The 54,552-nt window shown below is 72.7% G+C and carries 56 protein-coding genes (2 of these 56 only partly in view); 27 read left to right on the forward strand and 29 right to left on the reverse strand.

The window, feature by feature from the left end:
• Both ACIRDU_RS22650 and ACIRDU_RS22655 read right to left on the reverse strand, forming a co-directional pair.
• Positions 1-426, reverse strand: partial view of a GntR family transcriptional regulator gene (locus ACIRDU_RS22650; protein WP_403582072.1) — the 5' portion only. It extends 336 nt beyond the left edge of the window; only the first 426 of its 762 coding nucleotides appear in the window; its start codon is at positions 424-426; its stop codon lies off the left edge, out of view.
• A gap of 168 nt (positions 427-594) precedes the next feature.
• Positions 595-1,479 carry an RNA polymerase sigma-70 factor gene (locus ACIRDU_RS22655; RefSeq protein ID WP_403582074.1) on the reverse strand — a complete coding sequence of 295 codons (885 nt, stop codon included), beginning with the start codon at positions 1,477-1,479 and terminating at the stop codon, positions 595-597.
• 109 nt (positions 1,480-1,588) lie between these two features.
• On the opposite strand from ACIRDU_RS22655, the gene ACIRDU_RS22660 reads away from it, so the two are divergent.
• The 5 genes from ACIRDU_RS22660 to ACIRDU_RS22680 all read left to right on the forward strand — a co-directional run bounded on the left by ACIRDU_RS22660 (position 1,589) and on the right by ACIRDU_RS22680 (position 7,716).
• Positions 1,589-2,242, forward strand: a complete 654-nt coding sequence (locus ACIRDU_RS22660) for an NADPH-dependent F420 reductase (RefSeq protein ID WP_403582225.1) — start codon at positions 1,589-1,591, stop codon at positions 2,240-2,242.
• Positions 2,243-2,349: 107 nt separating this feature from the next.
• A complete protein-coding gene (locus ACIRDU_RS22665; protein ID WP_403582076.1) occupies positions 2,350-3,180 on the forward strand; it encodes an alpha/beta fold hydrolase in 831 nt (276 codons plus the stop codon).
• Between the two features lie 40 nt (positions 3,181-3,220).
• Positions 3,221-4,660 (forward strand): PLP-dependent aminotransferase family protein, encoded by a 1,440-nt coding sequence (locus tag ACIRDU_RS22670; RefSeq protein ID WP_403582078.1) that lies wholly within the window; start codon positions 3,221-3,223, stop codon positions 4,658-4,660.
• A gap of 127 nt (positions 4,661-4,787) precedes the next feature.
• Positions 4,788-6,350, forward strand: coding sequence for an alkaline phosphatase D family protein (locus ACIRDU_RS22675; protein WP_403582079.1), 1,563 nt, complete (start codon positions 4,788-4,790; stop codon positions 6,348-6,350).
• 109 nt (positions 6,351-6,459) lie between these two features.
• Positions 6,460-7,716, forward strand: coding sequence for a GNAT family N-acetyltransferase (locus ACIRDU_RS22680; protein WP_403582081.1), 1,257 nt, complete (start codon positions 6,460-6,462; stop codon positions 7,714-7,716).
• Positions 7,717-7,725: 9 nt separating this feature from the next.
• Here the strand turns inward: ACIRDU_RS22680 and ACIRDU_RS22685 are convergent, their stop codons facing one another.
• Entirely contained in the window at positions 7,726-8,943 is a 1,218-nt protein-coding gene (locus tag ACIRDU_RS22685) for a trans-sulfuration enzyme family protein (RefSeq protein WP_403582227.1), read from the reverse strand.
• 67 nt (positions 8,944-9,010) lie between these two features.
• Here ACIRDU_RS22685 and ACIRDU_RS22690 point away from each other — a divergent pair, with 67 nt between their 5' ends.
• Together ACIRDU_RS22690 and ACIRDU_RS22695 are read left to right on the forward strand one after the other, a co-directional pair.
• On the forward strand, positions 9,011-9,502 hold the full coding sequence (locus ACIRDU_RS22690) for an Lrp/AsnC family transcriptional regulator (protein ID WP_403582082.1): 492 nt from the start codon (positions 9,011-9,013) through the stop codon (positions 9,500-9,502).
• Between the two features lie 31 nt (positions 9,503-9,533).
• On the forward strand, positions 9,534-11,225 hold the full coding sequence (locus tag ACIRDU_RS22695) for a DUF885 domain-containing protein (protein WP_403582084.1): 1,692 nt from the start codon (positions 9,534-9,536) through the stop codon (positions 11,223-11,225).
• Positions 11,226-11,253: 28 nt separating this feature from the next.
• Here ACIRDU_RS22695 and ACIRDU_RS22700 read toward each other — a convergent pair whose 3' ends face one another.
• Entirely contained in the window at positions 11,254-11,772 is a 519-nt protein-coding gene (locus ACIRDU_RS22700; RefSeq protein ID WP_403582086.1) for an immunity 21 family protein, read from the reverse strand.
• 45 nt (positions 11,773-11,817) lie between these two features.
• On the reverse strand, positions 11,818-12,291 hold the full coding sequence (locus tag ACIRDU_RS22705) for a rhodanese-like domain-containing protein (RefSeq protein ID WP_403582088.1): 474 nt from the start codon (positions 12,289-12,291) through the stop codon (positions 11,818-11,820).
• A gap of 93 nt (positions 12,292-12,384) precedes the next feature.
• On the opposite strand from ACIRDU_RS22705, the gene ACIRDU_RS22710 reads away from it, so the two are divergent.
• Positions 12,385-12,831, forward strand: a complete 447-nt coding sequence (locus ACIRDU_RS22710) for an Lrp/AsnC family transcriptional regulator (RefSeq protein WP_403582090.1) — start codon at positions 12,385-12,387, stop codon at positions 12,829-12,831.
• 2 nt (positions 12,832-12,833) lie between these two features.
• Here ACIRDU_RS22710 and ACIRDU_RS22715 read toward each other — a convergent pair whose 3' ends face one another.
• The 5 genes from ACIRDU_RS22715 to ACIRDU_RS22735 form a co-directional block, all read right to left on the reverse strand.
• Complete coding sequence (locus ACIRDU_RS22715) at positions 12,834-15,830, reverse strand: AAA family ATPase (RefSeq protein WP_403582092.1); 2,997 nt, start codon at positions 15,828-15,830, stop codon at positions 12,834-12,836.
• Positions 15,827-16,990 (reverse strand): exonuclease SbcCD subunit D, encoded by a 1,164-nt coding sequence (locus ACIRDU_RS22720; RefSeq protein ID WP_403582094.1) that lies wholly within the window; start codon positions 16,988-16,990, stop codon positions 15,827-15,829. Before ACIRDU_RS22720 ends, ACIRDU_RS22715 begins: the two co-directional genes overlap by 4 nt.
• Positions 16,991-17,191: 201 nt before the next feature.
• On the reverse strand, positions 17,192-17,821 hold the full coding sequence (locus ACIRDU_RS22725; protein WP_403582095.1) for a YigZ family protein: 630 nt from the start codon (positions 17,819-17,821) through the stop codon (positions 17,192-17,194).
• Between the two features lie 217 nt (positions 17,822-18,038).
• On the reverse strand, positions 18,039-18,581 hold the full coding sequence (locus ACIRDU_RS22730) for a SixA phosphatase family protein (RefSeq protein WP_403582097.1): 543 nt from the start codon (positions 18,579-18,581) through the stop codon (positions 18,039-18,041).
• Positions 18,578-19,297, reverse strand: coding sequence for a hypothetical protein (locus tag ACIRDU_RS22735; protein ID WP_403582100.1), 720 nt, complete (start codon positions 19,295-19,297; stop codon positions 18,578-18,580). Before ACIRDU_RS22735 ends, ACIRDU_RS22730 begins: the two co-directional genes overlap by 4 nt.
• A 148-nt stretch (positions 19,298-19,445) precedes the next feature.
• Here ACIRDU_RS22735 and ACIRDU_RS22740 point away from each other — a divergent pair, with 148 nt between their 5' ends.
• The 3 genes from ACIRDU_RS22740 to ACIRDU_RS22750 all read left to right on the forward strand — a co-directional run bounded on the left by ACIRDU_RS22740 (position 19,446) and on the right by ACIRDU_RS22750 (position 22,858).
• The gene (locus ACIRDU_RS22740) at positions 19,446-19,874 is read left to right on the forward strand and encodes a CoA-binding protein (RefSeq protein WP_403582102.1); all 429 of its coding nucleotides are present in this window, start codon (positions 19,446-19,448) and stop codon (positions 19,872-19,874) included.
• A 133-nt stretch (positions 19,875-20,007) separates the two neighbouring features.
• Positions 20,008-21,612, forward strand: coding sequence for an APC family permease (locus ACIRDU_RS22745; protein ID WP_403582104.1), 1,605 nt, complete (start codon positions 20,008-20,010; stop codon positions 21,610-21,612).
• A gap of 22 nt (positions 21,613-21,634) precedes the next feature.
• Positions 21,635-22,858 carry a 4-hydroxybenzoate 3-monooxygenase gene (locus ACIRDU_RS22750; protein ID WP_403582106.1) on the forward strand — a complete coding sequence of 408 codons (1,224 nt, stop codon included), beginning with the start codon at positions 21,635-21,637 and terminating at the stop codon, positions 22,856-22,858.
• Between the two features lies 1 nt (position 22,859).
• Here the strand turns inward: ACIRDU_RS22750 and ACIRDU_RS22755 are convergent, their stop codons facing one another.
• Entirely contained in the window at positions 22,860-23,219 is a 360-nt protein-coding gene (locus ACIRDU_RS22755) for an ArsR/SmtB family transcription factor (protein ID WP_403582108.1), read from the reverse strand.
• Between the two features lie 63 nt (positions 23,220-23,282).
• On the opposite strand from ACIRDU_RS22755, the gene ACIRDU_RS22760 reads away from it, so the two are divergent.
• Entirely contained in the window at positions 23,283-24,335 is a 1,053-nt protein-coding gene (locus tag ACIRDU_RS22760) for a cation diffusion facilitator family transporter (protein WP_403582110.1), read from the forward strand.
• A gap of 1 nt (position 24,336) precedes the next feature.
• On the opposite strand, the gene ACIRDU_RS22765 is transcribed toward ACIRDU_RS22760, so the two are convergent.
• Both ACIRDU_RS22765 and ACIRDU_RS22770 read right to left on the reverse strand, forming a co-directional pair.
• On the reverse strand, positions 24,337-24,894 hold the full coding sequence (locus ACIRDU_RS22765; protein ID WP_403582111.1) for a YbaK/EbsC family protein: 558 nt from the start codon (positions 24,892-24,894) through the stop codon (positions 24,337-24,339).
• 43 nt (positions 24,895-24,937) lie between these two features.
• Positions 24,938-25,510 carry a helix-turn-helix domain-containing protein gene (locus ACIRDU_RS22770; protein WP_403582113.1) on the reverse strand — a complete coding sequence of 191 codons (573 nt, stop codon included), beginning with the start codon at positions 25,508-25,510 and terminating at the stop codon, positions 24,938-24,940.
• 97 nt (positions 25,511-25,607) lie between these two features.
• On the opposite strand from ACIRDU_RS22770, the gene ACIRDU_RS22775 reads away from it, so the two are divergent.
• Positions 25,608-26,465, forward strand: a complete 858-nt coding sequence (locus ACIRDU_RS22775) for an EamA family transporter (protein ID WP_403582114.1) — start codon at positions 25,608-25,610, stop codon at positions 26,463-26,465.
• A 10-nt stretch (positions 26,466-26,475) separates the two neighbouring features.
• Here the strand turns inward: ACIRDU_RS22775 and ACIRDU_RS22780 are convergent, their stop codons facing one another.
• Positions 26,476-27,273, reverse strand: a complete 798-nt coding sequence (locus ACIRDU_RS22780) for an acyltransferase (RefSeq protein WP_403582116.1) — start codon at positions 27,271-27,273, stop codon at positions 26,476-26,478.
• 110 nt (positions 27,274-27,383) lie between these two features.
• On the opposite strand from ACIRDU_RS22780, the gene ACIRDU_RS22785 reads away from it, so the two are divergent.
• The gene (locus ACIRDU_RS22785; RefSeq protein WP_403582118.1) at positions 27,384-27,911 is read left to right on the forward strand and encodes a gamma carbonic anhydrase family protein; all 528 of its coding nucleotides are present in this window, start codon (positions 27,384-27,386) and stop codon (positions 27,909-27,911) included.
• A 13-nt stretch (positions 27,912-27,924) separates the two neighbouring features.
• Here the strand turns inward: ACIRDU_RS22785 and ACIRDU_RS22790 are convergent, their stop codons facing one another.
• From ACIRDU_RS22790 to ACIRDU_RS22800, 3 genes are all read right to left on the reverse strand, one after another.
• Complete coding sequence (locus tag ACIRDU_RS22790; RefSeq protein ID WP_403582119.1) at positions 27,925-28,566, reverse strand: DedA family protein; 642 nt, start codon at positions 28,564-28,566, stop codon at positions 27,925-27,927.
• A 70-nt stretch (positions 28,567-28,636) separates the two neighbouring features.
• On the reverse strand, positions 28,637-31,021 hold the full coding sequence (locus ACIRDU_RS22795; RefSeq protein ID WP_403582120.1) for a phosphoketolase: 2,385 nt from the start codon (positions 31,019-31,021) through the stop codon (positions 28,637-28,639).
• A 547-nt stretch (positions 31,022-31,568) separates the two neighbouring features.
• Complete coding sequence (locus ACIRDU_RS22800; RefSeq protein WP_403582121.1) at positions 31,569-33,428, reverse strand: RICIN domain-containing protein; 1,860 nt, start codon at positions 33,426-33,428, stop codon at positions 31,569-31,571.
• Positions 33,429-33,732: 304 nt separating this feature from the next.
• On the opposite strand from ACIRDU_RS22800, the gene ACIRDU_RS22805 reads away from it, so the two are divergent.
• Positions 33,733-34,278 carry a sugar phosphate nucleotidyltransferase gene (locus ACIRDU_RS22805; RefSeq protein WP_403582123.1) on the forward strand — a complete coding sequence of 182 codons (546 nt, stop codon included), beginning with the start codon at positions 33,733-33,735 and terminating at the stop codon, positions 34,276-34,278.
• 163 nt (positions 34,279-34,441) lie between these two features.
• Here ACIRDU_RS22805 and ACIRDU_RS22810 read toward each other — a convergent pair whose 3' ends face one another.
• A complete protein-coding gene (locus ACIRDU_RS22810) occupies positions 34,442-34,894 on the reverse strand; it encodes a DUF4442 domain-containing protein (RefSeq protein WP_403582125.1) in 453 nt (150 codons plus the stop codon).
• Between the two features lie 162 nt (positions 34,895-35,056).
• Here ACIRDU_RS22810 and ACIRDU_RS22815 point away from each other — a divergent pair, with 162 nt between their 5' ends.
• Positions 35,057-36,073, forward strand: coding sequence for a hypothetical protein (locus ACIRDU_RS22815; protein ID WP_403582127.1), 1,017 nt, complete (start codon positions 35,057-35,059; stop codon positions 36,071-36,073).
• 281 nt (positions 36,074-36,354) lie between these two features.
• Entirely contained in the window at positions 36,355-36,522 is a 168-nt protein-coding gene (locus tag ACIRDU_RS22820) for a hypothetical protein (RefSeq protein WP_403582128.1), read from the forward strand.
• Here ACIRDU_RS22820 and ACIRDU_RS22825 read toward each other — a convergent pair.
• Together ACIRDU_RS22825 and tuf are read right to left on the reverse strand one after the other, a co-directional pair.
• Positions 36,484-37,329, reverse strand: coding sequence for a spermidine synthase (locus ACIRDU_RS22825; RefSeq protein ID WP_403582129.1), 846 nt, complete (start codon positions 37,327-37,329; stop codon positions 36,484-36,486). The genes ACIRDU_RS22820 and ACIRDU_RS22825 overlap by 39 nt on opposite strands.
• 45 nt (positions 37,330-37,374) lie before the next feature.
• A complete protein-coding gene (gene tuf, locus ACIRDU_RS22830) occupies positions 37,375-38,544 on the reverse strand; it encodes an elongation factor Tu (RefSeq protein ID WP_403582131.1) in 1,170 nt (389 codons plus the stop codon).
• Positions 38,545-38,884: 340 nt separating this feature from the next.
• Between tuf and ACIRDU_RS22835 the strand changes: the two genes are divergently transcribed.
• On the forward strand, positions 38,885-39,676 hold the full coding sequence (locus ACIRDU_RS22835; protein ID WP_403582133.1) for a TVP38/TMEM64 family protein: 792 nt from the start codon (positions 38,885-38,887) through the stop codon (positions 39,674-39,676).
• 21 nt (positions 39,677-39,697) lie between these two features.
• Here ACIRDU_RS22835 and ACIRDU_RS22840 read toward each other — a convergent pair whose 3' ends face one another.
• On the reverse strand, positions 39,698-40,867 hold the full coding sequence (locus ACIRDU_RS22840) for a thiolase family protein (RefSeq protein WP_403582134.1): 1,170 nt from the start codon (positions 40,865-40,867) through the stop codon (positions 39,698-39,700).
• Positions 40,868-40,960: 93 nt separating this feature from the next.
• On the opposite strand from ACIRDU_RS22840, the gene ACIRDU_RS22845 reads away from it, so the two are divergent.
• From ACIRDU_RS22845 to ACIRDU_RS22855, 3 genes are all read left to right on the forward strand, one after another.
• A complete protein-coding gene (locus ACIRDU_RS22845) occupies positions 40,961-41,431 on the forward strand; it encodes a winged helix-turn-helix transcriptional regulator (RefSeq protein WP_403582136.1) in 471 nt (156 codons plus the stop codon).
• A 159-nt stretch (positions 41,432-41,590) separates the two neighbouring features.
• Entirely contained in the window at positions 41,591-42,466 is an 876-nt protein-coding gene (locus ACIRDU_RS22850; RefSeq protein ID WP_403582138.1) for an undecaprenyl-diphosphate phosphatase, read from the forward strand.
• Between the two features lie 97 nt (positions 42,467-42,563).
• A complete protein-coding gene (locus ACIRDU_RS22855; protein ID WP_030835735.1) occupies positions 42,564-42,743 on the forward strand; it encodes a hypothetical protein in 180 nt (59 codons plus the stop codon).
• 41 nt (positions 42,744-42,784) lie between these two features.
• On the opposite strand, the gene ACIRDU_RS22860 is transcribed toward ACIRDU_RS22855, so the two are convergent.
• Positions 42,785-43,387 carry a DUF4291 domain-containing protein gene (locus tag ACIRDU_RS22860; RefSeq protein ID WP_403582139.1) on the reverse strand — a complete coding sequence of 201 codons (603 nt, stop codon included), beginning with the start codon at positions 43,385-43,387 and terminating at the stop codon, positions 42,785-42,787.
• Between the two features lie 96 nt (positions 43,388-43,483).
• Here ACIRDU_RS22860 and ACIRDU_RS22865 point away from each other — a divergent pair, with 96 nt between their 5' ends.
• Both ACIRDU_RS22865 and lnt read left to right on the forward strand, forming a co-directional pair.
• Positions 43,484-43,954 (forward strand): nuclear transport factor 2 family protein, encoded by a 471-nt coding sequence (locus tag ACIRDU_RS22865; RefSeq protein WP_403582140.1) that lies wholly within the window; start codon positions 43,484-43,486, stop codon positions 43,952-43,954.
• Positions 43,955-44,022: 68 nt separating this feature from the next.
• Positions 44,023-45,588, forward strand: coding sequence for an apolipoprotein N-acyltransferase (lnt, locus tag ACIRDU_RS22870; protein ID WP_403582142.1), 1,566 nt, complete (start codon positions 44,023-44,025; stop codon positions 45,586-45,588).
• Here the strand turns inward: lnt and ACIRDU_RS22875 are convergent.
• Positions 45,512-46,417, reverse strand: coding sequence for a Gfo/Idh/MocA family protein (locus ACIRDU_RS22875; protein ID WP_403582143.1), 906 nt, complete (start codon positions 46,415-46,417; stop codon positions 45,512-45,514). The two genes, lnt and ACIRDU_RS22875, sit on opposite strands and share 77 nt — an antisense overlap.
• Positions 46,418-46,430: 13 nt before the next feature.
• Positions 46,431-47,615: an FAD-dependent monooxygenase gene (locus ACIRDU_RS22880; RefSeq protein WP_403582145.1), complete on the reverse strand. Its 1,185-nt coding sequence runs from the start codon at positions 47,613-47,615 to the stop codon at positions 46,431-46,433.
• 82 nt (positions 47,616-47,697) lie between these two features.
• Between ACIRDU_RS22880 and ACIRDU_RS22885 the strand changes: the two genes are divergently transcribed.
• From ACIRDU_RS22885 to ACIRDU_RS22895, 3 genes are all read left to right on the forward strand, one after another.
• A complete protein-coding gene (locus tag ACIRDU_RS22885; RefSeq protein ID WP_403582146.1) occupies positions 47,698-48,288 on the forward strand; it encodes a TetR/AcrR family transcriptional regulator in 591 nt (196 codons plus the stop codon).
• Positions 48,289-48,331: 43 nt separating this feature from the next.
• Complete coding sequence (locus tag ACIRDU_RS22890; protein WP_403582147.1) at positions 48,332-48,844, forward strand: DinB family protein; 513 nt, start codon at positions 48,332-48,334, stop codon at positions 48,842-48,844.
• A gap of 112 nt (positions 48,845-48,956) precedes the next feature.
• On the forward strand, positions 48,957-49,475 hold the full coding sequence (locus ACIRDU_RS22895) for a hypothetical protein (protein ID WP_403582149.1): 519 nt from the start codon (positions 48,957-48,959) through the stop codon (positions 49,473-49,475).
• Positions 49,476-49,484: 9 nt separating this feature from the next.
• On the opposite strand, the gene ACIRDU_RS22900 is transcribed toward ACIRDU_RS22895, so the two are convergent.
• The 5 genes from ACIRDU_RS22900 to fabG form a co-directional block, all read right to left on the reverse strand.
• Entirely contained in the window at positions 49,485-49,985 is a 501-nt protein-coding gene (locus ACIRDU_RS22900) for a hypothetical protein (RefSeq protein ID WP_403582150.1), read from the reverse strand.
• Positions 49,986-50,102: 117 nt separating this feature from the next.
• On the reverse strand, positions 50,103-50,786 hold the full coding sequence (locus ACIRDU_RS22905) for a uracil-DNA glycosylase (protein WP_033307412.1): 684 nt from the start codon (positions 50,784-50,786) through the stop codon (positions 50,103-50,105).
• Positions 50,787-50,877: 91 nt separating this feature from the next.
• Positions 50,878-52,464: an ABC transporter substrate-binding protein gene (locus tag ACIRDU_RS22910; RefSeq protein WP_403582152.1), complete on the reverse strand. Its 1,587-nt coding sequence runs from the start codon at positions 52,462-52,464 to the stop codon at positions 50,878-50,880.
• Between the two features lie 199 nt (positions 52,465-52,663).
• Positions 52,664-53,422, reverse strand: a complete 759-nt coding sequence (locus tag ACIRDU_RS22915; RefSeq protein WP_403582154.1) for an SDR family oxidoreductase — start codon at positions 53,420-53,422, stop codon at positions 52,664-52,666.
• Positions 53,423-53,434: 12 nt separating this feature from the next.
• Entirely contained in the window at positions 53,435-54,196 is a 762-nt protein-coding gene (gene fabG / locus ACIRDU_RS22920; protein WP_031143260.1) for a 3-oxoacyl-ACP reductase FabG, read from the reverse strand.
• Between the two features lie 229 nt (positions 54,197-54,425).
• Here fabG and ACIRDU_RS22925 point away from each other — a divergent pair, with 229 nt between their 5' ends.
• On the forward strand, positions 54,426-54,552 hold the start of the coding sequence (locus ACIRDU_RS22925; protein WP_403582155.1) for an excalibur calcium-binding protein. Its footprint extends 332 nt past the window's final position; only the first 127 of its 459 coding nucleotides appear in the window; the start codon lies at positions 54,426-54,428; its stop codon lies beyond the right edge, outside the window.

Genomic DNA, 54,552 nt, shown 5'->3' on the forward strand with positions numbered 1-54,552 from the left:
CTCCGCGGCCACGGGCCGGCCGTGCGAGACGCGGGAGCGCCGCACGATGTGCACGGACTCCTCGCTGCCGGTCTCCAGCGCCTCGGCGACGGCCGTCGGCGGCACCGCCGCCGTGCAGTCGACGGGCTGCCAGGCGTCCTCGGGGCCGCCCGGCCAGGTGTGCGGGCCGGTGCCGAGGGAGACGCCCACGCGCGGCGGCGCGACGGTCGTCCCGACACCGCGGCGGCGCTGCAGCCTGCCTTCGAGTTCGAGCTGCTCCAGGGCCTGGCGGAGTGTGGCGCGGGCGACGCCGAAGCGAGCCGCGAGGTCGCGCTCGTTGGGCAGGATCTCCCCCACCGAGAACTCCGAGTCGAGCGCTTGGCTGAGCACGGTCTTGAGATGCCAGTACTTCGGTTCCTGCACCGATTCCAGCTGCGTGGTCCCCACCCTGTCCTCCGCAATCGCCGTGGTCGGCAGCGTTTTAGCGCCCTTGTTTATTAAAGGTTGTTGCACTTCTCTGCGACCATAGGGCGGCCCTGATCCTTGGTCAAGACCAATGGCCGGGAACGTTCACGGGGCGTTCGTGCGAGGTCGCGGACCGCCCCGGCGGGGCGTCTAGGCGACGGTCAGCGACCGCAGCTTGTCGGGGTTGCGGATGATGTAGACGGCCTGGACGCGGCCGTCGGCGACGTCGACCTGGAAGACGGAGTCGGGCTTGTCGCCGGACAGGATCAGCACGGCCGGGCCGCCGTTGAGCTCCAGGAACCGCACAGACAGACCAGGGAGGCCCTTCTGCGCGGCGCCGACGAGGAAGCGGCCCACCTTGTCGGCGGTCCGCAGGACCCGCAGCGGCGCCCGCGACTTGCCGCCGCTGTCGCCGACGAGCCGGACCTCCGGGGCGAGCAGCGCCATCAGGCCTTCGAGGTCGCCGTCGGCCGCGGCGGCGAGGAACCGTTCGGTGAGGTCGCGACGCTGGGCGGGGTCGACCTCGTAGCGCGGGCGCCGCTCCTCGACGTGCTTGCGGGCCCGCCCGGCCAGCCGGCGCACCGCCGGTTCGCCGCGGTCGAGCATGGTGGCGATGTCGGTGTACGGGAAGCCGAAGGCCTCGCGCAGCACGAACACGGCCCGCTCCAGCGGTGACAGCGACTCCAGCACGACGAGGACGGCGAGGGAGACGGAGTCGGCGAGCACGGCCCGCTCGGCGGTGTCCGGCACGGTGTCGCCGAAATCGGTGGCATAGGGCTCGGGCAGCCAGGGTCCGACGTACGTCTCGCCGCGGGCCTTGATCTGGCGCAGCCGGTCGATGGCGAGCCGGGTGGTGATCCGCACGAGGTAGCCGCGCGGTTCGCGCACGGCGTCGCGGGCGGCGCCGGACCAGCGCAGCCACGCCTCCTGGACCACGTCCTCCGCGTCGGCCACGCGTCCCAGCATGCGGTAGGCGACGCCCAGCAGGACGGGGCGGTGCGTTTCGAAGACGTCGGTCGCGGTCTCGGTGGTCACCGCTCCATCCCAGCCCACCGTTGCGGCCCTGTCCAGGCGGAATCGCCCCTTCCCGGACAGAATGGCCGACAGGACGCCGTTGGTCGGCGGCAGGGCTGCGGAGGTGGCGATGCGGTACGCGGTGCTGGGCACGGGACAGGTCGGCCGCACGCTCGGCGGACGGCTGGTGGAGCTGGGGCACGAGGTGCGGCTCGGCTCGCGCACGAGGGACAACACGGCCGCCGTGCAGTGGGCCGCCGCCGCGGGCCCCGCGGCGGGCGCGGGGACGTTCGCGGAGGCGGCGCGCTTCGGTGAGGTCGTGGTGAACGCGGTCGGCGGGCGGGTGGCCCTCGCCGCGCTGGAGGCGGCGGGGGCGGCGAACATCGACGGGAAGGTCCTCGTGGACGTGTCCAATCCGCTGGCGTTCGAGGAGGGTGAGCTGCGGCTGTCCCCTGTCGAGTCGGACAGCGTGGGTGAGCAGATCCAGCGGGCGTTCCCGCACGCGCGCGTGGTGAAGTCGCTCAACACGGTCAACTGCCGGGTGATGGTGGCACCGGACAGTGTGCCGGGCGAGCACAACGTCTTCGTCTGCGGGGACGACCAGGGCGCCAAGGAGCAGGTGACGGCCCTGCTCGGGGAGTTCGGCTGGCCGGCCGACCGTGTGCTCGACCTCGGTGGCATCCGGGAGGCCCGTGCGGTGGAGATGTGGCTGCCTCTGTGGGTCGACCTGCTCCGGAAGTTCGGGCACGGCGAGTTCAACCTGGAGGTGCACCGGGCCCGATGAGCCGCCCGGTGCCGTGAAGGTGACGACACCATGGGGCTACCCGCGGGTAGCAATTGCTGACAAGCTGTCTACAGCGTCCGTCAGCGAGTACAGCCGAGGAGCACCCCATGTCCGCCACCGTCTCCTTCAAAGTCGCCTCCGCGCAGGGCGAGCAGAGCGTGACCCTGTCCTACACGCGCCGGGGCAGCGGCGAGCCGCTCCTCCTGCTGCACGGCATCGGCCATCACCGGCAGGTGTGGGACCCGGTGATCCCCGCGCTGGCGGCCGAGCGCGACGTGATCGCCGTGGACCTGCCCGGCTGCGGTGAGTCACCGGCGCTCCCGGACGGCATGGCGCACGACCTGCCCACGATGAGCACGGTCCTCACGGCGCTGTGCGAGGCGCTGGAGATCCAACGGCCGCACGTGGCGGGCAACTCGCTGGGGGGCCTGCTGGCGCTGGACCTGGCCCGGGCGCAGCTCGTCCGCTCGGTCACCGCCCTGTCCCCCGCCGGCTTCTGGAACGAGGCCGAGCGCCGCTACGCCTTCACGGTGCTGACGGCCATGCGGCAGATCGCCCGCCGGATGCCGCCGCCGCTGGTCGAGCGGCTGGCCCGCCCGGCCATCGGCCGCACCCTGCTGACGAGCACCATCTACGCCCGTCCGGGCCGCCGTTCGCCCGAGGCCGTGGTCGCCGAGACGCTCGCGCTGGCCCGGGCCCACGGGTTCTCCGAGACGCTGCGCTCCGGCCGGACCGTGCAGTTCACCGACGACATCGTGGGCACGCCGGTCACCGTGGCGTGGGGCAACCGGGACCGGCTGCTCATCCCCCGCCAGGGCGTGCGCGCCAAGGGCGTCATCCCCGGGGCCCGGCTGGTGCGGCTGCCCGGCTGCGGGCACGTCCCGATGAACGACGACCCGGCGCTGGTGGCCCGGGTGGTGCTCGACGGCAGCCGCTGACCCGCACAAGGGGGCGGCGGGGCCTCTAAGGTCTCCCCTCATGAGGCCAACGCAGAGCGACCCTGGCGAAGGTGCGGCGTCCGCCGCCTGGGAACTGCTGCTCCCCGCCGCCTCGGCACCGGCGCGCACGCGCGGCCGTTCCCTCCAGGCGGCGCTGCGCGAGGCGGTCCGCTCGGGCCGGCTCACCCCGGGCACGCGGCTGCCGTCGAGCCGGGACCTCGCGGCGGACCTGGGGGTGTCACGCGGGCTGATCACGGAGGCGTACGAGCAGCTGACGGCGGAGGGGTACCTGCGCAGCGGCCGGGGCGCCGGGACCTGGGTGGGCGCGGCCGTCCGGGCCGCCCGGCCGCGGGCGCACGACCTCGCTCCCCGATCGCCCGGATCCCGGGCGGACTTCGTGCCGGGGACGCCGGACCTGGCGCTGTTCCCGCGCTCGGCCTGGGCCGCCGCGCAGCGCGGGGTGCTGGCGGAACTGCCGCACCAGGAGCTGGGGTATCCCGATCCGCGGGGGCTGCCGCGGTTGCGCGCCGCGCTGGCCGAACTGCTCGCCCGGCGGCGGGGCGTGGTGGCCGACCCGGAGCGGATCGTGGTCGTCTCGGGGGTGGCCCAGGCGACGGCCCTGCTCGGTTTCGCGCTGCACGCGCGCGGGGTGCGCACGGTCGGCGTGGAGGACCCGGGCAGTCCCCAGCACGACGCGCTGTACGGCGCGGCCGGGGTCACCGCCGTGCCGCTGCCGGTGGACGAGGAGGGGGTCGCCCCGGAACCGCTGCGGGCGTCGGGCGTACGGGCCGTGGTGACGACTCCGGCCCACCAGTTCCCCACCGGCATCGCCTACTCGGCGCGGCGTCGCGCCGAGTTGCTGGACTGGGCGCGGTCGGTGGACGGCATCGTGCTGGAGGACGACTACGACGGCGACTTCCGCTACGACCGTGCCCCGGTGGGCGCGCTCCAGGGTCTCGACCCGGACCACGTGGCCTACACGGGCTCGGTCAGCAAGTCCCTCGCCCCGGGCCTGCGGCTGGGCTGGCTGCTGGTGCCGGAGTCCTGGGCGGAGGAGATCGTGGAACGCAAGCGCACCATGGACCTCGGGCACCCGGCCCTCGACCAGGCGCTGTTCGCCCGCTTCCTGGAGCGCGGCGACTACGACCGCCAGCTGCGCCGCTGCCAGCGCGCCTACCGCGAGCGGCGTGACGCGCTGGTCGCCGCCCTGGACGCGCACTTCCCCGGCTCGGAGGTGTCCGGGATCGCCGCGGGTCTGCATGTGATCGCCACACTGCCGGGGCGGTACGGGCCCCAGGAGCGGTTCCTGGCGCGCGTGGCGGAGGCGGGAGTGGCGGTGCGCCCGCTGTCGGCGTACGCCCATACGCGGACCGGGTCCGGCGGAGCCGGGGAGATTCAGCTCGTCCTGGGTTACGCCCATGTGCCGCCCGCGCGGATCGCCGAGGGCGTGCGCCTGATGGCCAAGGCCGCGACCGGGTGAGCCGACCGGTTCGCCGGTTCCCTCACCCTGCGGTCAGTTGTTCACTTGGGGTTCGTGTGTGCGCTGCGGCATGCCAGTAGTTGTGGCTCTGCACACTTGGCCGGATCCCGTCCCTGGAGGCGTATCCATGTCACACCGTCCGTTGCCCGGGCGCCGTAGCGTCCTGCGTGGCTCACTCGCCGCGTCGGCGGCCCTGTCCCTGCCCACCGCCCTCGGCGCGGCGCCCGCCTTCGCGCGCTCGGGGCGCCCTCACGCGGGGTGGGGTGTGCAGGCGGGAGACGTGACCTGCGACTCCGGGCTGGTGTGGGTGCGCTCCGACCGGCCCGCCCGGATGATCGTCGAGACATCGGCGACCGAGTCGTTCCGCAACCCCCGCAGATGGCACGGCCCGCTGCTGGGCCTGGGCACCGACTTCACCGGCACGACCCGGCTGCGCGGCCTGCCGTCCGGCGAGCAGATCCACTACCGCGTGCTGCTCGCCGACCCGGACGATCCGCGCCGCACCGGCGAGCCGGTCACCGGCACCTTCCGCACGGCGTCCGCCAAACGCCGCGACGGTGTGCGGTTCGTCTGGTCCGGCGACCTGGCCGGGCAGGGCTGGGGCATCAACCCGGAGTTCGGCGGTTACACGATCTACAACGCGATGGCCGCCCTGGACCCGGACTTCTTCCTGTGCAGCGGCGACAACATCTACGCCGACGGCCCGATTACCGGGACCGTGGCCCTGCCCGACGGCCGGACCTGGCGGAACATCACCACCGAGGAGAAGGCGAAGGTCGCCGAGACGCTCGGGGAGTTCCGCGGCAACTTCCGCTACAACCTGCTCGACGAGAACCTGCGGGCCTTCAACGCCCGGGTCCCGTCCATCGTCCAGTGGGACGACCACGAGGTCACCAACAACTGGTACCCGGGCGAGGTCCTCACCGACGCCCGGTACACCGAGAAGCGCGTCGACGTGCTCGCCGCCCGCGCCCGCCGGGCCTTCTCGGAGTACTTCCCGATCTCCACCCTGCGCCGCCCGGACGGCCGGGTCTACCGGGTGCAGCACCACGGCCCGCTGCTGGATGTCTTCGTCCTGGACATGCGCACCTACCGCAACGCCAACTCGCCGGACGACCAGCCGGTCGACCCGCAGGGCATCCTCGGCCGCGAGCAACTGGAGTGGCTCAAGCGCGAGCTGTCCCGCTCCCGGGCGGTGTGGAAGGTGATCGCCTCCGACATGCCGATTGGACTGGTCGTACCGGACGCGCCGAACATCGAGGCCGTCGCGCAGGGCGACCCCGGCAAGCCGCTCGGCCGCGAGCTGCAGATCGCCGAACTCCTGCGGTTCGTCAAGCACCGGCGCATCACGGGCACGGTGTGGCTGACCGCCGATGTGCACCACACCTCGGCGCAGCACTACCAGCCGTCGAAGGCCGCCTTCACCGACTTCGAGCCGTTCTGGGAGTTCGTCTCGGGCCCGCTCAACGCCGGCGCCTTCCCGGCGAACGCGCTGGACGGCACGTTCGGCCCGGACCGTGTGTTCGTGAAGGCACCGACGACGGCCAACGTCTCCCCCGCCGGGGGTTTCCAGTTCTTCGGCGAGGTCGACATCGACGGCCACAGCGGTGAGCTGACGGTCCGTCTGCGGGAGCAGGACGGCACCGTGCTGTTCACGCAGGTGCTCCAGCCCGGCCGGGTCGGCCAGTAGGTACGGAACGCAACGTTTGAAGCGGCGACAAAGGGGGGAAACTCCCCCCTTTACCCGCCGGTCACAAAGCGTTCTCGATCACGCAACACCGTTCCGTCACAGTGGGTGCATGACGCGAGAACTGACTCAAGTGCCGCACCGTGACGACGACTGCCGCCCCGCCACGCCGTGGCAGCGGATCGCGGAGACCTTCCGGGCCTGGCGAACACGACGCCACGAACACGCGCCGCCGACGAGTGATACCGAGTCCCCGGCACCGGAGCCGGTGCCGGGGGCGAACACCCTGTGGCGGATGCGGACCACGGTTCAGGACGAACCGGGGTCACTGGCGGCCCTCTGCACGGCCCTGGCCGGACATCGCGTCGACATCCTCAGCCTCCAGACACACCCGCTGGCCGTCGGCACGGTCGACGAGTTCCTGCTGCGGGGCCCGGCCGGTCTGCCGTCGTCCGCGATCACCACGGCCGTCGAGTCGGCCGGTGGCACCGACACCTGGATCGAGCGGGCCGACGCGCACGACCTGGTGGACGCGCCGACCCGGGTCCTCGGGCTCGCCGCCCGCACCGCCCTGGACGCGGCGGAACTTCCCTTGGCACTGCGGCAGTTGCTGGGCCGGTGCACCATCCGTTCCCGTCCCGCTCCGATCGGCGGCGGCCGGGTGCCGGGGGGCCTTTTGGTGGAGGGGGCCCTGGACGACACGGTGATGCGGCTGCGCGCCCCGGAGGGCGGAGTGATCACCGTGGAGCGGCCGTATCTGCCGTTCACACCGACCGAGTTCGCCCGGGCCAGGGCCCTGGTGGAACTGGACGCCCGGCTCGGGCCGCGCCTGCCGCACGGACGGGACGAGCTCACGCTCGCCGAGGGCAGCGACATCACCGTGCGGCGGGCCGACACGCGTGACCTCGAAGCGGCCAGGGCGATGCACGAGCGGTGCTCCGCGCACACGCTGAAGCTGCGCTACCACGGGCCCCTCGGCGACGCCGACCGGTACCTCAACCACCTGCTCAGTCCGCGCTACGGCCGCACCCTCGCCGTGCAGACGGCCTCCGGCCGGATCGTCGGGCTGGGCCACCTCCTGTGGGACGGGGACGAGACGGAGGTCGCGCTGCTCGTCGAGGACGCCTGGCAGCGGCGGGGTGTCGGGACGGAGCTGCTGGGGCGGTTGGTCGGGATGGCCGTCGAGGCCGGTTGCTCGAGTGTGTATGCCGTGACGCAGGCGTCCAACACGGGGATGCTGGCCGCGATGCGCGGGCTCGGGCTGCCTCTCGACTACCAGGTCGAGGAGGGGACGCTGGTCATCACGGCGCGGCTGGGTGAGCCGGTGGTCACGGGTGCCGAGGAGATCGGGAGGGCCTCCGCACCGTAGGGGCGTCCGTCAGTGGGCGGGTGCGGGTGCGCTGTGGCTCGTCGCGCAGTTCCCCGCGCCCCCATGAGGGCCGGAGAGGGCCTGGTCGAGATCCGACCACAGGTCCTCCACGTCCTCCAGGCCCACCGACATGCGCAGGAGCTGGTCGCTCACCCCGGCTCCCCTGCGGTCGTCCGCGTCGACGATGCGGTGGCTGATGGAGGCCGGGTGCTGGATGAGGGTGTCCACGCTGCCGAGGCTCACCGCCGGGGTGATCAGGCGGACGCCGGCGATGGCCTCGTGCGGGTCGCCGTGCACCTCGAAGGCGACCATGGCGCCGCCGATCCGCGGGTAGTGCACCCGGGCGATCCGCGGGTCGGCGGCCAGCCGGCGGACCAGTTCGGCGGCGGTGGCGGAGGCCGCCCGGACCCGGACGGGCAGGGTGGACAGGCCGCGCAGCAGCAGATAGCCGGCCAGGGGGTGCAGGACACCGCCCGTGGCGAAGCGCACTTGGCGCAGCCGGCCCGCGAACTCCGCGTCGCAGGCGACCACGCCCGCGAGCACGTCACCGTGTCCGCCGAGGTACTTGGTGGCGCTGTGCAGGATCAGCCGGGCGCCCTGCTCGGCGGGACGCTGCAGCACGGGTGTGGCGAAGGTGTTGTCCACGAGCAACGGCACCGAGCCGCACGCGTGGGCGACGGCCCGCAGGTCGACCTCGGCGAGAGTGGGGTTGGCCGGGGACTCGACCAGGACCAGGCCGGTGTCGGGGCGCAGCGCGTCGGCGACACCGGCCGGGTCGGTCCAGGTCACCTCCGAGCCCAGCAGCCCGGCGGTCAGCAGATGGTCGCTGCATCCGTAGAGGGGCCGTACGGCGACGACATGGCGCAGGCCCATCGAGCCGCGGACGAGGAGGACGGCGCTCAGCGCCGCCATGCCGCTGGCGAACGCCACCGCCGCCTCGGTGCCTTCGAGCCGGGCCAGGGCCGTCTCGAAGCGGGCGACGGTCGGGTTGCCGAGCCGCCCGTAGACGGGCGGGCCGTCCGGCTCGGCACCGGTGGTGGCGAACGCGTCGATCCGGGCCGCCTCGCCGCGGCTGTCGTACGACGGGTAGGTGGTGGACAGATCGATCGGCGGGGCGTGCAGCCCCTGCCGGGCGAGGTCGTCCCGCCCGGCGTGCACGGCCTCGGTGGCGAGGGCTCGCGGTGCGGTGCGGATGTCGTCGTGGGCGCGCGTGCTCGCTGTGTCCATGTCCATGGTGGCCAAGGGTGAACATCTGCCGGGTGGCCGGGTGAAAGTCCCGTGCTACGTTCGGCTCATGGCTGAATCCGTCGTACTGGATCCGGTGGATCTCCATCTGTTGCGGCTGTTGCAGAACGACGCCCGGGCGACGTACCGGGATCTCGCCGCGCAGGTCGGGGTGGCGCCGTCGACCTGTCTGGACCGGGTGACGCGGCTGCGCCGCTCGGGCGTGATCCTCGGGCACCGGCTGGAGCTGGATCCGGCCAAGCTGGGGAGAGGACTTCAGGCCCTGCTGTCGGTGCAGGTCAGGCCGCACCGGCGGGAGCTCGTGGGGCCGTTCGTGGAGCGGATCCGGGCCCTGCCGGAGTCGCGGACGGTCTTCCACCTGACCGGGCCCGACGACTATCTGGTCCATGTCGCGGTCGCCGACATGGCCGATCTCCAGCGGCTGGTGCTGGACGAGTTCACCTCGCGGCGGGAGGTGGCACGGGTGGAGACCCGGCTGATCTTCCAGCAGTGGGAGTGCGGGCCGCTGCTGCCGCCTTCGCCCTCGGCTCAATCCGCGTGACGTGCGCGGTCCGTCGTACGAGGATGGCCGCATGTCTGAGATCAAGAGTCCGCTGCCCCGTGAAGTCGCCGACGCGTACGTCGACGAGCTCGTCGCCCTCGACCCGATCACCGGCACGTTCCTCGGCGACAAGGAGAGTTCGAGCAGGCTGCCCGACACCTCGCCCGCGGGTCAGGAGGCGCTCGCTGAGCTGGCACGCCGGACACTGGCCCGACTGGACGAGGCCGAGCGGCTGCCCGGCGCGGACAGTGACATCGAGCGCCGTTGCGCGCGGCTGCTGCGCGAGCGGCTCAGCGCCGAACTCGCCGTGCACGAGGCCGACGAGAGTCTGCGTTCCGTCAGCAATCTGAGCTCCATCGCCCACGCCGTGCGGCAGGTGTTCACCGTGACGCCGGCGCAGTCGGAACAGGACTGGGCGGCGATCGCCGAGCGGCTGCGCGCGGTCCCGGCCGCGCTGGAGGGCTACCGGGAGTCCCTGGCGCTCGGCCTGGAGCGGAAGCTGTACGGCGGCCCCCGCGCCACGGCGACCTTCGTGCAGCAGCTCGGCGAGTGGGCCGACGCCGACGGCGAGGGCCACGGCTGGTTCGAGCAGTACGCCGCCGCCGGCCCCGAGGCCCTGCGGTCGGAGCTGGACACCGCCGCCCGCTCGGCCACCGAGGCCGTCGTCCGGCTGCGCGACTGGACGCGGGACGTGTACGCGCCGGCGATCGAGGGCGCGCCGGACGTGGTGGGCCGGGAGCGGTACGCGCGCTGGGTGCGCTACTTCAACGGCACGGACCTCGACCTGGACGAGGCGTACGCCTACGGCTGGTCCGAGTACCACCGCCTCCTCGGCGAGATGAGGAGCGAGGCCGAGAAGATCCTGCCGGGCGCCGGCACGCCATGGGAGGCGCTGGCCCACCTCGACGAGCAGGGCACGCACATCGAGGGTGTCGACGAGGTCCGCGACTGGCTTCAGAGCCTGATGGACGAGGCGATGGACGCGCTCGACGGCACCCACTTCGACCTGGCCGAGCGGGTGCGCCGGGTGGAGTCGCGCATCGCCCCTCCGGGCAGCGCCGCCGCCCCCTACTACACGCCGCCGTCGGACGATTTCTCGCGCCCGGGCTGCACCTGGCTGCCGACCATGGGCGAGACGCGCTTCCCGGTCTACGACCTGGTGTCGACCTGGTACCACGAGGGTGTGCCCGGCCACCACCTCCAGCTGGCCCAGTGGAAGCACGTGGCGCAGAACCTCTCGCGCTACCAGGCGAGCGTCGGCATGGTGAGTGCCAACGCCGAGGGCTGGGCGCTGTACGCGGAGCGGCTGATGGACGAACTGGGCTTCCTGACGGACCCGGAGCGCCGGCTCGGCTACCTGGACGCGCAGATGATGCGGGCCGTGCGCGTCATCATCGACATCGGCATGCACCTGGAACTGACGATCCCGGACGACTCGCCCTTCCATCCCGGGGAGCGCTGGACGCCCGAGCTGGCGCAGGAGTTCTTCGGCTCGCACAGCAGCCGCCCCGCGGACTTCGTGGAGAGCGAGCTGACCCGCTACCTGTCCATGCCGGGCCAGGCCATCGGCTACAAGCTCGGCGAGCGGGCGTGGCTGCTGGGCCGCGAGAACGCGCGCAAGCGTCACGGGGACGCGTTCGACCCGAAGGCGTGGCACATGGCGGCGCTGTCGCAGGGTTCGCTCGGTCTGGACGACCTGGTCGACGAACTGTCGCGGCTGTAGGAGCATCCCCGCGCCCCCCGCGGCGTCGCTATCGCGGCGCCAGGAGGCGCAGCTGGATCAGGTCCAGCCAGGTCTCCGGGCCCGGCTGGACCCTCGCCGCGCGGACCCCGTACCGGCCCGGTTCCAGGGCGACCCGGACCTGGTCGGTGCCCGCCAGGCCCGTCCCGGGCCAGGCCGCGTCGAAGAGGCGGACGGGCCCGGCCACCTTCCAGGTCGTCTCCGGTCCCCACTCCGCCGTGGCGGTCGCCGGCGGGACGCTCGCCAGCAGTTCGTCCTCGGAGTTGCCGGCGCACCACCGGACGAACATGCCGTGGTCGGGCAGGTAGGCGGTCGAGGCGGGCTCGTCACCGAGGACCAGGGCGGTGCAGTCGCCGACCGGGAGAAGGCCGACCTGGCCGTCCACCTCGCAGGCCCGGTCGTAGTCCGAGGCCGTCTCCTCGCCGTCGGCGCCCGCCCAGAACGGCAGGACGGTCTCCGGTACCGCTATCAGCGGCCCGCCGCCCGACTCCACCCATTCCACTGCGCCCGGCTCCGCGTATCGCACCATGGCGCAAGAACCTACAGGGCCAACTCACGGCAAAGGATCGGGGGTTCAGCAGCCGCAGTCGCCGGCGTCCACGGGGGCCGTCAGGGGATCCGGGGCCCGGCGCCCGCGCCCCTGCCAGGTCTCGAACGCGAGGCCCTCGCGCACCCAGTACTCGAAGCCGCCGAGCATCTCCTTGACCCGGTAGCCGAGTTCGGCCAGGGCGAGGGCCGCGCGGGCGGCGCCGTTGCAGCCGGGGCCCCAGCAGTACGTCACGACCGGCACCGACCGGTCGAGGAGCTGCCCGGCCTGCTCGGGGACGAGCCCGGTCGGCAGGTGGACCGCGCCGGGGATGTGGCCCTGGTCCCAGGCCTGAGTGGAGCGTGAGTCGACGAGAACGAAGCCGGGGTCACCACCGGCATCGAGTGCGGCGGCGACGTCGGACACGTCGGTGTGGAAGGCGAGACCGGCGCGGAAGTGGGCGGCGGCCTCGGCCGGAGCGGCGGGGGCGACGCGCAGTACGGGGTTCACGGTGGTGGTCATGCGGAAAAACTACGGCCGCCGGTCCCGACCCTGAAGCGACGATCCCCGGCACTCTGCTTGATCCGCCGGGGATTCCCCTGCTATCCCTCGGGGATGACCGAGTATTCCCCGGACGCCACCGACTGGCGCATCCTCGACGTCCTCCAGCGGCAGGGCCGGGCCGGTTTCACCGAGCTGGCACGCGCCGTGTCCATGTCCGCGAGCGCGGTCACCGAGCGGGTGCGCCGCATGGAGGAGGCCGGGGTCATCCAGGGCTACGCGGCGGTGGTCGATCCGGAGCGGCTGGGCCTGCCGATCCTGGCGTTCGTGCGTCTGAGGTATCCGAACGGCAACTACAAGCCCTTCCACGACCTGGTCGCCGTCACGCCCGAGATCCTGGAGGCGCACCACGTCACGGGCGACGACTGTTTCGTCATCAAGGTCACGGCCCGCTCGATGCGCCACCTGGAGGAGGTGTCGGGGAGGATCGGGGCGCTGGGCTCGGTGACCACGAGCGTGGTGTACTCCTCGCCCCTCCCCCGGCGTCCCCTGGGCCGCTGACCTCAGCCGGCACCGCGCTGCCGCAGCGTCGACCCGGAGCGGCCCTTGACCACTTCGAGCTGGGCGTGTATCCGCCGCCGCAGGTCGGCGACATGGCTGACGATGCCGACGCTTCGGTCGCGTTCGCGCAGGGAGTCGAGGACGTCGAGGACCTCGTCGAGGGTCTGGTCGTCGAGGCTGCCGAAGCCCTCGTCGATGAAGAGGGTGTCCAGCCGCACCCCGCCCGCCTCGTTCGTGACGACGTCAGCGAGGCCCAGGGCCAGGGCGAGCGAGGCGAAGAACGTCTCGCCGCCCGACAGCGTCGCCGTGTCCCGCTCGCGGCCGGTCCAGGCGTCGACGACGTGCAGTCCGAGTCCGCTGCGGCCGCGTCCGGTGCGGTCGTCGGAGTGGACGAGGGTGTAGCGGCCGGACGACATGCGGCGCAGCCGTACGGTCGCGGCGGCGGCGACCTGCTCCAGCCGGGCCGCCAGCACGTACGACTCCAGGCGCATCCGGCGTTCGTTGTCCGCCGAGGTGCCGGCGGCGAGGCCGGCCATGCGGGCGACGCGGTCGTACTCCTCGCGCAGCGGGGCCAGCCGGCGTGCGGAGGCGGTCGCGCGGGCGGAGAGCCGGTCGAGTTCGGCGCAGCGCCGGCCGGCGGCGTCATGGGCGGAGGCGGCGTCACGCAGCCGCCGGGCCGCCTCGTCGGCGGCCCGTTGCGCCGAGTCCAGGTCGGCCTGCGGCTCGCGGGCCGCCGCGGAGGTGTCGGCCTCGGCGAGGACGGCCCGTACGGCGGCCTCCTCGTGCTGCCAGGCGTCGAGTCGGCGTTGCAGCTCGCGGTGGGCAGCGTTGTCGAGGAGGGCGGCGGCAGCGGCCTGCGGCGTCTCGAAGCCGGCGCGGAACGCGGCGTCGGCGAGCCGGGCGTCGGCGTCCTTGAGCCGCTGGGCGGTGTCCTCGGTGACGCGGGCGGTGTCGGCGGCGTCGGTGAGCAGCGCGGTCCGCCGCTCCAGCTGTGCGGCCCGCGCGGCGACACTGTCCAGGGAGCCCCGCGCCCGGTCCAGCTCCTCCTCCAGGGCGGCCCGTTCGCGGTCCAGCCGCTCCCGGTGACCGACCCTTGAGGCGGTCCGTACGGCGGCCTCCTGCCGGGCGGCGAGGCGCCGTTCGTGCTCCTGCCCGGCCTGCCGCAGGCGCTCCTGCGCGGCGTGCAGTTCGGCGGCGGCACTGCGGGCCCGCGCGTACTCCTCCTCCAGCTGCGCCATGTCGGCGGCGAGTTGCCCGGTGGGGGTGTCACCGGCCTCCGCGGTGGCGGCGGCCAGAGCCTCGCGTCCGGCGCCGAGTCGCCGTTCGTGCTCGGCGCGCTGTTCGTCGGCACGCTGGTAGGCGGTGAGGGCGTGCTCCTCCGCCTCGCGGTCGACGTGTCCGGCCACCTTGCGGGCGGGGGCGGGGTGTTCGGTGGCTCCGCAGACGGCGCAGGGTTCGCCGTCGGTGAGGTGCGCGGCCAGTTCGGCGGCGATGCCGTTCAGGCGCTCTTCCTTGAGGTCGAGCCAGTGCTGCTTGGCCCGCAGGGTCTGGTCCTGTGCGGTGCGGACCCGGTCGACCGCCCGGTCCGTCTCCTGGGCGAGCTGGTCGCGCAGGCGGGCCGCCCGGAGCCGCTGCCGGGCGGGCTCGCGCCGTACGGCGAGCTGCTCGGCGAGGGCGGCGGCCTGCTGTGCGGAGTCCACCCGGCTCTGGAGTGCGGTGCGCGTCTCCTCCCAGCCGTCCAGCCAGGCCTCCGCCTCCTGGAGGAGGTCCGCGTCGGCGCGCTCCTGGCGGTCCAGGCCGGCACGCTCGTCGAGGAGTTCGGCCAGCCGCCGCTCGGCACGGCGGGCCGAGTCGAGTCCGCCCAGTTCCTCGGCGGCCCGGCGTGCGGCGGCGGCGAGTCCGGCCGCGCCCGCGTCGGCGAAGGTCTCCGGCAGCAGGGCACGGGCGCGTGCCTCTGCCGCGGCGGCGCGACGGTGCTCGGCCTCCGCGGAATCGCGCAGGTCCAGGGCGGGCGCGACCGCTTCGGCCTTGCGGGCCCGCTCCATGAGCGCCTGTGCCTCCCGGTAGGCCTCGGCTCCCTCCGCCAGGCGTGCCGCGCGTTCGCGTGCCTCCGTGAACCGCCGCTGGAGCCGGGCCAGTTCGCGTGCGTCGTCAAGAGCGCGGCCGGCGGCGGCCTGTGCGGACTCGGCGGCGGTGAGCGTGCACGCGGCGACGGTGAGCTGCTCCTGGGCGGTGCTGCGGGCGACGGCGGCCGCGGTCAGTACGGCCTCGGCGAGCCCCGGCTCGCCCGGGGCGAGTTCCGGCAGCTCCATGGCGTCGCCCGCGGCCTGCTGCATGCGGTGTGCGTCGGCGAGCAGTTCCGCGTCCCCGTCCCGCACCTGGGCCTCGGTGGCGCGGCGGCGCTCGGCGAGGCGCTTCTCGACGTCGGCGAAGCGGCGGGTGTCGAACAGCCGGCCCAGCAGCTTGCCGCGGGCTTCGGCGTCGGCGCGCAGGAACCGGGCGAAGTCGCCCTGCGGCAGCAGCACCACCTGGCAGAACTGCTCCCGGCTCATGCCGAGCAGCTGGGTGATCTCCTCACCGATCTCCTGGTGGGAGCGGCTGAGGTCCTTCCAGGCCCGGGCCGTGGCGTCGTACGCGCGCAGCCAGGTCTGGGCCTTGTCCAGGGTCGTGCCGGTGCCGCGCTTCTTGGGGCGCTCCCAGGGCGGCTGGCGGGTGACCTCCAGGCGGCGTCCGGCGACGGTGAGTTCGAGGACGACCTCGGTGCGGGTCGCGGGCGCGGCGTGGTCGCTGCGCAGCGTCGTGCCCTGCCCGCCGCCCTGCCGGGCGCCGGGCACCGAGCCGTAGAGGGCGTAGCAGACGGCGTCGAGGACGGACGTCTTGCCCGCGCCGGTGGGTCCGTGCAGCAGGAACAGCCCGGCGCTCGACAACTCGTCGAAGTCGACGGTCTGGGTGCCTCCGAAGGGCCCGAAGGCGGTGACCGTGAGCCGGTGGAGCCTCACCGGGCCACCTCCCGGACGGCCTCGTCGGCCCGTACCGCGTCGAACGCGTCGCGCAGCACGCCCTGTTCGTGCCGGTCGGGTCCGGCGCCGCGCACATGGGCGACGAAGTCCTCGGCGATCTCCTGGTCGCTGCGGCCGGCGAGGCGCCGGGCGTACGACACCGCGGACTCGTCCTGGTCGCGGTCGGGGTCGAAGACGAGGCTGAGCGTGTGCGGGAAGCGCTCGGTGAGCCGGGCCATCGGGTCGGCCGGGCGGACGGGGTCGGTGAGCGTCGCCTCGACCCACGCCTCCTCGTGCCGGGTCAGGTCCGGGTCGGCGAGCAGGTCCTCCAGGGTGCCCCGGATCCGGGCCAGGGCGCGGGGCACCGGGCAGTCGACGCGCTCGGCCTCGACGGAGCCGTCCGCGGCCAGGTCGACCAGCCACATGCTCTTGCGGTGGGCGGCTTCCGAGAAGGAGTAGGGCAGCGGGGAACCGGAGTAGCGGACGCGGTCGGTGAGGGTCTGGCAGCCGTGCAGATGCCCGAGCGCCACGTAGTCGACGCCGTCGAACACCCCGGCGGGCACCGCGGCGACGCCGCCGACGGTGATGTCCCGCTCACTGTCGCTGGGTTCGCCGCCGGTGACGAAGGCGTGCGCGAGGACGACGGAGCGGGTGCCGGGCGCGCGGGCACCGAGGTCGGCACGGACCCGGTCCATGGCGGCGGCGAGCACGGCCTCGTGCCCGGCCTTCTCCACGCCGAACTCGTCCTTCACCAGGGCCGGTTCGAGGTAGGGCAGCCCGTAGAAGGCGACGTCGCCGTGGGCGTCGGCCAGCAGCACCGGGGTGCCGGCCGCCGACGGCTCGGTCCGCAGATGGACGCCCGCCCGGCCGATCAGCCCGGCGCCGACGCCGAGCCGGCGGGCCGAGTCGTGGTTCCCGGAGATCATCACCGTCGGCACGCCGAGGTCGGCGAGGCGGTGCAGCGCGTCGTCGAACAGCTCGACCGCGGCGAGCGGCGGTACCGCCCGGTCGTACACGTCCCCCGAGACGACCACCGCGTCCACGGCCCGCTCCCGCACGGTCGTGACGAGGTGGCCGATGAACTCGGCCTGGGCTCCGAGCATGTTCACCCGGTGGAAGGCCCGGCCGAGGTGCCAGTCGGACGTGTGCAGCAGTCTCACGACCCCGCCCCGGCCTGCATGTCTCCCCTGCTTTCCCGCACCACCAGCGCGAGCCGGTACGGCTCGCTGTCAGCACCACCACGCTAACGCGTGCGGGCATCTGCTCCCCCACGAACCTCGGCATGTCACGCCTACCCGGCGCCGATTGAGGGGAAATGTCCGTACGTGTACCGCGGAAAACACGCCTCGCGGAGCCCCGCGTCACACGTCCCCGTACGCCTCGCCGCCCGGTTCGAAGCCGGCCGTCCCGGCGGTGGCGTCGGCGAGCCAGGACCGGAAGGCGTCCACGTCGGCGTCCGGGAGGGCGATCTCGATCGTGACCGCCTCCGCGTAGCGCACGTCCCGGACCTCGCGCCCGGTGGTGCGCAGGTCGTTCTCGAGCTTTCCGGCCCGCTGGTGGTCCACGGTGACCGTGGCGAGCCGGAACCTGCGGCGGGTGCGGGTGCCGAGGGTGTCCAGGGCCTCGCCGACCGCTCCGCCGTACGCCCGGATGAGCCCGCCTGCGCCGAGTTTGACCCCGCCGTAGTAGCGGGTGACGACGGCCACGACGTACCGCGTGTCCCGGCGCAGCAGCATCTGGAGCATGGGGACACCGGCGGTGCCGCCGGGTTCGCCGTCGTCGCTCGCCTTCTGGACGGAGGCGTCGGCGCCGATGACGTATGCCCAGCAGTTGTGGGAGGCGTCGGCGTGCTCCTTGCGGACCGTGGCGATGAAGTCCTGGGCCTCCTGTTCGGTGGCCGCCGGGGCGAGGGCGCACAGGAAGCGGGATCGGTTGACCTCCGTCTCGTGCACTCCGGCGCCGGTGACCGTGCGGTACTCGTCCTGCTGCATCGGGCCAGCCTAATCCGGTGGCCGGGGGCGTCCCGTCGGAGCGGTCGGCCGGAGCCGCCGAGACCTCCGCCACCCGTGAGCCACGACCTCGCCGGGGGCTGCTCTCCTCATCGATCGGCGAGGCCGTTCGACGCAGACGCCCTACCCGCCAGGGGGCGTGCGCGCACGAGCCCGGCGCACATCACCGGAAAGGCCCCGTGCCGGTGTGGGGCGCGGGCTACTTCTTCGTGCCCCGGGGCACGGTCACGGACGTGAGCAGCGCGGTGCCGGGGGCGAGGGCCCGCCAGGCCGTGCCGCGCCAGGACAGGACGGCGATCGCCGAGGTGGGGAATTTTGTACGGACCTGCTCCAGGGTGTCGTCGAGGCCGTCGCCGGCGAGGGCCAGGACCAGTTCCTCCAAGCCCGGGTTGTGCCCGATCAGCAGCAACGTCTCCACCTCGGCGGGCACCTCGTGCACGACGGCCAGCAGGCCGGACGGGCCCGCGGCGTACAGCCGCCGGTCGTGCCGGACCGGCGGGGGTGTGCCCCACTCGGCGGCGGCCAGGTCCCAGGTCCGGCGGGCGCGCACGGCGGTGGAGCACAGCGCGAGGTCCGGCAGGAGGTCGGCGTCGGCCAGGGCCCGCCCGGCCGCGGGGGCGTCCCGGCGGCCACGCGGGGCGAGGGGGCGTTCGTGGTCGGCGACGTCCACGGGCCAGGCGGATTTGGCGTGCCGCAGCACGATCAGGCGGCGCAGCGGGCCTGCCCCGGCGCGTTCGATCATGAGGGGGATCCCAGGTCGCGGGTGAGGTCGAGGCCGAGGAGCCGGTCGGCGTAGGCGTACGTCTCGAAGCGGGCGCCGTCGGCCAGTTCCGGCGCGGTCTCGACGTGGCGCAGGACGTCCAGTACCCGGGGCATGTCCAGGTCGTCCTCCCAGGCGTCGCGCAACCGCCTGCGCACGTCGTCGGGGGTCGGCCGCGAGGGCTGTCGCGCCCAGCGGGCGACGGCGGTGCGCCAGCGGGCGAGGGTGGCGCGGGCGTCGTCGAGTCCGGCCGGCTCCAGCCGGACGGGGACGTTGTGGTGCCGGGTGATCAGGGCGAGGCGCAGGGCGGCGGGGCCGGGGTGGTCCGGCGGACCCGGCTCGACCGGCGCGACGGCGATCCGCACCGCCCCGTCGGGTACCGCCCCGCCCTCGGCGGCGACATGGACGACCTGGGCCTCACCCAGACCGGCGCCGACGTCGGGGCTGTCCTCGAAGGGGCGGATGCCGAGGGTCGCGGCATCCGCGCGCAGCTCCGCCTGCCGGCGGCCGCCGGTCAGCCGCGCCCAGACCGGTGTGCCGCCGAGTTCCAGGGCCCGGACGAGCAGGTCCCCGACGAGCAGTACCCGCAGGTTCGTCGTGTCGGAGCCGGGCGCGTGCACCTCGACACGGGTCAGGCCCCGGCGGGCCGGGGCGGCGTCGACCGGCTCGCCGGTCCGGGCGTCGATGATGCGCAGCACGAGGTGAGCGTAGGCGGGTGGAGGCGCACACGCAGGCAGGTCCGCCGTTTTCCGGCCGCCGTGGCGTAATCGCCCGTGCGGGGAATCACCGCGCAACCGGCGCCGTTGACCTCGGAGCAGTTCGTCCACGACTCCGAGGAGGCCGCCGGTGTACGGCGACGAGGCAACGGTCCGCGACATTCTCACCGAGCTCGGCGACACCTGGGCCGTGGTGGGCCTGTCGTCGAACCGGCAACGCGCGGCGTACGGCGTCGCCGCCGTGCTCCAGCGCTTCGGCAAGCGGGTCGTGCCGGTGCACCCGAAGGCGGAGACGGTGCACGGGGAGAAGGGGTACGCGAGCCTGGCGGACATCCCCTTCGACGTGGACGTCGTGGACGTGTTCGTGAACAGCGACCTCGCCGGAGCCGTCGCGGACGAGGCGGTCGCCAAGGGGGCGAAGGGCGTCTGGTTCCAGCTCGGCGTCATCGACGAGGCGGCGTACGACCGGACCCGCGCGGCGGGCCTGGAGATGGTGATGGACCGCTGCCCTGCCATCGAGATCCCACGGCTGTCTCATCACCGCGTACAGGAATCCTGAAGCCTTTCCCACGAAATACCCGCACCCGGTCAAGGCTGCACAACTCGTCTTCTGCGGTCGGCCGGCCGATTCCTAACCTGAGGCCTCTTGCTCACCGAACTCCTTGAGTTCATCTTCGAGAGGCCCTGGATTCATGGAAAGAGACGGCCTGCGCCGGGATGTCGGGCTGATCGGACTCATGTGGGCCTCGGTCGGCTCCATCATCGGCTCGGGCTGGCTGTACGGCGCCGAGAAGGCCGTCGTGGCGGCCGGTCCCGCGGCGATCCTGTCCTGGCTCATCGGCGCGGTGGCGATCGTGCTGCTGGCCCTGGTGCACGCGGAACTCGGCGGCATGTTCCCGGTCGCGGGCGGCACGGCCCGCTATCCGCACTACGCGTTCGGCGGACTGGCCGGCATGTCCTTCGGCTGGTTCTCCTGGCTCCAGGCGGCGACCGTGGCACCGATCGAGGTCGAGGCCATGATCGGCTACGCCGGGCACTGGCACTGGGCGCAGGGCTTCCAGCACGCGAAGGACGGGACGCTGACGACGAGCGGTTTCCTCGTCGCCGTCCTGTTGATGGCCGTGTTCGTCGTCGTCAACTTCCTCGGCGTGCGGATCCTGGCGCACACCAACAGTGCCGCCACCTGGTGGAAGGTGGCCGTGCCGCTGGCCGCGATCTTCATCATCGCGGCCGGCAACTTCCACCCGGGCAACTTCACCGAGCACGGCTTCGCGCCGTTCGGCGCCCACGGCGTGCTGAGCGCCGTCAGTTCCAGCGGCATCATCTTCGCCCTGCTGGGCTTCGAGCAGGCGATCCAGCTGGCGGGTGAGAGCCGCGACCCGCAGCGGGACCTGCCGCGCGCCACGATCGGTTCGGTCGCCATCGGGGCGGCCATCTACGTCCTGCTCCAGGTCGTCTTCATCGCCGCCCTGCCGCTGAGCTCCTTCGCGCACGGCTGGACCAAGCTGGACTACCCCGGCATCAGCGGCCCGTGGGCGGGGCTCGCGACCCTGGTGGGCCTCGGCTGGCTGAGCGTGGTGCTGTACCTGGACGCGGTGGTCTCCCCGGGCGGCACCGGCCTGATCTACACGACGGCCACCTCCCGCGTCTCCTACGGACTGGCCCGCAACGGCTACGCGCCGAAGCTCTTCGTCCGCACCGACGCGCGCGGTGTGCCGTGGTTCGGGCTGATCGTGTCCTTCGTGACCGGCGTGGTCTGCTTCCTGCCGTTCCCGAGCTGGCAGCAGCTGGTCAGCTTCATCACCTCGGCGAGCGTGCTGATGTACGCGGGCGCTCCGCTGGCCTACGGCGTCTTCGCGGACCGGCTGCCGCACCGGGCGCGTCCCTACCGCCTGCCCGGCGGGAAGGTCCTCTCGCCGCTGTCGTTCGTGGTGGCCAACCTCATCATCTACTGGTCCACCTGGGACACCCTGTGGCGGCTCGGCGTGGCCATCGTCCTCGGCTACGTCCTGCTCGGCGGCTACGCCTGGTACGCCACCCGCAAGGGTCTGCCCGACGCGCCCCGGCTCGACTTCAAGGCCGCCCAGTGGCTGCCCGTCTACCTGCTGGGCATGGGCGTCATCTCCTGGCAGGGCGGCTTCGGCGGCCAGGGGCACCTCGGACTGTGGTGGGACATCCTGGTCGTCGCGGTGTTCTCGCTGGCGATCTACTACTGGGCGCGGGCCTCGGCCTCCCTGTCCGGGGAGATCGAGCGGAGCATCGGGGAGGTGGCCGTCACGGAGGTGCCCGTCCACTGAGACCGGCCCTCATAATGTGCGCATGACCCGCCCCCTTCCGCCCGCCGACTCCGGTGCCCCGCAACGCTTCCCGGTCGTTGTCGTGGGCGCCGGTCCCGCAGGTCTGACCGTCGGCAACATCCTGCGGGCCGCGTCCGTGGACTGCCTGGTGCTGGAGACGGAGACCCGCGCGTTCATCGAACAGCGGCCCCGGGCCGGGGTCATCGAGGAATGGGCCGTACGCGGCCTGGAGAAGCGGGGCCTCGCCCGGAACCTGCTCGACCGGGCGGAGCTGCACACGGCGTGCGAGTTCCGTTTCGACGGGGAGCGGTACCGGTTCCCGTACGGTGAGCTGACGGGCAGTCACCACTTCGTCTACCCGCAGCCGTTGCTGGTGACGGACCTGGTGCGCGAGTACGCCGACGTCCGGGGCGGTCACATACGCTTCGGGGTCCGGGACGTGCAGGTCCACGACCTCGACACCGACCGGCCCTGGGTGTCGTACACCTGCCCCGAGACGGGCGAAGGCCAGGTGGCGCACTGCGACTTCGTGGCCGGCTGCGACGGGGCGCGCGGGGTGACCCGGGCCTCGCTGCCGCCCGAGCGGGTCCGGATCGCGCGGCACGACTACGGCATCGGCTGGCTGGCCCTGCTCGCCGAGGCACCGCCGTCCGCCGACTGCGTGCTGTTCGGCTGCCACGCGCGCGGGTTCGCCGGCCAGATGCCCCGCAGCCCGGAGGTGACCCGCTACTACCTCCAGTGCCCGCCGGGCGACGACCCCGAGAACTGGCCGCACGAGCGCGTCTGGGCCGAGCTCCGGGAACGGCTCGGGGCGGCCGGTGTGCCGCCGCTGACCGAGGGGCGGCTGATCGAGAAGCGCGTGCTGGACATGCACGACTACGTGGTCGAGCCGATGGTGCACGGCCGGCTCTTCCTCGCCGGTGACGCGGCCCATCTGGTCGCCCCGATCGCCGCCAAGGGCATGAACCTCGCCCTGCACGACGCCTTCCTGCTCGGCGACGCCCTGGCCGCCCGGCTGACCACCGGTGACGGCAGCGGCCTCGGCGGCTACGCGGAGGCGTGTCTGCGGCGCGTGTGGGACTACCAGGAGTTCTCGCAGTGGCTGTCCGAGGTGTACCACGGCACGGCGGCGGGCGACCCGTTCCGCGCGGGCACCACGCTCGCCCGGCTGCGCCGCCTGTTCACCTCGCCCGCGGCGGCCGCCGCCTTCGCCGAGCAGTATCTCGGGGCGGCCGCGCGGTACTGACTCAGTCGTGCGGGGGCCGGTCGCCGATCCGGTGGTCGGCCACGTTCAGCGCCTCGTCGACGAGCCGGCGCAGATGGCCGTCGCGAAGTGAGTAGATCACCCGTGGGCCCTCCTTGCGCGTGCTCACCAGGCCCGCGAGGCGCAGGCGCGCCAGGTGCTGGCTGACGGCCGGTCTGGCCGCCCCGCACGCCTCCGTGAGTGTCGTGACGTCGGCCTCCGCCCCGGTCAGGGCGTGCAGCAGCGCGAGCCGCGTCCGGTCCCCCAGCAGGGCGAGCAGTTCCGCGGCGAGCGCGAACTGCTCCTCGCCGGGGTGGTGCGGATGCGCATCATGCGCAGATGACAGGTGCATGCGTGCGCTCATACGCACATAATGGCGCCACGGCACGGGTACGTCCACTCTCGTGCGCAGAGGAAGGGGATCCACGTGAGCGACCGGCACGAGCACACCCACCCGCACGACCACACCCACGGGCACCGCCAAGGACACCGGCACGGCCTGCGCCATCGGCTGGGCCACCTGTTCGCCCCGCACTCCCACGAGACGGCCGACAAGGTCGACTCCGCGCTGGAGTCCTCGGCCCGCGGGATGCGGGCGCTGTGGGTCTCGCTCACCGTCCTCGGCGTGACGGCACTGGCCCAGGCGGTCGTGGTGGCCGTCTCCGGATCGGTGGCACTGCTCGGGGACACGGTGCACAACACCGCGGACGCGCTGACCGCCGTACCGCTGGGGATCGCCTTCGTGCTCGGCCGGCGCGCGGCCACCCGCCGCTTCACCTACGGCTACGGGCGGGCCGAGGACCTGGCGGGCCTGGTGATCGTGCTGACGATCGCCGCGTCCGCGGCCTTCGCGGGCTGGACGGCTGTGGACCGGCTGCTGGATCCGCGCCCGGTCGCGCACGTCCCGGCGGTCGCCGTGGCCGCTCTCGTCGGCTTCGCGGGCAACGAGTGGGTGGCCCGCTACCGCATGCGCGTCGGCCGCTCGATCGGCTCGGCCGCACTGGTCGCCGACGGTCTGCACGCCCGCACCGACGGCTTCACGTCACTGGCCGTGCTGCTGGGCGCCGGAGGCTCCGCCCTGGGGTGGCACCTGGCGGATCCGATCGTCGGGCTGGCGATCACCGCGGCGATCGCGCTGGTGCTGCGGGACGCGGCCCGGGAGGTGTTCCGCCGGGTGCTGGACGCCGTCGACCCGGCCTTGGTTGACCGGGCCGAGCGGGCCCTGTCCGAGGTCCCCGGGGTGCGCGGGGTGGGTGAGCTGCGGCTGCGCTGGATCGGCCATCGGCTGCGCGCCGAGGTGGCGGTCGTGGTGGACGGTGACGCGACGGTGCGCGAGGCCCACCGCATCGCCGTGGACGCCGAGCACGCCCTGCTGCACGCGGTACCGCGGCTGACCGCGGCCCTGGTGCACGCGGATCCGGAGCCGGCCCCGGGCGAGAGCGACCCCCATCAGCCGCTGGCCCACCACATCGCGGCGTAGATCAGGAGACCCCGAGCCCCTCCAGCACCACGGCATGCGGCAGTTCCGCGAACGCCTTGCCCGGGACCAGCAGCTTGCCGCGCCGCCGGCCGCTGCCGACCAGCACGTACGGCAGGTCGACGACGGCCGCGTCCACCAGGAGGGGCCAGCCGTCCGGCAGCCCGAGCGGAGTGATGCCGCCGTACTCCATGCCGGTCTCGCCGGTGGCCGTGTCCATCGAGGCGAAGGAGGCCTTGCGGGCGCCGAGTTGCCGGCGCACCACACCGTTGACGTCGACCCGGGTGGTGGACAGCACGACGCACGCGGCGAGCGTGGACTCGCCGCCCCGCTTGCCCGCGACGACCACGCAGTTCGCCGACCGCTCCAGCAGGTCCCGGCCGTAGTGCTCCACGAAGGTGGCGGTGTCGGCCCAGTCCGGGTCGGTGTCGACGTAGACGATCTGCTCGGCCGGGACGCTGCCCCGCCAGTGGCGTACGGCGTCGGCGACCGGGGCGGTGAGTTCGTCGAGGCAGGCGGGGGCCGGGCGGGCGTCGTCGAAGTGTCCGAGGGGTGCGCGCATGGGCGCACGCTAACAACCGCGCACCGGCGGCGGGCCGGGTGTCTCAGGTCACGGGCGGCACCGAGACGGCCATGACCATCTCCATGGGCGCGTCGCCGGTGTTGCCGTAGGTGTGCGGGACGTCGGCCTCGAAGTGGACGCTGGCGCCCGCGGGGACGCGGTGCTCGACGCCGTCGACGGTGAGGGTCAGTTCGCCCGCCGTGACGTGGAGCAGTTCGGTCGTGCCGGCGGGGTGCGGGTCCGACGGGCTGCTCTCGCCGGGCATGAGCCGCCAGTCCCACAACTCCAGCGGCCCGGGCGCCTCGGTGCCCGCGAGGAGCCGGTTGTAGCTGCCGGCGTCGGTGTGCCACAGCCGCACGGCCTGCTCGGCCGGGACGATGCGGACGTTCGGGCCCTGCTCGTAGTCGAGCAGGGTGGTGATGCTGACGCCGAGCGCGTCGCCGATCTTGACGACGGTGCCGAGGCTGGGGTTGGTGCGGGCCTGCTCGATCTGGATGAGCATGCCGCGGCTGACGCCCGCCCGGGCGGCGAGCACGTCCAGGGTGAAGCCGCGCACCGCGCGCCAGTGCTTGACGCTGCGCGCCAGGGACTGCGTCAGCAGGTCGAGGTCCGACACTATCCGTCCAATATTTTGTATGACACAGTGCAATAGGCTGCACTATGGTGTGGTTGACCTGATCGTTCACTGAACTGTACTGCGAGGTATCCGTCCCATGACAGCGCTCTTCGCCCTGGCCACCAGCCTGTTGTGGGGACTGGCCGACTTCGGCGGCGGTCTGCTGACCCGGCGTACGCCCGCGCTCACGGTGGTCGTGGTCTCGCAGTCGATCGCGGTGGTGGTGCTCGGCGCCCTCGTGGTGGCGACCGGGGGCTGGAGCGAGGCCGGGCCGCAGCTGTGGTTCGCCGTCGCGGCCGGGCTGGTCGGGCCGGTGGCGATGCTCGCCTTCTACAAGGCGCTCGCGCTGGGCCCGATGGGCGTGGTCTCGCCGCTGGGGTCCATCGGTGTGGCCGTGCCGGTCGGGGTGGGCCTCATGCTGGGCGAGCGTCCGGGTCTGCTGCAGTTCGTCGGCATCCTGGTCGCTGTCGCCGGTGTCTGCCTCGCGGGCGGCCCCCAGTTCCGCGGCGCCCCCGTCCAGCGTCAGGCCATCGCCCTGACCCTGCTCGCGGCGTTCGGCTTCGGCGCGGTGATGGCCCTGATCGCCGAGGCGTCGACGACGCTGACCGGCCTGTTCCTCGCCCTGTTCGTCCAGCGGGTGACGAACGTCGCCGCGGGCGGGCTCGCCCTGCTGGTATCGGTGCGACGCGGTGCGCCCGCCCTTCCGGCGGACGGCTTCCCCTGGCGCTCCCTGCCCGCCCTCGCCTTCGTCGGCCTCGCGGACGTCGCCGCGAACGGCACGTACTCGATCGCCGCGCAGCACGGCCCGGTGACGGTCGCCGCCGTGCTGGCCTCTCTGTACCCGGTGGTGACGGCCGTGGCGGCACGGGGCGTCCTGCGCGAACGGCTGCGCGCCGTGCAGGCTGCGGGTGCGGGACTGGCGCTGGTGGGGACGGTGCTGCTGGCGTCGGGCTGAGCCCGGCGGTTCAGGACTCCGGCTCCAGCTCCGCGAGTCCCGCCACCGCCTCCTCGTCCAGCTCGGCCAGCCGGGCCGCCGTCTCCTCGTCCAGGTCCGACAGGGCGCGCAGTTGCTCGGGCGTGACGCCCTCCGGTATCGGCACCGGCGCCGGGGTGCGCAGCGGTGGCTGCCAGCCGTCGGTGGGGGTCCAGCGCCGTACGACGCGGGCCGGTGCGCCCGCCACCACGGCGTGGTCGGGCACCGTGCCCCGGACGACCGCGCCCGCGGCCACCACCACGTTCCGTCCGATCCGGGCGCCCGGCAGGATCACCGCTCCGGTGCCGATCCAGCAGCCGGGCCCGATCTCCACCGGCTCCATCCGCGGCCACTGCCTGCCGATCGGCTCGTGCGGATCGTCGTAGGAGTGGTTCGTGGACGTGACGTAGACGTACGGGCCGAAGTAGCAGTCGCTGCCGATCGTGACGGTGGTGTCGGCGATGACGTGGCTGCCGCGGCCCAGGACGACGCCGTCGCCGATGCGCAGGATCGAGTCCGGGCCGAGGTCGAGGTCAGGCATCAGACCGGCCGTCAGGGTGACCTGCTCGCCGATGATGCAGTGGGAGCCGAGATGGATCCACGGTTCGCCGAAGACCGTGCCGAGCGGGAAGGCGAGCCTGGTACCTGTTCCCATCGCGCCGAACCGGTAGCGGCCCGGGTGCTCGGCGGTGACGGAGCCCGTGCGCTGCGCCCAGGCCCAGCCCGCGTGGACGGCGCGCTGCGTCAGGCCCCGCCGCCAGGATGAGAACGTGTTCTTGCGCTTCGGCACGAGCTCACGGTACTCAGCGGTAGCTGCACCCGCGGCGTCGGATGCCTGTGATCTTCGCCCTACCGGGTGGCGTACGGTGTGCGCGTTGTCTACGACGCTGGGAGGCGGACATGGGTCAGCGGGCGATGATCACGGGGATCGGCGGCAGGGAGCCGGAGATCGACGAGACGGCGTTCGTGGCACCGACGGCGTCGGTGATCGGGGGCGTGACCCTGGGGGCGGGGGCGAGCGTCTGGTACGGAGCCGTGGTCCGCGGTGACGTCGAGGCGATCTCCGTCGGGGCGAGCAGCAACGTCCAGGACAACTGCACGCTCCACGCCGACCCGGGGTTTCCCGTGAGCATCGGTGAGCGGGTGAGCATCGGGCACAACGCGGTGGTCCACGGGGCGACGGTGGAGGACGACTGTCTGATCGGGATGGGGGCGACCGTGCTGAACGGCGCCGTGATCGGAGCCGGGTCGCTCGTCGCCGCGCAGGCGCTGGTACCGCAGGGCATGGTCGTGCCGCCCGGGTCGCTGGTGGCGGGGGTTCCCGCGAAGGTGCGGCGGGAGCTGTCGGAGGAGGAGCGGCAGGGGGTCACCCTGAACGGCACGATGTACGCCGAGCTGGCGAAGGCGCACCGCGAGGTGCACGCGTAGCGGGAAGGCCGTTCTACTCCGCGACGGCCACCGGCTGGGCCTGCTGGGCCTGCTGGGCCTTCTTCGCCTTGCGCTTGATCACCATCATGGACGTGAGGCCGACCAGGACCGCCGCCACCAGACCCAGCCACGAGAAGCGCTTCAGCCAGGACTCCGCGACGATGCCGACGTAGTAGATGACCGCCGTGGTGCCGCCCGCCCAGAGGATGCCGCCGAGGACATTGGCGATGGCGAACTTCCAGTACGGCATGCGGAGCACGCCGGCGAGGGGGCCCGCGAAGATGCGCAGGAGGGCGACGAAGCGGCCGAAGAAGACGGCCCACATGCCCCACTTCTCGAAGGAGCGCTCGGCGGTGGCGATGTGGCCCTCGCTGAAGTGCTTGGGGAACTTGTTGCCCAGCCAGGCCAGCAGGGGCCGCCCGCCCTTGCGGCCGATGGCGTAGCCGATCGAGTCGCCGATGATCGCGCCGGCCGTGGCGCTGGCACCGAGGACGACGGGGTCGATCTCGCCGTGCTGCGAGGCGAGCAGTGCGGAGGAGACGAGGATGATCTCGCCCGGCAGCGGGATGCCCAGGCTTTCCAGGCCGATGACCACTCCCACCAGTGCGTAGACGGCGACCGCGGGTACGGTTTCGAGCCACTCCTGGACGTGCAACGCCGGTTCCTTCCCCTGAGCTTCCTGCTGCCCCGGGCAGCCTACCGGCTCTTAGGACGTCCCTCGCGGCTCAGGCGTTCCAGCTCCACTCGGCGACCTCGGGCAGGTCGGTGCCGTGCTCGCGGATCCAGGCATGGTGACGGGTGCGGGCGTCGGCCATCCGCTGGCGTACGGCGGTGGCGCGCACCGCGAGGCCCGGGACGCGGTCGATGACGTCCATGACCAGGCGGTAGCGGTCGAGGTCGTTGCGGACGACCATGTCGAACGGTGTGGTCGTGGTGCCGGCCTCCTTGTAGCCGCGCACGTGCAGATGGCGGTGGCCGGTGCGGCGGTAGGCGAGCCGGTGGATCAGCCACGGATAACCGTGGTAGGCGAAGATCACCGGCTTGTCGGTGGTGAACAGGCCGTCGTACTCGAAGTCGCCCATGCCGTGCGGGTGCTCCTCCTGCGGGAGCAGCCGGGCGAGGTCGACGACGTTCACGACCCGGACGGACAGCTCCGGCAGGTGGCGGCGGAGCAGGTGCGCGGCGGCCAGGGTCTCCTGGGTCGGGACGTCACCGGCGCAGGCCAGCACGACATCGGGCTCGCTGCCGTCCTCGGTGCCCGCCCACTCCCAGATGCCGGCGCCGCGGGCGCAGTGGACCCGGGCCTCGTCGATCGACAGCCAGTCGAAGCAGGGCTGCTTGCCGGCCACGACGACGTTGACGTAGTCGCGGCTGCGCAGGGCGTGGTCCGCGACCGACAGCAGGGTGTTGGCGTCCGGCGGGAGGTAGACCCGGACGACCTCGGGGCTCTTGTTGAGGACGTGGTCGACGAAGCCGGGGTCCTGGTGGGAGAAGCCGTTGTGGTCCTGCCGCCACACATGGGAGGTGAGCAGGTAGTTCAGGGAGGCGATGGGGGCCCGCCAGGGCAGCCTGCGGGAGGTGCGCAGCCACTTGATGTGCTGGTTGACCATGGAGTCGACGATGTGCACGAACGCCTCGTAGCAGGAGAACAGCCCGTGCCGGCCGGTGAGCAGGTAGCCCTCGAGCCAGCCCTGGCAGAGATGCTCGGAGAGGACCTCCATCACCCGGCCGTGCCGGTCCAGGTGCTCGTCCACGGGCAGGGTCCCGGCCTGCCAGGTCTTGCCGCTGGCGTCGTAGACGGCCTGGAGCCGGTTGGAGGCGGTCTCGTCAGGGCCGACCAGGCGGAAGTCGCGGCGGTCGGTGGTGTCGCGCATGATCCGGGCGAGGAGGTCGCCGAGGACCCGGGTCGGCTCGTGCGTCGTCGTGCCGGGCTTGTCGACGGGGACGGCGAAGTCGTCCAGGGGCGGGACCGGCAGGTCGCGCATGAGCAGCCCGCCGTTGGCGTACGGGGTGGCGCCCAGGCGCCTGGTGCCGTCGGGCACGCAGGCGAGGACGTCCTCGACCGGGCGGCCCTCCGCGTCGAACAACTCCTCGGGCCGGTACGAGCGCAGCCAGGACTCCAGCTGCCGCAGGTGCTCCGGATTGTCGCGGACGCCGGCCAGCGGCACCTGGTGCGCGCGCCACGTGCCCTCGACCGGTTCGCCGTCGACCTCGGCCGGGCCGGTCCAGCCCTTGGGGGTGCGCAGCACGATCACCGGCCAGTGCGGGCGCTCGGTCACGCCCTCCTCGCGGGCGGCGCGCTGTGCCGCGGCGATGCGGTCGAGCGCGGTGTCCATGGCCTCGGCCATCGCGCGGTGGACGGTGGCCGGGTCGTCGCCGGTGACGTGGATCGGCTCGTGGCCGTAGCCGCGCAGCAGCGCGTCGAGCTCCTCCTCCGGGAGACGGGCGAGGACGGTCGGGTTGGCGATCTTGTAGCCGTTGAGGTGCAGGATCGGCAGAACGGCACCGTCGTGGACGGGGTCGAGGAACTTGTTGGCGTGCCAGGACCCGGCCAGCGGGCCGGTCTCCGCCTCGCCGTCCCCGATGACACAGGCCACCAGCAGGCCCGGGTTGTCGAGGGCGGCGCCGTAGGCGTGGGCCAGGGAGTAGCCGAGTTCGCCGCCCTCGTGGATCGAGCCGGGCACCTCCGGGGCGACGTGACTGGGCACACCGCCGGGGAAGGAGAACTGCCGCATCAGCAGCTCCATGCCCTGCGCGTCCCGGGTGGCGTCCGGGTACCTCTCGCTGTAACTGCCCTCCAGCCAGGAGTTGGCGAGGACCGACGGGCCGCCGTGGCCCGGGCCCCAGATGCACAAGGCGTCCAGCTCACGCGCCTTGATCACCCGGTTGAGGTGCGTGTGGACGAGGTTCAGTCCGGGTGAGGTCCCCCAGTGGCCCAGGAGGCGCGGCTTGATGTGCTCGGGCCGCAACGGCTCGGTCAGCAGGGGGTTCGCCAGCAGGTAGATCTGCCCGGCCGCCAGGTAGTTGGCGGCCCGCCAGTGGGCGTCCAGCGTGCGCAGTTCCTCCTCGGTGGGTGTGGTCCTGCTGTCTGGGCGCGGGGCCTCGGGCATGGGTGACTCCCTGGGTTCTGCGGACGGCCTCAGGAGGAGTACCAGTCTGTTCCGGTTCGATGCCAGGCGCCTCTCGGGCACGCTCCGCCCCCGCTCGGTGTCGGCCGCCGACCCTCGCGTTCAGCCGCAGCCGCGGCTGAGCCGCCGGTGTCCGGTCGGCACGCGTACCGGCTGGTTCGTCGCGAGGGCCGGTGTCGCGGAGCGTGAAGGCGACGAGGACGGGCCGTCGGCCAGTCGCAGCGGCGGGATACCGAGGCGTTCCATTTCCGGGACGTAGCCCGCCCGGCCGAGCGGGCGTGGGTCGGTGATCCGTGCGCGGCGGGGAGATCTGCTCGTCGAGGGTGAGCCGGGCGAGCAGCGCCTCCGCGCGGGACGCGGTTCCGCTCCGCGCGTGGGGACGGGACGGGCGCCGCGGCGGCGGCGATCGCCCTACCGAGCAGGCAGCGGGGCGGACCGCCGGGCCCGGCCTGACGCCCCGTCGGGCACCGCGGGCGGGGCGGGTGATTCTCTGTCCACGGGGTCGCCCGGGTGGGCGACCCCGGCCGTTCTACGGCAGCGCGGCGGAGTGGAGCGTCGTCACGGCGTCGGCCACGGTGGCGGTCGCGGTGGCGGCTGAGCCGAGGGCGTCGGGACCGGGCCGCGGGCCGGCCCCACCGGCCTCGGACTCCGCCTCTTCACAACAGTCCGCCTGCGCGAACCGCGTCTCGTACCGCTCCTGCGGCAGCTCCTGCGATCCGGTGCGCGGCGGCCCGGGCCGGGGGCCGGGCGGGGCGTCGTCGTACGGCTGCTTCTTCCGCTCCCGGCGACTCTCCCGCGGAGCGTCCTCGGCACGCTTCTTTCGGGTCTCGCCCGGCCTCGTGGGGGTGGCCGCCGGTTCGAGCACCCAGCGTTGCGCCTCGGATCCGTCGCGTCCGGTGACGATCACGTCCCGGCCCTTCCCGGGGGCGACGGCCAGTCCCTTGCCGCCGCGCGGCAGGAGTTCGCCGCGCACGGTCAGGTCGTAGCGGACGACTCCGGCGTGTACGAGGCAGTCGGCCAGGACGACCGAGGCTCCGGCCGTGTCCGAGCCGAGGCACAGGGTGGGGTCGGCGGCGCTGCGCAGGGCGCCGTCGTCCTGGTACGACCACCGCTGGGACCCGACCGTGGAGCAGGCGGCCAGCACGATGCGGGCGTCGGCCCGGGTCCGGCCGCCCAGGACGTCGAGGCACAGGCCGGCGTCGAGGTTGCGCAGTCGCCCACGGGCCACTTCGGCGGAGCTGCCCACGGAGGCGGCCGACGGTGAGCCGGCGGACGAGGATCCCTCGGACGATCGCGTGGAGTCCGGTCCCACGGGCGAGGATCCCGCGCCGTCCGGATCGACGGAATGGCCGCTGACCGCGCCCCAGGTGGCCTGCGGGCCGGCGGTGCCGTTCTCCTCCGTCCAGCCCCGGGCGGCGAGCAGGGTCGCCAGCAGCACGAGGGAGGTCACCCCGACCGCGGCGGCCAGCGCCTTCGTGTGCCTTCTCGGGGACCCGGGCCGGCCGTCCGCCGGCAGGGCACGGGCCCGGAGGCGGTGGCGTCCGCCGGCGGGCAGCACGCTTCGGTGCTCGTCGCGGCCCGGCCGTGACTCGAGGTAGCGGCGGGCGCCCCAGCCGAGCACCGTCTCGACGAGCAGGTCTTCCAGACCGCCCTCGAAATGGCTGAGTTGTTCGGCGGCGTGGCGGCAGTAGCGGCACGCCATGAGATGCCGTTGCACATCCGGCAGCAGGGCCCCGCCGCGACGCATGGGAACGTCCAGCAGGCGGTTGTAGTAGCGGCATTCCCGCGTCGGTGCGAGTTCCCGGTGCGCTCGCACGCACCCCGTCCGGAATTGCTCGCGTGCCTGCTCCAGGGCGGCCGACGCGGTAGCGGCATCCACTCCCAGCAGACCGGCCGGTACGGATATGGGCTCGGCCTCGACCTCGGTGTGCCAGAGCAGGCATTGGGAAGCCCCCGGAAGGCCGCGGAAAGCGCGCTCCGCGAGACGTCGCCTTTCGGGCGTACTGGACCGGGCGGCGCGCAGGCCGCGGGCTCCGACGGTTTTGCGGAGTTCCGGCAGGACGTGGGAAATGCCGTCGTCGGCGGCCCACTGTCCGACCGTCTCCCGGACGGCCGCGAGCAGCCGCGGACGCAGGGCGCCGCCGCCCGGCCGGGCCAGTTCGCCGCGGAAGGCGGCGGCCGCCGCCATGGACGCGGAATACTCCGAGGAGGCCAGGCAGATCACGGCGTATTCGTAGACCGCGCGCCAGTGCCGCGCCAGCAACAGCGCGACGGCGCGCGGCCCTTCGTCGGGAGAGCCGGCCCGGGCGAGGAGATTGCGGTCGGACTCCGTGGGTCCCGCTCCGGGTCGTGGCGGGTACGGCGGGCGTGGGGGGTAGGGGGATTGCACGGAACCATTTCCTTCCAGCCGCAGAACGGGCAGGCGAATTGCGCGTCCGTCGGAAAGCAGGTGCGTGATTGGTGCATACCTGTGCCGCGTCAGCTGCGGACTCGGCTGTGAGGCGGCTCACTTTCGCACACGCGACTGACAGGTAACAAGGAGTTCGGATGACCCAGGTTCAAAACGCGGCGAATTCAGATATGTTACCGGCGGTATCCGCACCGGCTTTCGAAAACACGGTTGCTCAGGACGCGAGTTGTGGGCACGCAAAGGCGGTTGGTCCACGAAATCTCCAACTTCACAGCGCTCTCCCATGCGGCTCCCGACGCGCTCCCGACTCCGCGCGCCGGCATGGGCCACATCCGGCAGGGCGAGCCGCTCGGCCTCGGACCTGCCGTTTGATCAGGTCGCGGGCCATGTCGGCGACCAGCCCTTCGCCGTCCTCCTCGGCGACGACCTGATCGACCCGCGCGAGACCCTTCTCAGCCGGATGCTCGACGTCCGCGACCGCCGGCTCGGCAGCGTGATCGCCCTGATGGAGGCCCCGCCGGAGCAGATCCACCGCTACGGCTGCGCCACCGTCGAGCCGACCGGCGAGGAGGACGTCGTCCGCGTCACGGGCCCGGTGGAGAAACCGGCCCGGCAGCACGCGCCCAGCCGCTACGCGGTCATCGGCCGCTACGTCCTCGACCGGGCCGTCTTCTCCGTCCTGGAGCGCACCCCGCCCGGCCGGGGCGGCGAGATCCAGCTGACCGACGCCCTGCGGGAGCCGGCCGCGGGCTGCACGGTGCGGGAGTCGTCTTCAAGGGCCTGCGCCACGACACCGACGACAAGGCCGGCTATCTGCGGAGGGTGGTGAGGCCGGCCTGCGAACGGCCCGACCCGGGGCCGGAGTTCGTGGCGTGACTCAGGGGGTTCCTCGGGGAGCTGGACGGCGCGCGTCCCGGGCACCGGGACGTGGCGGCCTGATACATGCGAAAGCCCCGGCGCCCGGCCGGGGTCCCGCACACACGACAGCCTGATCAGCCGTTGGGCCGCAGGGTCCACACGACCGTCATCTCGCCGGTCACGGCACCGTCGGCCCGCTGGATGGCGATGGCCACCGGAAACTCGGGGCGCTCACCGGCGTCCAGCTGGGCGACGACCTCGGCGGCCGGGCGGCCGAGGGTGGCCGTCGCGGTGACGGCGCCCATCGCCAGCTTCTTGTAGGAGATCTCGGCGCTGACCGCGAGCGGCACCGCGCGCGAGAGCTGGTCCCCGAACGCGGCCAGCACGATCGCCCCGCTCGCGGACTCGCCGAGCGTGAACATCGCTCCGGCGTGCGGGCCGCCCACGTGGTTGTGGTACTCGCTCTGGTCCGGCAGCGACACCACCGCCCGCTCCGGCGAGGTCTCCAGGAACTCGAGGTTCAGGGTCCGGGCCATGGGCACCGTGGCGGCGAGCATCTCGCCGATGGACATCTGGTCTGCGCTCATGACCGCATGTTACTCACGAGTAGAGACAGCTGACCAGGGAGGTGTGACGACCGCCGCACCGGGCCGCACGGCATCCGCCCCACCCCCCGTCCCCGGGTTGTCACGTCTGCGTCCACGGGCGGTGACCGAATCGTGTCCGGGGCGCGGCTAGGGTGGCTGCCCATGTGGCCAGGACAGCAGCCGCCCGGGGGCGAGCAGAACCCGCAAGGGAACAACCCGTACCAGCAGCCGGGGTACCAGCAGCCGAATCCGTACCAGCAGCAGCCGGGGTACCAGCAGCAGCCCAACCCCTATGGGCAGCAGCCGCAGTGGGGCACCCCCGCTCCGGCCGGTGCGCCGCAGCCCCCGCAGGGCGGTGGCGGCGGCAACCGGACGAAGCTGGTCGCGATCATCGCCGCCACGGCGGTGGTCGTGGCGGCCGGCGTGACCGGCTTCCTGGTGCTGGGCGGCGACAAGGACGACACGGCGGACGGCGGCAAGACCGGCAAGAGCGACCAGACGTCGGCGAGCCCGTCGGCCGCGGAGCCCAGCACCCCCGCCACGGGCGACAACCCCCGCGGCGGCGAGGGGGAGCAGCCCACGGTCAAGGGCTGGAAGGTCGTCATCAACCCCAAGTGGGGCACCGCCTTCGACGTCCCGGCGGACTGGGAGGTGGCCTCCCCGACCTCGTCCGTCTTCTTCGAGGACGAGAAGTCCGACGACGGCAAGCCACTGATCATCATGTCGGCACCGGCGTTCTACAAGTCCAAGTGGTGCACGAGCGACGACAACAAGGACGGCAGGACCGAGACCGAGTCGCTGGCCGGGGCGGGCACCAAGGGTGCCGACGGCGCGAAGAACACGGACGAGGTCGCGGTCAACCAGGTGGCCTGGTGGGTGTACGGCGGGTACACGCAGCCGGACAAGAAGAGTGTCAAGACCGACGACAAGGCCAAGCCCTACACCACCGCCTCGGGCGTGAAGGGCAGCGTCGCCTGGGCGCACTCGGAGAACACGCCCGACAAGGGCAAGTGCGCGAGCGACGGCAAGGCGGTCACGTTCGGCTTCAAGAACTCCGCCGGCGACTTCGTCGCGTGGAGCTTCTTCGGCGCCAAGGGCGTCAAGGGCGAAGTGCCCGAGAAAACCGTCATGAAGATCCTCAGCACGGTCCGGCTGCACGGCGAGCCGACCGGCGGCTGACCCGGAAACGGAACGGGCCCGCCCCCCGCGACAGGGGCGGGCCCGGCTCACCGAAGCATCGCGAGGGGGCAACCCTTCAGGTGCCCGCGGTAGACCCGGCGCCCCGAGATGCACTCGTCGTCGACCCGGCGGCTGCCGATGCAGACCCAGGGGTTGCCGGAGCAGTTGGCGCAGTCCCGGTCACACGGGCCCCGGGCAGTCGCCCGTGACGTCCCCCACCGCCTCCTCCCGGAGCCCCCGCAGACCCATCAGGGCGGGCTGCGGCGCGGACCCTGCCGCTGGTGCTGTTCCTGCTGATCGGCGGCGCCGTCGCCGACCGGCTGCCCCGGCACCGCACGATGGTCTCGGCCGACGTCCTGAACCTGCGCCGCCGGACCACACCGATGGCCCGGGGCGGCACCGGGCGCGCGTCAGCCGATGCCGAACGCCCCGTCGGGGGGCTCGGGTGAGGGCACGGCGTCCTCGTCCCGCACCGCCCGCGCATCCCCGATGAACTCCCGCAACGCGGAGCCGTGTTCGACCCGGGCCGGGAAGGCGTCGGCGGCGGTGAGCCGGGCGAGGGCGGCGACGTCGACGGACCGCCGCCCGGCCACGAGCACCGCGTTCCCGAACCGCCGCCCCCGCAGCACCCCCGGCTCGGCGATCAGCACGAGTTCCTCGAAGACGGTGGCCAGCGTGGCGAGTTGCGACCGCAGGAAGCCGAACGGCGCCGCATCGGGGAGATTGGCGAGATACACCCCGCCGTCCCGCAGCACCCGCGCGGCCTCACGGACGTAGGTGAGGGAGGTGAGGTGCGCCGGCACCCGCGACCCGCTGAAGACGTCCACGACGAGAACGTCCGCCGAGGCCGCGGGGGCGCTCTCCAGCCAGACCCGTGCGTCCGCCGCGTGCAGGGCGATGCCCGCGCCTTCCGGCAGCGGCAGCCGCTCGGCCACCAGCTCCAGCAGCCCCCGGTCGGCCTCGACCACGTCCTGCCGGGACCCCGGCCGGGTCGCGGCCAGGTACCGGGGCAACGTGAGCGCCCCACCCCCGAGATGCACCACGTCCTGCGCCAGCCCCGGCTCGGCCACGACATCCAGCACATGGCCGAGCCGCCGCGTGTACTCGAACTCCAGGTGCGCGGGATCGTCGAGATCGACGTAGGACTGCGGCGCCCCGTCCACGGTCAGCAACCAGGCCCGTTCCCGATCGATGTCCGGCATCAGCTTGGCGAACCCGTGATCGACCGAGCGGGCGACGGGTATGGCTTCGTTCACCTCTCCATTGTGCCTTTGTGCGGGAGGCCTTCGAGGGGCGCGACCTCAACCCACCACGGTCACGGTCCCCGCCCCCACAGTCCGCCCGCCCTCACGAATGGCGAACCCGAGTCCCGCCTCCAACGGCACGTCCCGCCCCAGCTCCACGGTCATGACGACCGTGTCCCCGGGCCGGGCCACAGCGGCCTCCCCCAGGTCGACGTCACCGACCACGTCCGCCGTACGGATGTAGAACTGCGGCCGGTAACCGCTGGAGACAGCCGTCGTGCGCCCGCCCTCACGTGCGGACAGCACATAGACCTGCGCGGTGAACCGACGACTCGGCACGACACTGCCCGGCGCGGCGACGACATGCCCCCGCCGGACGGCATCCCGCGGGACCCCCCGCAGCAGCAACGCCACGTTGTCCCCGGCCTGCGCCTCCTCCATCGGCTTCCCGAAGGTCTCCAGCCCGGTGACCACCGTCTCGACGGACGCCCCGAGGACCTCGACCCGGTCGCCGACGTGCACCACGCCCCGCTCGACCGCCCCGGTCACCACGGTTCCCCGCCCGGTGATGGTCAGCACGTTCTCGACCGACAGCAGGAACGGCGCGTCCAGATACCGCTCCGGCATCGGCACATACGTGTCCACCGCGTCGAGCAGCGCCTCGATCGACGCCGTCCAGCGCGGGTCCCCCTCCAGCGCCTTCAGGCCGGAGACCCGTACGACGGGTACGGAGTCACCGCCGTAGCCGTGCCCGGTGAGCAGGTCGCGGACCTCCAGCTCGACCAGGTCGGTCAGCTCCTCGTCCCCCGCGTCGGCCTTGTTGAGGGCGACCACGATGTGGTCGACGCCCACCTGCCGGGCGAGCAGGACGTGCTCGGCGGTCTGCGGCATGATTCCGTCGAGCGCGGAGACGACGAGGATCGCCCCGTCGAGCTGGGCGGCGCCGGTGACCATGTTCTTGACGTAGTCGGCGTGGCCCGGCATGTCGACGTGCGCGTAGTGCCGGGTGTCGGTCTCGTACTCGACGTGCGCGATGTTGATGGTGATGCCGCGCGCCGCCTCCTCGGGCGCCCGGTCGATCCGGTCGAACGGCACGAACGCGCCGCTGCCGCGGTCGGCGAGGACTTTGGTGATGGCGGCCGTCAGGGTGGTCTTGCCGTGGTCGACATGACCCATCGTGCCGATGTTGAGATGCGGTTTCGTGCGGACGTAGGCCGTCTTGGACATGGCTGTACCTCGAAGCGTCTGATCAGCGGAGAAGGAAGTGGGACCCCGAGGACCTGCCCGACCCTCCCCCTGCGGGGCCGCCGGACGAACCGGAGAGGGTCAGCTTCGGGCGCCGTCGGCAACGGCCGTGAGCACGGCGACGGCAGCCTTCGGGGCATCCGTGACCACGGATGCTGCGAGGGTGAAGGCGTGCCGGAACATGAGGTCGATCATTGCCGACGCTTTACCGCACGTCGAATGGTTTTCGGTTGCCTGCACAGGGGGTTGCGCACGGCGACCTGTGACGCTCGTGAGACGAACCATACGGCGATCACACACATTTGTCGGTTAGTGTCACCGGATGCTCGATGCCACCACCCGCTCTGGGGGCACCGCCACGGCCTCTCCCCGGGCCACCGCCGCGGAGCTCGCCGTCGCCGTTCCCCCGGCACCGACCGCCTCGCCCGCCGTACCCACCGGTTTCGCCGCCCGCTGCACGAGAGTTCTGCTCTCCCCGTGGTCGCGGCTGTCCCTGCTCGTCGCGCTGCTCGCCGCCGGCGCGTGCGGAGTGCTGCTCTTCGAGCCGCAGCGGCTGCTGACGGAGGGCTGGCCGCCGCAGCTCGGCGGAGCCGCGGCGGCGGCGGTGTTCGCGGTGGCGTACGGCGTGTGCACCGTGGCGTTCGTGCCGAGGCCGCTGCTGAACCTCGCCGCGGGCGCCCTGTTCGGTTCTCAGCTCGGCCTCGGCGTCGCCCTGGCGGGCACGGTGCTCGGTGCCGGGATCGCCTTCTGCCTGGGCCGGGCGCTGGGCCAGGACGCCCTGCGGCCGCTGCTGCGGGGGCGCTGGCTGAAGGCCGCGGACGGCCAGCTCAGCCGGCACGGCTTCCGCTCGATGCTGGCGGTGCGGCTGTTCCCGGGTGTGCCCTTCTGGGCCGCGAACTACTGCGCCTCCGTCTCCCGCATGGGCCTGCTGCCGTTCCTGCTGGCCACGGGCCTCGGTTCGATCCCGAACACCGCCGCGTATGTCGTCGCGGGCGCCCGCGCCTCCGCCCCGACCTCTCCCGCCTTCCTGATCGCCCTGGCGTGCATCGCCCTGCCCGCGCTGGCGGGCGTGGTGGTTGCCTGGCGCAAGCGGCACCAGCTGCGCCACCTCTGACGAACCGTCACACCCGCTCGGTCACACCCGTTCCAGCACCATGGCGTTGGCGAGCCCGCCCGCCTCGCACATGGTCTGGAGCGCGTACCGGGCCTTGCGTTCCCGCATCGCGTGCACCAGCGTCGTCGTCAGACGGGTACCGCTCGCACCGAGGGGATGCCCGAGCGCGATGGCGCCGCCGTGCACATTGACCCGGGCGAGGTCGGCGCCGGTCTCCTGCCGCCAGGCCAGTACGACGCTGGAGAACGCCTCGTTGACCTCGAACAGGTCGATGTCGTCGAGGGTCAGCGACGCCTTGCGCAGCACCTTCTCGGTCGCCGGGATGACGCCCGTGAGCATCAGCAGGGGGTCGGAACCGGTGACGGCGAAGCTGTGCAGCCGGGCGAGCGGGCGCAGCCCGAGCCGGGCCGCCGTCTCGCTCGACGTGATGAGCACCGCCGAGGCCCCGTCGTTGATCGGGCTGGCGTTGCCCGCCGTGACGTTCCACTCGATCTGCGGGAAGCGATCGGCGAAGACGGGGTCGTGGTAGGCGGGCTTGAGCCCGGCGAGGATCTCGGTGGTGCTACCGGGCCGTACGCACTCGTCGCGCGCGACCCCCTCCAGCGGCGCGACCTCGGCGTCGAAGAGCCCGCTCTGCCAGGCCGCGCCGGCCTTCTGGTGCGAGGAGACGGCGAAGGCGTCCATCTGCTCGCGGCCGATCGACCACTTGGCGGCGATCAGCTCGGCACTGATCCCCTGCGGGACGAGCCCCTCCGGGTAGCGCGCGGCGACCCCGGGGCCGAAGGGATCCGCGCCCGCGGGCACGTTCGACCACATCGGCACCCGGCTCATCGACTCCACCCCGCAGGCCACGACCAGGTCGTACGCGCCCGAGAGAACGCCCTGCGCCGCGAAGTGCACGGCCTGCTGAGAGGAGCCGCACTGGCGGTCCACGGTGGTCGCGGGCACCGACTCCGGGAAGCCCGCCGACAGCACGGCGTAGCGGGTGGTGTTCATGGCCTGCTCGCCGACCTGGTCGACGGTGCCGCCGATGACGTCGTCGATCAGCGCCGGGTCGATCCCGGACCGCTCGACGAGGGTGCGCAGGGTGTGGGCGAGGAGCTCCACGGGGTGGACGTGCGCAAGGGCGCCGTTCGGCTTGCCCTTGCCGATCGGGGTGCGTACGGCTTCGACGATGACTGCGTCACGCATGTGCGGGCCTCCACGACTACCGGTGAGTAGGAAATCCGAACTCACCGTAGCCCGCAGGGTTGGAAATTCCAACCCTCTTCTAGACTGAGCCCCATGGCCGCCCCCAAAGACCCGCGCCCCTGCTCCATCGCCGACACCCTGGCGCTCGTCGGCGAGAAGTACTCGCTGCTCGTGCTGCGGGAGGTGTGCCTGGGCAACGGGCGGTTCGACCAGCTGGTGCGCAACATCGGCGCCCCGCGCGACATCCTCGCCACCCGGCTGCGTCGGCTCGTCGACGCCGGAATCCTGGCCAAGCACCTCTACAGCGAGCGCCCGCAGCGCTTCGAGTACCGGCCGACCCGGGCGGGACTGGAGCTGGAGCCGGTGCTGATGACCCTCATGGCGTGGGGCGACCGCCATCTCCGGGCCGACGGTGACCGCCCGATGGTCCTGGAGCACTCCTGCGGCCGCCCCCTCGCCCCGGCCGTCACCTGCCGCGCCTGCGGCGACGAAGTGCGCCACGAGGACCTCACGGCCCGCCCCCAGGCGCCCGGCTGGACGGTGACGGGACCCACCGCCGCCTGATCATCGCTGGTCGCGAGCGGCTTCCAAACCCCTGTGTCCGAGCGGCCTCCTGGGGACGCTACGCTTCCCCCTCGGCACACATGATCCCCCGTTCATCGCAACGGCGGCCCGGTGCGCCCGTCGTCCGTCCCACGATCGGCACTTGGACTCCGCTACCTCATGTCTTGGTTCGAATCACTCATCCTCGGACTCGTCCAGGGGCTGACCGAGTTCCTCCCCGTCTCCTCCAGCGCCCACCTGCGCCTGACGGCGGCCTTCGCGCGCTGGGACGACCCGGGCGCGGCCTTCACGGCGATCACGCAGATCGGCACGGAGGCCGCCGTGCTGATCTACTTCCGCAAGGACATCGGGCGGATCATCTCGGCGTGGACGCGCTCGCTCACGGACAAGTCGCTGCGCAGCGACCCCGACGCCCGGATGGGCTGGCTCGTGATCGTCGGCTCGATCCCGATCGGTGTGCTCGGCGTGACGCTGAAGGACCAGATCGAGGGGCCGTTCCGCGATCTGCGGATCACCGCGACGATGCTGATCGGCATGGGCATCGTCCTGGGCATCGCCGACCGGCTCGCGGCCCGTGACGAGAGCGGCGGCAAGCACCGCGCGCCCAAGCAGCGCAAGGCCCTCGAGGACCTGGGCGTACGGGACGGCCTGATCTACGGCGTCTGCCAGGCCATGGCGCTCGTCCCGGGCGTCTCCCGCTCCGGCGCCACCATCAGCGGCGGCCTGTTCATGGGCTACAAGCGCGAGGCCGCGGCCCGCTACTCCTTCCTCCTCGCCATCCCCGCGGTGCTCGCCTCCGGCCTGTTCGAGCTCAAGGACGCCACGGAGGGCGGCCATGTCTCGTGGGGCCCCACGATCTTCGCGACGATCATCGCCTTCGGGGTCGGATACGCGGTGATCGCGTGGTTCATGAAGTTCATCTCGACCAAGAGCTTCATGCCGTTCGTCTATTACCGCATCGCGCTCGGCATCCTCATCATCGTCCTGGTCAGCATGGGTGCCCTGAGCCCGCACGCGGCCGAGTCGGCGGGCTGACCCGGGGTCCTGTGACCCGGGTCTCGTGACCAACCGCATAGCGATCGGGTAGCCGTCCGGTAGCGGGCTGTCAGTGGCTGCCCCTAGGCTTGTCCGCATGTCCCCCGATTTCGTGACCCCTGGTTCCGTGCGGTCCGCTGCCGAGGTCAACGACGAGATCCGTGCGCTGTGGCAGCGCACGGGCGGCACCCTGTCGGCCGAGGAGCGCGCGGAGTACGAGCTCCTCGTCGTCGAGTGGGCGGCCGCGATCCGAGGCGGCGTCGTCAGGGCGGCCTGAGCAGCTCCGCCAGCCCCCTCCCGACCCGTGACGCGAGGCTCCTAGGCGCGCAGCCGCGCCAGCACCTCGTCATCGACGTCGTACGGCCGCTCCTCGGGCAACAGCCCCGCGGCCGACTCCAGTCGACCCGCCCGCACCCGCCCGTGGATCTTCGCGGCGAGCGGCGTGACGTCCTCGATCCCCACGATCCACTCGTCCGCGTACCGCGCGGCCGCCTCCCCCGCCAGCCCCAGCTGAAGCGACCGGTACGGCAGCGGGTTGAGACGCACATCCCGTTCCGGATCCCACTGCACGCGCGTCGGCGCCTGCCTCAACTGCCGCTTCCAGTCGGCCCGGTCGCCATGCACAGCGGGCACGTGGTGGGACAGGCAGGCGTTGCGCAGCGCCCAGAGGAAGCCCGCACGGTCGATCTCGATCGCCAGGACCGTCTCCTGGCCCTCCTTGGTGCCCCAGCCGCAGCGGTACATCATCCACAGGAACGACGGCTTGATCCAGGTCATGCGCTCCCGCTTCCAGGACGACGGGAAGCGGCCGAGGCGGGCGGCGGGGCCGCCGATCTCCGGGCGGTAGGCCTGGTAGACGGTGATCGTGGAGTCGGTGTGGCGGGCGCGTATCCGGAATCTCGGTTCGTGTCGATCGTTCACGAGGGACAGGCTGGGCCCGGGTGCCCGTCGGCGGCCACCCAATATCGCACCCGCACGGCTCTTGGCCCACCCCCCGCCATGCCCAACACTGAGGCGATGACGCAGCGCGTGGAGCTCGCCACCGTGAGAGACCGACTGGCCGTCGACGGGCTGATCACCGACTACGCGGTGGCGGTCGACGACGGCGACTGGGAAGCGTACCGGGAGCTGTTCGCCCCCCGGGGACGGGCGGACTACCGCTCGGCCGGCGGCATCGAGGGAGAGGCCGGGGCGGTCGCCGCGTGGCTCGCGGAGAGCCTGCGGCTGTTCCCGATGCGGCAGCATCTGATCGTCAACCGGCGGGTGCGCTTCGGGATCTGGGAGCAGGACACCGGCGACACGGCCGAGGTCCAGGCCGACTACGTCAACCCCATGGCCACCGCCGGGCCCTCCCCCGACTTCGTGTGCGGCGGCCGGTACGGCTTCGCGGTGCTGCGCACGGACGACGGCTGGCGGCTGAGCGAGGTGGTCGTACGGGAGAAGTGGCGGCGCCTTCCCGAGCCGCGGACGGCACCTGTGGTCCACTGACCCGGCGTCCGGTGTCCTAGATCGTCCGCGGGGCGCACACTGGAGGCACCAGCGGGTAGGAGGCGCCTATGAAGACGCTCGGCCACTGGCTCGACTCCCCCCGGCGCCGCTCGGTCGCCGCGGCGGTCGCGGGCGCCCTCCCCGTCCTCGCCTTCCCCGCGCCGTCCCTGTGGTGGTGGGCGTACATCGCCCTGGTGCCCTGGCTCCTGCTGCTGCGCACCGCGCCGACCGGGAAGCGCGCCGCATGGGACGGCTGGTGCGGCGGTTTCGGGTTCATGCTGGTGATGCACCACTGGCTGCTGCCGAGCCTGCACGTGTTCACGTTCGTCCTCGCCGCCCTTCTCGGCGCCCTGTGGGCCCCGTGGGGCTATCTGGTGCGCCGTCTCCTGGGCGCCGTCCCCACCCGGGGACAGGTCGCGGTGGCGCTGCTGGTGCTGCCCTCGGGCTGGCTGGCCGTCGAGCTGGTCCGTTCCTGGCAGGGGCTCGGCGGCCCCTGGGGCATGCTCGGCAGCAGTCAGTGGCAGGTCGAGGCCGCGCTGCGGCTCGCCTCGGTCGGCGGGGTGTGGCTGCTCAGCTTCCTGCTCGTGGCCGTCAACGTCGCCGTCGCCGTCCTCGTCGCGGTCCGAAGGGCCCGGGTGCCCGCGGTGGCCGCTCTGGTCGTCACGGCCACTGCGGGCTCCGCCGCCTGGACGTTCTCGCCCCGCCCCGCCGTGGACGGCCAGGTCAGGATCGCCGTCGTGCAGCCGGGCGTCATCGCGGGCCCGGACAGCCGGTTCGCCCGCGAGGAGCAGCTCACCCGCCGGCTCGCCGGCCAGGACGTCGACCTGATCGTCTGGGGCGAGAGCAGCGTCGGCTTCGACCTCGGCGACCGGCCCGACCACGCCCGGCGGCTCGCGGACCTGTCCCGCGCGACGGGCGCCGACATCCTGGTCAACGTGGACGCCCGGCGCTCCGACAAGCCCGGCATCTACAAGAGTTCCGTCCTGGTCGGGCCCGACGGTCTGACCGGCGAGCGCTACGACAAGATGCGGCTCGTGCCGTTCGGCGAGTACATCCCGGCCCGGTCCCTGCTCGGCTGGGCCACCTCCGTCGGCAAAGCCGCGGGCGAGGACCGCAGGCGCGGCTCGCAGCCGATCGTGATGAACATCGGGGACGATCTGCGCGTCGGCCCGCTGGTGTGCTTCGAGACGGCCTTTCCGGACATGACCCGCCACCTCACGCGGGAGGGCGTCGACGTGCTGATCGGTCAGTCGGCGACGTCCACGTTCCAGCACAGCTGGGCGCCCGAGCAGCACGCGTCGCTCGCCGCGCTGCGGGCCGCCGAGACCGGCCGCCCCATGGTGCACTCGACCCTGACGGGCGTCTCCGCCGTCTTCGGCCCGGGCGGACAGCGCGTCGGATCGTGGCTCGGTACGGACGCCTCCGCCGCGCGGGTCTACGAGATCCCCCTCGCCCACGGCACCACGCCCTACGTGCGTCACGGTGACTGGACGGTGCACGCGGCGATGCTGATCCTCGCCCTGTGGGCCGCCGGCGAGGGCGTACGGACCCTGCGGCTCAGGCGGTCCGCTCCTGAACCGCGCGTACCACCCGCTCGCACAGTTCATGGGTCTCCAGCGCGTCCCGGGCGCTGAGCACCTTGCCCGCCCGGACCGCGTCGAGGAACGCGAGCACCGCCTGCTCGATCCCGCGCTGCCGGGCCACCGGCACCCAGTCCCCGCGCCGCCGCACGGTCGGCTGCCCCTTGTGGTCGACGACCTCGGCGAGGTTGACGACCTGCCGTTTGGTGTCCTGCCCGGACACCTCCAGGATCTCCTCGGCGGAACCGCTGAGCCGGTTCATCACGCCGAGCGCGGTGAAGCCGTCCCCGGCGAGCTGGAGCACCAGGTGGTGCAGCAGACCGTCCTGGACACGGGCGCGCACGGTCACGTCGTCGATCTCGCCGGGCACCAGGAACCGGAGGGTGTCGACGACGTGGATGAAGTCGTCGAGGATCATCGAGCGCGGGTCCTCCGGCAGCCCGATGCGGTTCTTCTGCATCAGGATCAGCTCGCGCGGATGGTCCGCGCACTGCGTGTAGCCGGGGGCGTGGCGCCGGTTGAAGCCGACGGCGAGGCTCACGCCGCGCTCCTCGGCGAGTGCCACCAGCCGCGCGGAGTCGTCGAGTTCGTAGGCGAGCGGCTTGTCGACGTACGTCGGTACGCCCGCTTCCAGGAGCCGCGTCACGATCTCCGGGTGCACGAGCGTGGGCGCGTGCACGAAGGCCGCGTCGAGGTCCGCAGCCAGCAGGGAGTCGAGGGTGGTGTGCCGCCGCTCCGGCGGGAGGTGGAGGTGGTCGGCGACCCGGTCGAGCGTGGCGGGCGTACGGGTCTGCAGGTGCAGTTCGACCCCGGGCTGGAAGGCGAGGACGGGGAGGTAGGCCTTCTGCGCGATGTCACCGAGTCCGATGCAGCCGACCTTCACGGGGTGATCTCCTCTAGCCGTTGCCTGCCGGGGTCTGCTCGGAAGCATACGGCCGCTGTGGGGGCGCCCAGTCCGCGATGCCGTCGAAGCTGCGCAGGAACAGGGCGGGCCCGGCCTTCGACAGTGCGGCCACGGCCGTGTCGCGCAGGGCGATACCGGCCCGGCTGCTCATGAGGCTGAGCCGGGCCGCCCTCACGGCCTGGCGCGCGATGGCGGTCGTACGCGGCAGCCGGGCGGCGGTGTAGGCGGCGAGGTCGTCGCAGTGGTGGGCGAGCACGACCGCGTCCTCGATCGCCTGGTTGCCGCCCTGGCCGAGGCTCGGTGGCATGGCGTGCGCGGCGTCGCCGAGCAGGGCGACCCGGCCGTGGTGGTAGGCGGGCAGGGGCTCGGCGATGTGGTGGACGTCGTGGCGCAGGACGTCCTCGGGGCGGGTGGCGGCGAGCACGGCGGGGATCGGGTCGTGCCAGTCACCGAAGCGGCGCAGCAGCTCGGACTTCTCGTCGTCGGGTGCCCGGCCGCCGGCGGGGGTCAGGGCGCCGCCGTAGGCGTAGACGCGGCCGTCCTTCAGCGGGTGGGTGCCCCAGATGCGGCCCCGGCCCCAGGTCTCGTGCGAGGCGAACCGGGCTCCGGGGACGGGGATCACGACCCGCCAGGTGGTGAAGCCGGAGTAGACGGGCCCCGGGTGGCGGGGGAAGAGTGCCCCGCGTACGGCGGACCGGAGGCCGTCCGCACCGACCACCAGGTCGGCTTCGAGCTCGCCGTCCGCGGTCGTGACGCGGGCCGGCCGGCCGGGGCCGCCGCTGTCGGCGAGGGCCGCGGCGGCGTCCGTGCGGACGGCGTCCGCCGGGAGCAGGGCGGCGAGACACTCGATGAGGGTGGCGCGGTGCAGCAGTACGAGCGGGCCGCCGAAGCGCGCGGCGGCGGCCTCGGCGGAGGAGCGGGAGAACCACCGCCCGCTCGGGGTGCGCAAGCCCCCGTCCCCCGACCAGGCGGCGAGGCCGCGGATCTCGTCGCCGAGGCCGATGACGTCCAGTGCGCGCAGGGCGTTGGGCGCGAGGGAGATCGCGGCACCGACCGGCTCCAGCGAGCGGGCGCGCTCCAGCACGGTGACCCGCAGGCCGCGCCGGTGCAGGGCGACCGCAGCGGTCAGGCCCCCGATACCGCCGCCGATCACGACGGCACGCCTCGGCTGTGTCATGGCTCCTCCTGGTATCCGACTACATCTGTAGTGACACCGTCGACGTTACTACAGGTGTAGTCAGACCGGTAGCGTGAGCCCCATGTCCGTACGCACCGCCGGCCCCGCCCGCTCCGACCTCGTCGCCGACACCGCGCTCGCCCTGCTCGCCGAGCGCGGGATGCGCGGCCTCACGCACCGGGCCGTCGACGAGGCGGCCGGGCTCCCCCAGGGCTCCACCTCCAACCTCGCGCGGACCCGGCAGGCCCTGCTGGAACTGGCGGTGCGGCGCCTGGCCGACCGTGAGGCGCGGGTGCTGGGGCTGCACGAGTTGCCGGACCCCCGGGCCGGGACCGGCCCCCTGGTGGACGCGCTGGCCCTGGCGACCCACCGGGCCCTGACGGGCAACCGCGCACTCACGCTCGCCCGCTACGAACTGGCCCTGGAGGCGACGCGCCGCCCCGAGCTGCGGGCCTACTTCGACGCCACCGGCGCCCGCTTCCGGGACCAGCTCTCCGTCCTGGTCACCGGCATGGGCTCGACGGACCCGGCCCGGCACACCCTGTCGCTGATCGCCTGGGCGGACGGGCTGATGTTCAGCTGCGTGGCGGGGTCGTTCGGTGCCGAGGTGCCGAGCCTGGACGAGGTGCGGGCCGGGCTGCGGGAACTGCTGGAGGGGATGCTCAGGGGCTGAAAATCTTGTGGTGCGCCAGGGGTGGCTCGGAAAGGATGGGTCCATGACGAACGAGCGCAGCATGCCCGCCCCCACAGCCGACGAACGCACCATGCTGGAGGGCTGGCTGGACTTCCACCGGCAGACCCTCGCCTGGAAGTGCGAGGGCCTGGGCGACGAGCAGCTCAGGTCCGCAGCGGTGGAGCCCTCCGACCTGTCCCTGATGGGGCTGGTGCGGCACATGGCGGACGTCGAGCGGAGCTGGTTCCGCCGGGTGCTGACGGGCGAGGACGTCGGGCCGATCTACTGGAGCGACGAGGACCCGGACGGCGAGTTCCACCTCACCGGGGCGGACACCTGGCAGGAGGCGTACGACACCTGGCAGGCCGAGATCGACACGGCCCGGCGCAACGCGGCCCGCTTCGGCCTGGACGACATCACCGAGGGCAAGCACCGGCGCACCGACGAGCGGTTCAACCTGCGGTGGCTCTACACCCACATGATCGAGGAGTACGCGCGGCACAACGGCCACGCCGACCTGATCCGCGAGCGCATCGACGGCGCGACCGGCGACTGACGTCACCCCCGTCACGCCCGAGCCCTTCGTACAGGGTGCGAGATCACCCGTCCGGGGCATCGTCCGCCCGTCCGCCGCCCCATCTCGGGCCGGACGCACCAGAGTTGCGCGGGTGCATCGAACGACGACCACAGCGACGCTCCTGGTAACCGTGGCGGTCTCGGCCCTCTCCGGCTGTACGACGGTCCCGCATCCCCCCGCGCCGGGGCCCTCGGCGGTGCCGTCCGGGCCGTCGGCGCCGCAGCCGGAGAGGGAGGCGGAGACGCAGGTCGTGCAGGCACCGGCCCGTGAGGCCCTGCAACTCATCGAAGAGGCGTCCCGTCGCCCGGAGCCGGCCGCTTCGGTCCCCCGCCCGGCCACGCCCCCGGCGGCCTCGCCGGAACGCGGGCAGCCGCAGCCCGGCCACCGCGGCGTCCGTCCGCACCCCCCGCGTCCGGAACGCCCCGAGCCCGCCCCGCACGGCCCCCAGCGGTCGCACGCCGGCCTGCCCGACGTCTCCGAGTCGGTACGGCGGGACGTCGAGAAGAGCGTCCCGGACAGCTCCCACGTGTGCGCGCTCGGCAGGCGCTACGGGGGGTGGCGGGCGGACAGCCCGGAGGCGACGATCTGCCGCGACGCGTACGGGCGTTGATCTGCCGTGTCAGGGCCGCTGGCGTGGCGGTGTCCACGTTCCCGGGCCGCCCTCTCCCAGCCGGGACTCCAGCCGTCCGATGGCCGCCCGCACGCCGCCGCCGTAGCTGTCGTCGGCGAGGGCGGTGGCGGCTTCCCGGGCCCACCGCAGGTGCGTGCGGGCGGCATCGCGCCGACCGAGTCTGATGTAGTCGTCCGCCAGGTTCAGGTGCAAGGAGGGGTAGAACGCGGTCACCGCGGTCAGCGCGGGGCCTTTCTCCCTGGCCTCCTCGGCCGCCGTCAACGCGCGCAGGTCCCAGGCCAGTTCGTCCGCCGGGTCGTCCTGGGTGTCGGCCAGGTAGTGGGCGAGGGTGCAGCGGTGCAGCGGGTCGCCGTGCTCGCCGATCTCCGCCCACAGGCCGAGGAACCGGTGCCGGGCCTCCTCCCGGTCCCCCGCGTGGTGCAGCATGACGACCTGCCCGATCCGCGTCAGCACGGCATCCGGCACCGCCTGCCCCTGTCGCTCCGCCACGACACCCTCCGCGCACTCGCCGGCTGTTCCCGCCGACGCTAACCGCAGGCGAGGGCGATCCGGCTCAGGCGGCTCCGGACACCGCCGGGCCCGTCACGGACGTACGGCCGGCGCGCCTCAGCCCAGGTTCGGGATCGTCCAGTCGATCGGGGTGTGGCCCTGCGCCGCCACCGCCTCGTTGATCTGCGTGAAGGGACGCGAGCCGAAGAACTTCTTCGCCGACAGGGGCGAGGGATGCGCGCCCTTGATGACCGCGTGCCGGGACTCGTCGATCAGGGGGAGCTTCTTCTGCGCGTAGTTGCCCCACAGCACGAAGACCGCCGGGTCGGGGCGCTCGGCCACGGCCCGGATCACGGCGTCGGTGAACTTCTCCCAGCCCCGGCCCTTGTGCGAGTTGGCCTCGCCGCCGCGGACCGTGAGCACCGCGTTGAGCAGCAGCACGCCCTGCTCGGCCCACGGCATCAGATAGCCGTTGTCCGGGATCGGCGTGCCCAGCTCCTCATGCATCTCCTTGTAGATGTTGCGCAGGGACGGCGGGATCCGCACACCCGGCCGGACCGAGAAGCACAGCCCGTGCCCCTGCCCCTCGCCGTGGTACGGGTCCTGGCCGAGGATCAGCACCTTGACCCCCTCGTACGGCGTGGCGTCCAGCGCGGCGAAGACCTCCTCGCGCGGCGGATGGACGGGACCCTTCGCCCGCTCCTCCTCGACGAACTCCGTCAGCTCCTTGAACCAGGGCTGCTGCAGCTCGTCACCCAGAACCCCGCGCCAGGACTCGGGCAGCATGGCGATGTCGGTCACGTCAACGTCCTCACGATGTGCGGTCACTTCAGGCCACAGAACCTACAGGCGACCACTGACAACGTGCCCGGGAGAGCCCGAGGCCGGCCCGCTACCAGGCCGTCTTGCGGTGCAGCTCCCACAACATCATGATCGTCGACGGGTCCAGGGCCCGCTCGGCGCCCGAGACGTCCCGGCTCGCCGCCACGTACTGCCGGCCCTGCCACAGCGGCAGCAGCCGCGCGTCGTCCACGAGGATCTGCTGGGCCTCCTCGAACTCCTTCACCACGTTCGCGCGGTCGCTCTCCCGGCGCGACCGGGGCAGCAGGTCACCGGTGATCTCGGGGGCCGGGTAGGGCGTACCGAGAGCGTTCTGGTTGCCGACGAACGGCGCGATGAAGTTCTCGGCGTCCGGGAAGTCGGGGAACCAGCCGCGTCCGAACACCGGATATTCGCCCTTCTGGTAGCCCTCGACGTACGTCTTCCAGGGGCGGCTCTTCAGGCTGATCGTGAACAGGCCGGAGGCCTCGAGCTGGCGTTCCAGCTCCTTGAACTCCCCGGCGGTCTCGGAGCCGTAACGGTCGCTCGTGTACCAGAAGGTGAGCGGGACGCGCTGGTTGATGCCGGCCTCGGTGAGGATCTTGCGGGCCTTGGCGACGTCGGGGTCGCCGTAGTCGTCGAAGAAGCCCGTGGTGTGGCCCGTGAGGCCCTTGGGGACCATGGAGTACAGCGGGTCGACGGTGTCCTTGTAGACCTTGTGGGCGATCGCCGCCCGGTCGACGACCTGCGCGATGGCCTGGCGCACGGCCTTCTTGTTCGCCCAGGGGTCCTTCGGGTTGAACACCAGGTAGTTGATGTCGGTGCCGGTGCCCTCGACGAGCTGGATCTCCTCGTCCGTGGAGGTCTTGCTCTGGAGCTCGACGACGTCACCGGCGGCCAGACCGCGGTAGGTCACGTCGATCTCCTTGTCCCGCAGGGCCTTGACCATGGCGTCGGAACCCTGGAAGTACCGGACGGTCACGGCGTCGTTGCGGCGCTCCGCGTAGCCCTTGTAGGCGTCGTTGCGGACGAGGACGGCTTCCTTGCCGTCGGAGTACGAGTCGAGGGTGTACGGCCCGGACCCGACCACGTCACCGCTCTTGCGCAGGCTGTCCTCCGGGTAGGCCTCCGGGGACACGATCGACATGGCGGGGGTGGCGAGCACGAACGGGAAGGTCGCGTCGGGCTTGTTGAGGTGGAAGATCACCTCACGGTCGTTCGGCGCCTGGACCCGTTCGAGACTGCCCAGCAGTCCGGCCGGGCCGCCGTTGACGTTGATCTTGCGGATCCGGTCGATCGAGTACTTCACCGCTTGGGCGTCGAGCGCGTCGCCGTTGGAGAACTTCAGGCCCTCGCGCAGCTCGCAGCGGTACACCTGGTTCGAGGAGTCGCTGAAGCCGCAGCTCTCGGCGGCGTCGGGCTGGGGCTCGCTCGACCCGGTCGGATAGCTCAGGAGCGTTTGGTAGATGTTGCGGAACAGCTCCCAGGAGCTGTCCCACGAAGCGGCAGGGTCGAGCGTGCTGGGCGCACTGGTGGTGCCCACGACGATCGGTCCTTCGTCCTCCGGGGTGTCGGACGACAGCACGCCGCATCCGGCGAGCAGGGACGATATGGACGCGATGGCCGCCACCCGCCGCAGGCATCGATTCCGGTTGAACACGCGCACGCTCCTCGATCTGCCATACCAAGGGTCGGCAGACCATACCGCAGTGCCGCGCCCGTCGGCCCTCCCCGGTGCATGACCTCTTGATCGATAAACCTTTGACGACGTTGTCATCGCCCTTTGCGATGCCTTTACGCCGACACGGGCGCCGTTCGTGTCAACGGGCGCCCGTGCCGATCCGCGTGCGCGGTCCCCGTCAGCCGGTCCCGGCGTTGAGGAAGATGCCGCCGTCCACGACGAGCGTCTGGCCGGTGACCCAGCCGGACTGCTCGGAGGTGAGGAACGCGGCCGCCCCGCCGATGTCGGCGGGCACGCCGAGCCTGCCCAGCGGGTAGGCCGCGGCGGCCTCCTCCTCCCGGCCCTCGTACAGGGCCTGGGCGAACTTGGTCTTCACGACCGCCGGGGCGATGGCGTTGACCCGCACCTTCGGCGCGAACTCGTGCGCGAGCTGCACGGTCAGGTTGATCATCGCGGCCTTGCTGACGCCGTACGCGCCGATGAACGGTGAGGGCGAGAGGCCGGCGACGGAGGCGATGTTGACGATCGCGCCGCCGTTGTCCTTCTGCCAGGCGTGCCAGGTCCGCTGGGCGAAGCCGAGCGCCGAGACGACATTGGTCTCGAAGACCTTGCGGGCGACGTTCAGGTCGAGGTCGGCGATCGGCCCGAACACCGGGTTGGTGCCCGCGTTGTTGACCAGGTAGTCGACGCGGCCGAAGGCCTCCATCGTGCGCTCGACGGCGACGGCCTGGTGGGCCTCGTCGTGCGCCTTGCCGGCGACGTAGACCGCGCGGTCGGCGCCGAGCTGCTCGACGGCCTCCTTGAGGGCGTCCTCGTTGCGGCCGGTGATGCACACGCGGTCACCGCGCGCGACCAGCGCCTCGGCGACGCCGTAGCCGATGCCGCGGCTGGCGCCCGTGACGAGGGCGACCTTGCCGGAGAGTTCCACGGAAGTCATGTTCTTCGTCCCTTAGTCGAGCGGTCCGCCGGCCACGTACAGCACCTGGCCGGAGACGAACCCGGCCGCCTCGCCGGTGAAGAAGGCGATGGCGTTGGCGATGTCCTCCGGCTCGCCCACCCGGGCCACCGGGATCTGGGTGGCGGCGGCGGCCTTGAAGTCCTCGAAGCCCATGCCGACCCGGTCGGCGGTGGCCTTGGTCATCTCGGTGGCGATGAAACCGGGGGCGACGGAGTTGGCGGTGACGCCGAACTTGCCGAGCTCCTTGGCGAGGGTCTTGGTGAAGCCCTGCAGACCCGCCTTGGCGGCCGAGTAGTTCACCTGACCGCGGTTGCCGAGCGCGGACGACGACGACAGGTTGACGATCCGGCCGAAGCCCGCGTCCACCATGTGCTTCTGGCAGGCCTTGGACATCAGGAAGGCGCCACGCAGGTGCACGTTCATGACGGTGTCCCAGTCGGAGACGCTCATCTTGAACAGCAGGTTGTCACGCAGCACTCCCGCGTTGTTGACCAGGATCGTCGGCGCGCCGAGCTCCTCGGCGATCCGGGCGACGGCCGCCTCGACCTGTGCCTCGTCCGAGACGTCGCACCCGACCGCGAGGGCCTTGCCGCCCGCGGCGGTGATCTTCTCGACGGTGTCCTTGCAGGCCGCCTCGTCGAGGTCGAGCACGGCGACCGCGCGGCCCTCGGCGGCCAGTCGTACGGCGGTGGCGGCACCGATACCGCGCGCGGCACCGGTCACGACGGCAACCCGCTGCTCAGTGGTGGACATGACTGCTTCTCCTCAGGTGAGCGACCGCTTAGTACCTTCAGTGGGTGTGACGCTAGAAGCCCTGGCACGCGGTGTCAACGGCCGAGGGCGGCATGTGATCCATCACCCGGACCCACCCTGCCCGGCGGCGTCCCCCGGGAACCCGATCGGCCTACGGCGGCGCGCCGCCGTGCCCCTCGGCGCATAGCGTCGGAGCGCGAGCCACTCGCGGCCGGAAGAGAGGCACTCCATGCACCGTCGTACCGGCGCCATAGGCACACTGTTCGCGATCGCCGCGATCGTGCCGTTGGCCGACCCCGCTCATGCCCGGCAGGACCTGAACTGCCGTGACTTCTCCTTCCAGGAGGACGCGCAGT

The sequence above is a fragment of the Streptomyces sp. NPDC093598 genome (assembly GCF_044764825.1).
Taxonomy (GTDB): domain Bacteria; phylum Actinomycetota; class Actinomycetes; order Streptomycetales; family Streptomycetaceae; genus Streptomyces.

What these genes read in the sequence shown, in the direction of transcription:
- ACIRDU_RS22845 (WP_403582136.1), top strand. Translation starts at nt 40,961, where the DNA reads ATGGCCGCCCCCAAAGACCCGCGCCCCTGCTCCATCGCCGACACCCTG.
- ACIRDU_RS22840 (WP_403582134.1), bottom strand. Translation starts at nt 40,867, where the DNA reads ATGCGTGACGCAGTCATCGTCGAAGCCGTACGCACCCCGATCGGCAAG.
- ACIRDU_RS22835 (WP_403582133.1), top strand. Translation starts at nt 38,885, where the DNA reads ATGCTCGATGCCACCACCCGCTCTGGGGGCACCGCCACGGCCTCTCCC.
- fabG (WP_031143260.1), bottom strand. Translation starts at nt 54,196, where the DNA reads ATGTCCACCACTGAGCAGCGGGTTGCCGTCGTGACCGGTGCCGCGCGC.
- lnt (WP_403582142.1), top strand. Translation starts at nt 44,023, where the DNA reads ATGAAGACGCTCGGCCACTGGCTCGACTCCCCCCGGCGCCGCTCGGTC.
- ACIRDU_RS22785 (WP_403582118.1), top strand. Translation starts at nt 27,384, where the DNA reads ATGGGTCAGCGGGCGATGATCACGGGGATCGGCGGCAGGGAGCCGGAG.
- ACIRDU_RS22805 (WP_403582123.1), top strand. Translation starts at nt 33,733, where the DNA reads ATGCGGCTCCCGACGCGCTCCCGACTCCGCGCGCCGGCATGGGCCACA.
- ACIRDU_RS22885 (WP_403582146.1), top strand. Translation starts at nt 47,698, where the DNA reads ATGTCCGTACGCACCGCCGGCCCCGCCCGCTCCGACCTCGTCGCCGAC.
- ACIRDU_RS22775 (WP_403582114.1), top strand. Translation starts at nt 25,608, where the DNA reads ATGACAGCGCTCTTCGCCCTGGCCACCAGCCTGTTGTGGGGACTGGCC.
- ACIRDU_RS22665 (WP_403582076.1), top strand. Translation starts at nt 2,350, where the DNA reads ATGTCCGCCACCGTCTCCTTCAAAGTCGCCTCCGCGCAGGGCGAGCAG.
- ACIRDU_RS22855 (WP_030835735.1), top strand. Translation starts at nt 42,564, where the DNA reads ATGTCCCCCGATTTCGTGACCCCTGGTTCCGTGCGGTCCGCTGCCGAG.
- ACIRDU_RS22880 (WP_403582145.1), bottom strand. Translation starts at nt 47,615, where the DNA reads ATGACACAGCCGAGGCGTGCCGTCGTGATCGGCGGCGGTATCGGGGGC.
- ACIRDU_RS22795 (WP_403582120.1), bottom strand. Translation starts at nt 31,021, where the DNA reads ATGCCCGAGGCCCCGCGCCCAGACAGCAGGACCACACCCACCGAGGAG.
- ACIRDU_RS22670 (WP_403582078.1), top strand. Translation starts at nt 3,221, where the DNA reads ATGAGGCCAACGCAGAGCGACCCTGGCGAAGGTGCGGCGTCCGCCGCC.
- ACIRDU_RS22680 (WP_403582081.1), top strand. Translation starts at nt 6,460, where the DNA reads ATGACGCGAGAACTGACTCAAGTGCCGCACCGTGACGACGACTGCCGC.
- ACIRDU_RS22745 (WP_403582104.1), top strand. Translation starts at nt 20,008, where the DNA reads ATGGAAAGAGACGGCCTGCGCCGGGATGTCGGGCTGATCGGACTCATG.
- ACIRDU_RS22890 (WP_403582147.1), top strand. Translation starts at nt 48,332, where the DNA reads ATGACGAACGAGCGCAGCATGCCCGCCCCCACAGCCGACGAACGCACC.
- ACIRDU_RS22865 (WP_403582140.1), top strand. Translation starts at nt 43,484, where the DNA reads ATGACGCAGCGCGTGGAGCTCGCCACCGTGAGAGACCGACTGGCCGTC.
- ACIRDU_RS22705 (WP_403582088.1), bottom strand. Translation starts at nt 12,291, where the DNA reads ATGACCACCACCGTGAACCCCGTACTGCGCGTCGCCCCCGCCGCTCCG.
- ACIRDU_RS22915 (WP_403582154.1), bottom strand. Translation starts at nt 53,422, where the DNA reads ATGACTTCCGTGGAACTCTCCGGCAAGGTCGCCCTCGTCACGGGCGCC.
- ACIRDU_RS22765 (WP_403582111.1), bottom strand. Translation starts at nt 24,894, where the DNA reads ATGCGCGCACCCCTCGGACACTTCGACGACGCCCGCCCGGCCCCCGCC.
- ACIRDU_RS22725 (WP_403582095.1), bottom strand. Translation starts at nt 17,821, where the DNA reads ATGCAGCAGGACGAGTACCGCACGGTCACCGGCGCCGGAGTGCACGAG.
- ACIRDU_RS22730 (WP_403582097.1), bottom strand. Translation starts at nt 18,581, where the DNA reads ATGATCGAACGCGCCGGGGCAGGCCCGCTGCGCCGCCTGATCGTGCTG.
- ACIRDU_RS22660 (WP_403582225.1), top strand. Translation starts at nt 1,589, where the DNA reads ATGCGGTACGCGGTGCTGGGCACGGGACAGGTCGGCCGCACGCTCGGC.
- ACIRDU_RS22695 (WP_403582084.1), top strand. Translation starts at nt 9,534, where the DNA reads ATGTCTGAGATCAAGAGTCCGCTGCCCCGTGAAGTCGCCGACGCGTAC.
- ACIRDU_RS22850 (WP_403582138.1), top strand. Translation starts at nt 41,591, where the DNA reads ATGTCTTGGTTCGAATCACTCATCCTCGGACTCGTCCAGGGGCTGACC.
- ACIRDU_RS22755 (WP_403582108.1), bottom strand. Translation starts at nt 23,219, where the DNA reads ATGAGCGCACGCATGCACCTGTCATCTGCGCATGATGCGCATCCGCAC.
- tuf (WP_403582131.1), bottom strand. Translation starts at nt 38,544, where the DNA reads ATGTCCAAGACGGCCTACGTCCGCACGAAACCGCATCTCAACATCGGC.
- ACIRDU_RS22750 (WP_403582106.1), top strand. Translation starts at nt 21,635, where the DNA reads ATGACCCGCCCCCTTCCGCCCGCCGACTCCGGTGCCCCGCAACGCTTC.
- ACIRDU_RS22685 (WP_403582227.1), bottom strand. Translation starts at nt 8,943, where the DNA reads ATGGACACAGCGAGCACGCGCGCCCACGACGACATCCGCACCGCACCG.
- ACIRDU_RS22700 (WP_403582086.1), bottom strand. Translation starts at nt 11,772, where the DNA reads ATGGTGCGATACGCGGAGCCGGGCGCAGTGGAATGGGTGGAGTCGGGC.
- ACIRDU_RS22810 (WP_403582125.1), bottom strand. Translation starts at nt 34,894, where the DNA reads ATGAGCGCAGACCAGATGTCCATCGGCGAGATGCTCGCCGCCACGGTG.
- ACIRDU_RS22675 (WP_403582079.1), top strand. Translation starts at nt 4,788, where the DNA reads ATGTCACACCGTCCGTTGCCCGGGCGCCGTAGCGTCCTGCGTGGCTCA.
- ACIRDU_RS22690 (WP_403582082.1), top strand. Translation starts at nt 9,011, where the DNA reads ATGGCTGAATCCGTCGTACTGGATCCGGTGGATCTCCATCTGTTGCGG.
- ACIRDU_RS22710 (WP_403582090.1), top strand. Translation starts at nt 12,385, where the DNA reads ATGACCGAGTATTCCCCGGACGCCACCGACTGGCGCATCCTCGACGTC.
- ACIRDU_RS22815 (WP_403582127.1), top strand. Translation starts at nt 35,057, where the DNA reads ATGTGGCCAGGACAGCAGCCGCCCGGGGGCGAGCAGAACCCGCAAGGG.